Below are 48,111 nucleotides of genomic sequence, written 5' to 3' on the forward strand. Positions count from 1 at the left end.
CAACGTCCGGCTCAGGCAGAAGACTTGACCGGGTAGCCGGCTTGCTCGATGGCGGCCTTGACGGCATCGGTGCTGGCACCGCTGGTGACGGCCACGGTTTGCTTGTCCAGATCAACCTGCACATTGGCGCCGGCATCGACCTGCTGCACCGCACGGGTGACAGCTGAGACGCAATGGCCACAGCTCATGCCGCTCACGGAAAAGGTCGTGGAAGACGTCGTCATCGTTTGCTCCTGAAAGACGGAAGGGGGATCACGGCAGCAGTATGAACCTTCCCATCATTGGAAGCGCAAGCGTAAAATGGGCTTGACCTTGCCAAGATGGGAAGGTCTAGGCTGATGCCATCTCTTCAGAACGGACGCTTTCATGACTGCAGCCAGCCTTCCCGACGTGCCTTCGACCGATCTCGATATCGGTGGGATGACGTGCGCTGCCTGTGCGGGCCGTGTCGAACGTGCCTTGCGTGCCGTGCCCGGCGTGACCGAAGCGAGCGTGAATCTCGCGACCGAGCGGGCGCGCGTGCAAGGCGGCGCGGCAAGCGATGCGCTGATCGCCGCTGTTACCGCGGCCGGCTATGAGGCCCGCGTCGCTACTGATGAAACCGCCGCTGCGCCCGCTGCTGCCGAACCCGACTTCTGGGAAGGCGCCGGCCCTGTGTGCATTGCCGCCGCACTGTCTGTGCCGCTTGTTTTGCCGATGGTTGCAGGGTGGTTCGGTGGCGACTGGATGTTGCCGGCCTGGGTGCAATGGCTGCTGGCAACGCCTGTGCAGTTCGTTATTGGCGCACGCTTCTACAAGGCCGGCTGGAAGGCGCTCCGTGCGGGTGCCGGCAATATGGATCTGCTGGTCGCGCTCGGCACGTCGGCGGCGTATGGGCTGTCGCTGTGGCTATGGTGGCGTGCCGGGGCGGACGGGATGCACCACGCGCCGCACCTGTACTTCGAAAGCGCCGCCGTGGTCATCACGCTGGTGCGGCTTGGCAAGTGGCTGGAAGTGCGTGCCAAGCGCCAGACCGCCCAGGCCATCCGTGCCCTGCAGGCGCTGCGCCCCGACACCGCTCGCGTGCGCGGTGCCGACGGCACGCTGCGCGATACCCCTGTCGCCCAGGTGCGCGTGGGCGACGTGGTGTCCGTGCGCGCCGGTGAACGCATCCCCGTGGATGCGGTTGTGCTGGAAGGCGCGAGCCACGTCGATGAATCCATGCTGACCGGCGAAAGCCTGCCCGTGCCCAAGCGCGAAGGCGACCACGTGACCGCCGGCGCCATCGCCACCGACGGCGTGCTGCTCGTGCGCACCACGGCCGTCGGCGCCGACACGATGCTCTCGCGCATCATCCGCCTTGTGGAAGACGCGCAGGCTGCCAAGCCGCCGATCCAGCAACTGGTCGACCGCGTCAGCGCCATTTTCGTGCCGGCGGTGCTGGTGGCGGCGGTTCTCACGCTGGCAGGTTGGTTCATTGCCGGTGCGGCGTGGGAGACGGCCATCGTCAACGCTGTTGCCGTGCTGGTAATTGCCTGCCCATGTGCGCTGGGTCTTGCCACGCCGTCCGCCATCATGGCCGGCACGGGTGCGGGCGCGCGGCGCGGCATCCTGATTGCCGACGCGCAGGCGCTGGAACGCGCGCAACAAGTGGATTTCGTCGTCTTCGACAAGACGGGCACGCTCACCGTCGGCCAGCCGCGTGTGACGGCGGTGGAAGCGGCATCCGGCATCGACGCCGACACGCTGCTCGATCAGCTTGCCGCGCTGCAGGCCGAGAACACGCATCCGCTGGCACAGGCCACGCGCGACTATGCCAAGGAGCGGGGTCGCGCTATCACGCCAGCGCAATCGCCGGAAGTGCTGGCCGGACGCGGCACGCGGGGCATCGTGAATGGCGCATCGCTGCAACTTGGCAATGCGCGGTGGATGGATGAACTGGGGCTCGATCGCAGCGCATTGCAGGCACGCGCCGATGCGCTGGAGGCGCAAGGCAACACCGTCTCGTGGCTTGCACAACGTGATGAAGGTGGCGTGCAGTTGCGTGGCCTGATTGCATTTGGCGATGCGCTCAAGCCCGGTGCGAAAGAGGCCGTGGCGGCGCTGCAGGCCCGTGGCGTGCGCACCGCGCTCGTGACGGGCGACAACGCTGGGGCAGCGCACAGCGTGGCGCGGGCACTCGGCATCGATGAAGTGGCTGCGCAAGTGCTGCCGCAAGACAAGGCCGCACGCGTGACGGCGTGGCAGCAGGGCGGCCATGTGGTGGCGATGGTGGGCGATGGCATCAACGATGCGCCTGCGTTGGCGGCGGCCGATGTCGGCATCGCCATGGCCACCGGCACCGATGTGGCGATGCAGGCCGCCGGTATCACGCTCATGCGCGGCGAGCCGCGCCTGGTGAACGATGCGCTGGACTTGTCGCGCCGCACCGTCACCAAGATCCGCCAGAACCTGTTCTGGGCGTTCATCTATAACGTGGTGGGCATTCCGCTGGCGGCATTCGGCTTGCTGAACCCGACGTTTGCCGGCGCGGCGATGGCGTTCTCCAGCGTGAGCGTCGTCACCAATGCGTTGATGCTGCGCCGCTGGCGCGCCACCGGAGACAAGGCATGACGCGCACCGATCTGATCGACAAAGGCCCCGTCAACATTGGCGAGGCCGCAAAGGCCAGTGGCGTGTCGGCCAAGATGATCCGGTACTACGAAAGCATCGGCCTGCTGCCGCCGAGTCCGCGCACCGAAGGCAACTACCGCATGTACGACGCGCGGGCGTTGCATGTGCTGCGCTTTATCCAAAGGTCGCGCTCGCTGGGTTTCGCGCTGGAAGAAATCCGCACGCTGCTTTCGCTATGGAACGACCGCGAACGGGCCAGCGCCGATGTGAAGGCCGTCACCCTGCGCCACGTGGCGGATCTCGACGCGCGCATCAGCGAGCTGCAGACCATGCGCGACACGCTCATGACGCTCGCCAATGCGTGCCACGGCGATGATCGCCCCGATTGCCCGATCCTCCAGAGCGTGGCCGGCGAGGGCGGTGAAGGCGGCCCCGAGTCCGACCTCGACGCCTGCTGCCACTGACGGGCCGCTCTATTGGCGCAGATTGCGACAGGCGGCGTCTATGCCACAATCTGGCAACCCAAGGAGGAGACGCCGATGACGCAAGCCCCCGCACAGGTCACCGCCCATCCAGCGCTGGAAAGCCGCCAGCGCATGAAGGACGGCACTGAACTGCTGGTCCGCACCTGGTTGCCCGCGCCCGACACCGGCGAGCCGCGCGGCACCGTCATCCTGGTTCACGGCATGGCCGAACACAGCGGCCGCTATCCGCATGTGGCCAAGGTGCTCACCGACCTGGGCTTGCGCGTACGTGCCTTCGACCTGCGGGGCCACGGCAAGAGCGGCGGCCCGCGCATGGCGCTCGACGCGCAAGACAACTACCTCACCGATCTCGCCGAAATCGTCGATGCCGCCGTCGCCGAATGGCACGAGATGCCGTTCGTGCTCGGCCACAGCATGGGCGGGTTGATCGTCGCGCGCTTCACCACCGCGCGTATCCGCCCCGTGCGCGGCGTGCTGCTTTCATCGCCCGCGCTGCGCGTGAAATTGCCGCCCGGAACGGGCATCGTGCGGGGGATTCTCTCCGCCATTGCGCCGCGGTTGCCGGTGCCGAATCCCGTTGATCCGGCCAAGCTTTCGCACGATCCGAGCATCGCCGCCGCCTATCGCGCAGACCCGCTGGTGCAGGGCACGATCAGTGCGTCGCTGCTCGAATTCATGCTCAATGCGATCACGCAGGCGCAGCAGGATGCGCCTCGCCTGGAAGCGCCGATGCTGCTGATGGCCGGTGGCGCGGATGCGATTGTCGATCCCTCTGGCAGCCGCGATTTCTATGCGAATGCGCCGGAAGATTTGCGGACCTTGGCGTGGTTCGACAACGGGTATCACGAGATCTTCAACGAAGCCGAACCGCTGCGTAGCGAGGTGTTTGGAAAGATGACGGAGTGGCTGGCTTCGCGGATTTGATTTGAAGTGAATTGGTTGCACCACAAGAACAAGAACCAATAACACCAGGGAAAAGAAGCACGGAGACATGGATACCTACGACTACATCATCATCGGCGCAGGCTCCGCCGGCTGCGTCCTCGCCAACCGGCTGACCCGCGACCCCGACGTTTCCGTCCTGCTGCTCGAAGCGGGCGGCAAGGACGATTACCACTGGATCCACATCCCCGTCGGCTATCTGTATTGCATCGGCAACCCGCGCACCGATTGGCTCTATCGCACGCGCGAAGAGCCCGGGCTGAACGGTCGCTCGCTGGGGTATCCGCGCGGCCGCGTGCTGGGGGGCTGCTCGTCGATCAACGGCATGATCTATATGCGGGGCCAGCGCGAAGACTACGACGGCTGGGCCGCCATCACGGGCGACGATTCATGGAAATGGGATGCGGTGCTGCCGCTCTTCAAGGCCAGCGAAAACCACCACGGCGGTGCCAACGAATGGCACGGCGCCAACGGCGAATGGCGCGTCGAGCCGCAACGCCTGCACTGGCAGGTGCTGGAGACCTTCATCGAGGCGGCCGTGCAGGCGGGCATCCCGCGCACGAGCGACTTCAACCGCGGCGACAACTTTGGCGTCGGCTACTTCGAGGTCAACCAGAAACGCGGCATCCGCTGGAACACGGCCAAGGGCTTTCTGCGCCCGGCATCGCAGCGGCCGAACCTGACCATCGTGACGGGTGCGCAAGTCCGGGCGCTGACGTTTGACGGCAAGCGCTGCACTGGCGTGACGTATCGCGGGGCCGGGCAAGACTACACCGTGGCCGCGCGCGAAGAGGTGATCCTGTCGGCCGGCGCGATCAACTCGCCGCAATTGCTGGAGCTGGCCGGCATTGGTCAGCCGGAACGTCTGCAGGCGCTCGGCATTCCGGTGCGCCAGGCGCTGCCGGGTGTCGGAGAAAACCTGCAAGACCACCTGCAGCTGCGCAGCGTGGTCAAGGTGCACGGCGTGCCCACGCTCAACACGCGCGCCTCGAACTGGTGGGGCAAGGCGCTCATCGGCATGCAATACGCGTTCAACCAGAGCGGGCCGATGAGCATGGCGCCGTCGCAGTTGGGCGTGTTCGCGCGCTCGAACCCGCACGTGTCGCGGCCCGATGTGGAGTATCACGTGCAGCCGCTTTCGCTCGACAAGTTCGGCGATCCGCTGCACGCGTTCAATGCGTTTACCGCGAGTGTGTGCAACCTGCGGCCGACCTCGCGCGGCACGGTGCATGTCACGTCCACCGATCCGTTTGCGGCACCGACCATCGCGCCGAACTACTTGTCGACCGAGGAAGACCGCAAGGTCGCGGCCGATTCGCTGCGCCTCACGCGCCGCATCGTCGCGCAACCGGCCTTGGCGCAATACAAGCCGGAGGAGTACCTGCCCGGCGCCGCGTTCCAGACCGACGAGGAACTCGCCCGCGCAGCCGGAGAAATCGGCACGACCATCTTCCACCCGGTCGGCACGTGCCGCATGGGCCGCGCCGATGACGCAAACGCCGTGGTCGATGCGCAGCTGCGCGTGCGCGGCATCGACGGCCTGCGGGTGGTCGACGCGTCCGTCATGCCGACGATTACGTCGGGCAATACCAACTCGCCGACTATCATGATTGCGGAGAAGGCGAGCGAGATGATTCGTGCCGCGCGCAAGGCCCGCGCGCGCGGTGAGGCCGTGCCAGCCTGACGCCGGTTCCGACGCGATGACACGGGCATGACACACCGCCCGTGTCCACTGGATACGCAATCGGCATTGCCCCCATAGGTAACTCTACGTATCACCCCCATGTGGGGCAGAAAGCTAATACTGGTGCGGGTTTCCGGCGCGTAAGCGGGGTGTAATCGACTCGGTAAAAACCCCGATGTTTTGCAACGCAACAGCCGTTGACAATCATCCGCACCATAAAAAGGGCGGGAGACCAGAGGGAATCATGGCGCAGGACATCATTCTCGAAACGCGCGGACTGACCAAGGGCTTCAAGGGCTTTACCGCCGTGTCCGACGTCAACCTGCGCGTGCAGCGTGGGTCCATCCATGCGCTCATCGGCCCGAACGGTGCCGGCAAGACGACCTGTTTCAACCTGCTGACCAAATTCCTGGTGCCCACGCGCGGCACGATCCTGTTCAACGGCGTCGATATCACGTCGGAGAAGCCGGCACAGATCGCGCGCCGCGGCGTCATCCGCTCGTTCCAGATCTCCGCCGTGTTTCCGCATCTGACGGTGATGGAAAACGTTCGCGTTGGACTGCAGCGGCAGCTCGGCACGGCGTACGCGTTCTGGCGCAGCGAGCAGTCGCTCAACACGCTGAATGCGCGCGCGATGGAGCTGCTCGAACAGGTGGGGCTGACGGAGTTTGCGCACACCGTGACGGTGGAGCTGCCCTACGGCCGCAAGCGCGCGCTGGAGATTGCGACCACGCTGGCGATGGAGCCCGAGCTGATGCTGCTCGACGAGCCCACGCAGGGCATGGGCCACGAAGACGTGGACCGCGTGACGGAGCTGATCAAGCGCGTCGCACAGGGCCGCACGATCCTGATGGTCGAACACAACATGAACGTGGTCTCGTCCATCGCCGACAAGATCACGGTGCTGCAGCGCGGCCAGATCCTGGCCGAAGGCCTGTACGAAGACGTCTCGAAGAACCCGCAGGTGATGGAGGCCTATATGGGCACCGCCGATGCGGCGCTGGAAGGCCATTGAGGCCACTGATCGACGCTGATCGATCACGCGACGCGGCCACACGCCGCGCATCAAACGTAAGCGAACGCTAGACCCGAACACACGAGAACACTGCATGAGCACGCCCGCGCTCCAGATCAAGGACCTGCACGCCTGGTACGGCGAATCGCACATCCTGCATGGTGTCGACCTGACCGTGAACCGCGGCGAGGTGGTCACGCTGCTCGGCCGCAACGGCGCGGGCCGCACCACCACGCTGCGCGCCATCATGGGCCTGGTGGGCACGCGCAAGGGCTCCATCGTCGTGCATGACGCAAGCGGCCAGGGCGTGGAAACGATCGACCTGCCCACGCACAAGATCGCCCACTGCGGCATCGGGTACTGCCCCGAAGAGCGCGGCATCTTCTCGAGCCTGTCGTGCGAAGAGAACCTGATGCTGCCGCCGGTGCTGAAGGGCCAGGTGGCCAAGACCGGCAATGCCGGTATGAGCATCGACGAGATCTACGAGATGTTCCCCAACCTGGCCGAGCGCCGCCAAAGCCAGGGCACGCGCCTGTCGGGCGGCGAGCAGCAGATGCTGGCGGTCGGGCGCATCCTGCGCACCGGCGCGAACTTGTTGCTGCTCGACGAGATTTCCGAAGGATTGGCGCCGGTGATCGTGCAGGCGCTGGCCCGCATGATCCTGATGCTCAAGAAGCGCGGCTACACGGTGGTGATGGTGGAGCAGAACTTCCGCTTTGCCGCGCCGCTGGCAGACCGGTTTTATGTGATGGAACACGGCCGTATCGTCGAGCGTTTCGAGGCGGCGCAGTTGCAGGACAAGATGCCGGTGCTGCACGAGCTGCTCGGCGTTTAAGAGGTTTTTCCGATCGACTTGCAAGACCCATGCGCCAGCGTGATCCGCGGCGCGCACGACACAGGAGACAGGACCATGACACTCAAGAAGCTGGCTGGTGCATTGATGGCGATAGGGCTGGGGGCGGCCGCATTCGGCGCGCATGCGCAGGTGAGCGGCGACAAGGTGAAGATCGGCTACATCACGGATCTTTCGGGGCTGTATGCCGACATCGACGGGCAGGGCGGTGTCGAGGCGGTGAAGATGGCGATCGAGGATGCGGGCGGCAAGGTGCTCGGCAAGCCGATCGAACTCGTGACGGCGGACCACCAGAACAAGGCCGACATTGCCGCATCGAAGGCGCGTGAATGGATGGACCAGCAAGGCCTGGACATGCTGCTGGGCGGCACGAACTCTGCCACGGGCCTGGCCATGAACAAGGTGGCTTCCGAGAAGAAGCGCGTGTTCATCGACATCGGTGCCGGCACGGCGCGCCTGACCAACGAAGAGTGCACGCCGTACACGATCCACTATGCGTACGACACCGTGGCACTGGCCAAGGGCACGGGCAGCGCGGTGGTCAAGCAGGGCGGCAAGTCGTGGTTCTTCCTGACCGCCGATTACGCGTTCGGTCACTCGCTGGAGAACGACACCACGGCTGTGGTGAAGGCCAACGGCGGCACGGTGGTCGGTTCGGTCAAGCACCCGCTGTCGGCATCGGACTTCTCGTCGTACCTGCTGCAGGCGCAGTCGTCCAAGGCACAGATCCTGGGCCTGGCCAACGCTGGCGGCGACACGATCAACTCGATCAAGGCAGCCAAGGAATTCGGCATCACCAAGACGATGAAGATCGCAGGCCTGCTGATGTTCATCAACGACGTGCACAGCCTGGGTCTGCAGACGGCCGAAGGCCTGCTGATGACCGACAGCTGGTACTGGGACATGAACGACGCGTCGCGCAAGTTCGCCAACCGCTACTTCATGAAGATGAAGAAGATGCCGAGCAGCCTGCAGGCAGCGGATTACTCGGCGGTGTCGAACTACATCAAGGCCGTGGCCGCTGCTGGCACGGATGATCCGGACAAGGTCATCGCCCAGCTCAAGAAGACCAAGATCGACGACTTCTACACGAAGGGCTATATCCGCCAGGACGGCCGTGCCATCCACGACATGTACCTGCTGCAGGTAAAGACGCCGGCCGAATCGAAGAAGCCGTGGGATTACCTGAAGGTTGTCGCGACGATCCCGGGCGAGCAGGCTTTCACCACGCCCGCCGAGTCGAAGTGCTCGCTGATGAAGAAGTAAGAGCGTAGGCAATCCGGCGCCGCCGTCCGTGTGGGGGGGCGGCGCCATCAACGTTGTGTTGGTGTTCTTCCCCTGACCGCGATGGAAATCTTCGGCGTTCCGCTACCGGCCATGCTCAGCCAGCTGCTGCTGGGTCTGGTCAACGGTTCCTTCTATGCGATGTTGAGCCTGGGCCTTGCGGTCATCTTCGGGCTGCTCAACGTCATCAATTTTGCGCACGGCGCGCTGTTCATGCTGGGCGCGGTGCTCACGTGGATGGGCTTCTCGTACCTTGGCGTGCCGTACTGGGCGATGCTGGTGCTCTCGCCTCTGGTGATCGGCCTGCTGGGCGTGGTGATCGAACGCACGCTGCTGCGGTTCATCTACAAGCTCGATCACCTCTATGGCCTGCTGCTTACGCTGGGCGTGACGCTCGTCATCGAAGGCGTGTTCCGCGCCATCTACGGTGTGTCGGGCTTGCCATATGACACGCCCCAGCTGCTGCAGGGTGCCACCGACCTCGGCTTCATGATGCTGCCCAACTATCGCGCGTGGGTGGTGGTGGCGTCGCTGGCGGTGTGCTTCGCCACGTGGTTCATGATCGAGAAGACGAAGCTGGGCGCGTACCTGCGCGCCGGCACCGAGAACCCCAAGCTGGTCGAAGCCTTTGGCGTGAACGTGCCGCTGATGGTCACGCTCACCTACGGCTTTGGCGTGGCGCTGGCGGCATTTGCCGGTGTGCTGGCGGCGCCGGTCATCCAGATCTCGCCGCTGATGGGGCAGAGCATGATCATCACCGTGTTTGCGGTGGTGGTGATCGGCGGCATGGGGTCGATTCTCGGTTCGATCGTCACCGGGCTGGGCTTGGGCGTGATCGAGGGGCTGACCAAGGTGTTTTATCCACAGGCGTCGGCGACCGTGGTGTTCGTGATCATGGTGCTGGTGCTGCTGGTGCGTCCGGCGGGCCTGTTCGGTAAAGAGAAATGAGCGGCGCGGCCAACATGACCAACTCTTCCTCCCTCAAATATGTTCTGTACGGCCTGCTGCTGGTGGCGCTGATTGCCGCGCCGCTGGTGGGCGCGTATCCGGTGTTCGTCGCCAAGCTGCTGTGCTTTGCGCTGTTTGCCTCCGCCTTCAACCTGCTGCTGGGCTACACGGGGCTGCTGTCGTTCGGGCATGCGGCCTTCTTTGGCGGCGCGGGCTACGTGGCCGGCTACATGATGCGCGATCTGCACGTCACGCCGGAGCTTGGCCTGCTGGCCGGCACCGCAGCCGGCGCGTTCATCGGTTTGATCGTGGGCTTGCTCGCCATCCGCCGTCAGGGCATCTACTTTGCGATGATCACGCTGGCGCTGGCGCAGATGCTGTACTTCTTCTGCCTGCAAGTGCCGTTCACGGGCGGTGAAGACGGCCTGCAAGGCGTGCCGCGCGGCAAGCTGTTCGGCGTGATCGACCTCTCTTCGGACCTGACGCTGTACTACGTGGTGCTGGTTATCGTGGTGGCGGCGTTCCTGCTGATCGTGCGCACGATCCACTCGCCGTTCGGGCAGATCCTCAAGGCCATCAAGGAGAACGAGCCGCGCGCCACGTCCCTCGGCTACGACACCGATCGTTTCAAGCTGCTGGCCTTCGTGCTGTCGGCGGCGCTCACGGGCCTCGCCGGTTCGCTCAAGACGCTGGTGCTCGGCTTCGAGACGCTCACCGACGTGCACTGGTCGATGTCCGGCTCGGTCATCCTGATGACGCTGGTAGGCGGCCTGGGTATCCTGTCTGGCCCGCTGCTGGGTGCGGCGCTCGTGATCGCGCTGGAAAACAAGCTCGGCGACATCGGCAGCTTCCTGGCTGGCGCCACCGGCATCGACGGCTTCAATATCCTTGGCGAATCGGTCACCACGGTCACGGGCGCGATCTTCGTAATCTGTGTACTGACGTTCCGGCGCGGCATCATGGGCGAAATTGCGGCGCGCGTACCGTGGTTGCGACGTTGACGCCACAATGCGCGAAGATGCCGGTAAATTTCACCCGAACGGCTGCACTTGGTGCCTCATGCACCGTAAGGGTTTGCTCTAGTTGCTGCATTGCGGTGCATCTTTTACAGTCTCGTTACGGTTTTCGCACGAGATAAATGAGGCGGGAGCGAGGAGACGACAGCACACACCGCATGTACGGTGGAGATGCAAAATAGATAAAGGCCCTGCCAGGCGATCCCCGGCAGGGCCTTTTAGTTTGTGCGTTTAGCCAGTGGCGCTCGCCGCCAAGAGCGCCCGGCCGCGGGCGCTGACCGTCACCAGATGCGATCCGGGCGCGCAGTCCACCAGCCCATCAATGCACGCATCTTCCCAGATCGACAGCCGCGGGCATGACGTCCGCCAGGTTTCCAGCACTTCTGCATAAGGCCTGGGCCGTTCGGCCAGCGACTGCAGCAATTGCAGGGTGAGGGCGCGCGCCGGATCGGTCATGGCGGGCTCCGTGGTGTGCCGCATCCATTCTGGTTCGCGCCGATTCACAAGAGAAATGCATTCGTTGTCGACGCCTATGCGTGTGCTGCATGACAATGGCGCTTCGCCAGAACTGTCCATGACCTTCTCCACTCGCCTTGCCACGCCTGAAGACCGGCCGCGCCTGCTGGCCGCCGTCGCGTCGACCGCCTCGCCGCTGCAGCTTGCGCATGCCGTCGATACGCTGCTCGCTCATCCGAGCGTGCACCCGTGCTTTCTCGTGGAAAAAGGGGAGATGTTGGCCGGTGTGGCACCGATCACGCTCGTGCCGCATCTGGCCCTGGGCGGTTTGGTGGCGTGGTTGCCCGTCGGCGTGATGGTGCTTTCCGGTGACACGGCCACGCGCGATGCGGCCCTGGCGGCCGTCAATGAGTACGCCAGGGCACATGGCATACTCCACGTCCTGTTGCCGCCCGCGGCGCTGTCGGCTGAAGACGCCGCAGCGCTCGGCTTTGCGCCCGACGCATCGGGCTGCTGGCGGCGTAGCGCGCGCCCGTCGCCCAAGGCGCTGGGCTAATCCTTCCTGTTTCGTTTCTCCTGATGGAATTCGCTTTGCTCGCCGTGGCCGGTTTTCTGGCCGGCCTGATCGATGCTGTTGCTGGTGGCGGCGGCCTGGTGCAGATTCCCGCGCTCTTCTCGGCGTATCCCAACATCGTCCCCGCCACGCTGATCGGCACAAACAAGGTCGCGTCGATGTCGGGCACCGCGACGGCGGCGGTGCGCTACGGCCGCACGGTGCGCATTTATTGGGGCGCCACAGCGCCGGCTGTGGTCACGGCGTTTATGTTTTCGCTGCTGGGCGCATGGGCGCTCACGCACATTCCGGCCGAACCGCTGCGCCGTGCGCTGCCGTTCGTGCTGGCGGTGCTGCTCGTCTACACGGTGGCCAAGAAGAACCTGGGCGCCGACCATGCTCCGAGCCTCAAGGGCTGGCGCGAGCGCGCCGCGGCATTGCTGGCCGGCGCGGCCATTGGCTTCTACGACGGCGTGTTTGGCCCGGGCACGGGCAGCTTTCTGATGATCGTGTTCGTGCGCGTGTTCGGATACGACTTCCTGCACGCGTCGGCGTCCACCAAGATCGTGAATCTGGCGACCAACGTGGCAGCGCTGTTGCTGCTGGCCGCCAAGGGGCACGTGTGGTGGCAGCTCGGCCTGGTGATGGCGGTGGCCAACGTGGCCGGCAATCAGGTCGGCAGCCACCTCGCGCTGCGGCACGGCAGCCGCTTCGTGCGCAAGGTGTTCATCGTGGTGGTGTTGGCGCTGATTTTGAAGACGGCTTACGACGCGTTCATCCGTTGAGTTGCTTCTCGAGCGCCACGCTGCGCTCGGTGATGACGTCGCCCGTGTGCTGCGTCGTCACGGTTTCGATCAGCATGATTCCGCATTCCTCGTCGGCCACCGGAAAGTGACGCACGCCGCGCGGCACGACGCAGAATTCGCCGGGGCCGAGGTGCACATCGGCGCGGTCTTTGAAGGCGATTTTCAGGTGGCCGTAGACCACGAAGAACAGTTCGTCTTCATTCGGGTGGTCATGCCAGACGAACTCGCCCTTGAGCTTGGCGACCTTGATGTATTGGTCGTTGACCTGGCCGACGACGCGCGGCGACCAATAGTCCGTGACCTGTTCCAGCGCCTGGGTGACCTGTACGGCGTGTCCTGCGAGCATGATGCGCTCCGATGGGGGGAAGGCACCGAAGATAAGGCCACGCGCCGCGCATGCCCAACCAAACTTTCTAATCGGGCAGATCACGCGGGCTAATGCGCGGCGCGTTGTCATGGTGGTGCCGCATGGGCGGGCTAGGCTGCATGGCTCCGCTTTTGCCCGCGCAGCATCATGGCCCTGACTCTCGACGACATCCGCACGCTATTCGATCGCCACGGCAACATTGCCTACAGCGGCGAGCCCGTCACTCAGTTGGAACATGCCTTGCAGACGGCGACGCTGGCGGAGGCGGCCGGCGCGTCGGATGTGCTGGTCACGGCGGCGCTGCTGCACGACCTCGGTCATTTGCTGAACCTGCAGGGCGAGACGCCGACCGCCCACGGCATCGACGATCAGCACCAGTACTTTGCGCTGCCGTTTCTGCGTGCGACGTTTCCCGATGCCGTGCTGGAGCCGATCCGCCTGCATGTGGATGCCAAGCGCTGCCTGTGCGCGATGGACGCGCATTACTACGCACGCCTATCAGCGGATTCGGTACGCAGCCTGGCGTTGCAGGGCGGCGTGTTTTCGACACACGAGGCCGAGGCCTTCATGCAGCGTCCATACGCTGCCGATGCGCTGCAATTGCGCCAGTGGGATGACCTCGCCAAGGTGGCCGGGCAGCGCACACCTAAACTTGCTCACTTCCTTGCCACGGCCGCGCGGGTTTTAGTGGCAGCCTAGGCTGCGCAGCGTCGCGCCCACGGCCTCGTCCCAAGGTGTGTGCGGTTCGGCGCCGAGTGCCTGTACGAGCTTGGCGTTGTCCATGCGCACCGGGTGCTGCCACAGGTACCGCATCTCGCGCATCTCGCGCAGCATCTCCGAGAACGGCGCCAGCGCCGGCATTAGCCACCACGGGAATGCGCGCGTCTTGACGGGGCGGCCCACCGCGCGGCCAATGGCGGCGGCCATTTGCGTGCCGTCGGCGTCCCAGTGACCGCGCATGTGATAGACGGCGAAGTCCGGCAGGCGGTCGCCTTGCTCGACAAGACGCAGCATCGTTTCGGCCACGTCCGGCAGGTACGCCCATTGATGGCCGATGCCCGCGGCGCCCGGCTGCGTGACGGTGCGGACGGGCTTGCCCGGCTTGACCAGCGCGCCGGCAAACCAGGTGTTGCTGGTTTGCGGCCCGAAGAAATCGCCCGCGCGCACGATCAGGCTGCGCACGCCGTCGGCGCTGGCGGCCTGCATGCGGCGCTCCAGCTCTGCGCGGATCTTGCCCTTGCGCGTGAGCGGTGCCTGCGCGGTGGTTTCGCGCAGCACGGGAAACGTGTCCGGCGCGAAGTTGTACACCGTGCCCGGCAGCACGATGCGCGCGCCTGAAGCACGGGCGGCGGCGATGGTGTTGTCGATCATCGGCAGGACCAGGCCGGCCCAGTTCTGGTAGCCCGGCGGGTTGACGGCGTGGATGATCAGCTCTGCGCCTTGCGCCGCGCCGACCACGTCTTCGCGCACCATCGCGTCGCCGCGAATCCATTCGAACGCGGCGTTGCGGTTCGTCAGCGCATCCGGATTGCGCTGCAGCGCCCGTACATGCCAGCCGCGCGCCACCAGTCGGCGTGCCACTTCACCGCCAATGCCGCCGGTGGCGCCCAGCACCAATGCGATGCGTTTTGCCTGTTCCATGACCGTGCTCCTGATGTGAGAGAGAGCGTTGCGATGGAGGCATTCTGGGGCGTGTCTGTGCTTCAATGGAATTGTTGATATCAAGCGTGCAGCTATACAAATTTGTATGGACAGATCGGAACCGGGCTGGGAGTTGTATCGGACGTTTCTTGCCGTCGTGCGAGAAGGATCGCTGTCGGGCGCCGCCCGCGCGCTGGGGCTGACGCAGCCGACGGTGGGGCGGCATGTCGATGCGCTCGAACGGGCGCTGGGCATGTCGCTCTTCCTCCGAACACAGCAGGGGCTGAGCCCCACAGAAGCGGCGCTATCGCTGCGGCCGTTTGCGGAATCGCTGGAGGCCACGAGCGCCGCCTTGCTGCGCGCCGCCTCCAGCCAGGGCGAGGGCGTGCGCGGCACCGTGCGCATCACCGCCAGCGAGGTGGTGGCGGTGGAAGTGCTGCCACCCATCCTCGCCGACCTGCACGCCGCCTATCCGGAGCTGACGCTCGAACTGGTGCCCTCCAACCGGATGGAAGACCTGCTGCGCCGCGAAGCGGATATCGCCGTGCGCATGCAGCCACCGAGCCAGGGCGTGCTCGTCGCGCGGCATCTCGGCGGCATCGAGCTTGGGTTGTTCGCGCATCAGCGCTACCTGGCGCAGCGCGGCATGCCCACCACGATAGAAGAACTGGCTGGCCACACCTTGATCGGTTACGACAAAGAGAACGCGTTCTTGCGCAGCATGCGGGCGCAGTTTCCGTGGGTCCAACGCAACCGCTTCGCGCTGCGCACAGACAGTGACCTGGCCGCGATTGCCGCGCTGCGTGCGGGCTTTGGCATCGGCTTCTGCCAAGTCGGCCTGGCGCGGCACAACGCGGATTTGGTTCGGCTGTTCAGTGAGCAGATCGCCATCACGCTCGACACCTGGCTCGCCATGCACGAAGACCTGCGTGACAGCCCGCGTTGCCGCGTCGTGTTTGATGCGCTGGCGACGGGGCTGCTGCGATACATCAACGGCGACTGATCGATCGCGTTGTCACCGATTCTGGCGCAGCGGGTCGAGAAGTCCCTTCAGGCCGTTGTGATCCAGCTCCTGCATCAGCGCGAGCAAGCGGCCGATCTGCCCCGGCGGAAAACCCTCGCGCGCGAACCAGTTGAGGTAATGGCCCGGCAGGTCGGCAATCAAGCGGCCCTTGTATTTGCCAAAGGGCATCTGCGTGGTGACGAGGCGGTGGAGGTCTTCGGGGTTCATGGGCGCTATTGTGCCGCCGATGCGGGGACGAACGTGGGCACCTGCGCCAGCAAATGCTCCACAAAACCGGAAGGCTTCGGTAACGGCCGCCGATCCTGCCGATACACGAGATGAACCGGTCGCGGCTCGGGTGCATACGCCTGCAGCGCGCGCACGAGGCGCCCGCTTGCCAGGTTTTCGGCGACGAGCACTTCGGGCAACAGCAGCAGGCCGGCACCGGCCACCGCTGCCGCGCGTAAGCCATGGCCGTCGTAGGCGCCATTCCAACCGGATTTGCGAGGGAGCAAGACAGGAAGATCGTCGTGATTGGTGCCAGCGGCACGCTGGGCCGCGCCGTGGTGGCGGAACTGGGGCAGGGCGGTGCGCACGAAATCATCCGCGTCGGTCGCACGCAGGGCAAGCAACAGCTCGACATCACCAATGCCGACAGCGTGGCCGCGCCGTTCGACAGGCTCGGCCACGTCGAGGCGATCGTCTCCACAGCGGGCAACCTCTTCTTCGGGCCGCTGACAAAGATGACGGCCGCGGATTTCAACGTTGGCCTGCAGGACAAGCTGCTCGGTCAGGTGCGCCTGGCGCTCGTCGGCCAGCATTATCTGAACGACGGCGGCTCGATCACACTCACGACCGGCATCGTCGGGCAGGAGCTGATCGCACAAGGCGCCAACGCGACGGCCGTGAACGCCGGCGTGGAGGGCTTTGTGCGCGCGGCCGCATGCGAGCTGCCGCGCGGCATCCGCATCAATGCGGTCAGCCCGACGGTGCTGACTGAATCCATGGAAGCGTATGGCCCATTCTTTCGAGGCTTCGAGCCGGTCTCGGCAGCGCGTGCGGCGCTCGCATACCGGGGCAGTGTGGAAGGCGTGCAGGGCGGCCGGGTCTATCGCGTGGGATGAATGCGCCTGGATCGTGAACACGTTAAGTTTCGGGGTATGTCCCCCCTTGCTCGCGTGGCGTGACTCCTTCTAGACTCGATCATCCCCGACCCTTCGGTCGGTCAATCGTAGATTCAGGGCGGGCGCAGACCCGCCCGACCTATCTCAGGAGACGGCATGAAGGTATCGCGCGCATCCCGCATTGCACTCGCCGCGACGGCGCTGTTGGCAGGTACGGCGTTCGCCCAGGTGAAGGTCGGCATCACGGTGTCTGCCACGGGGCCGGCCGCTTCGCTAGGCATTCCGGAAAAGAACACCGTCGCGCTGCTCCCCAAGGAAATCGCCGGCAAGAAGATCGAGTACATCGTGCTCGACGATGCGTCTGACACGACCACGGCCGTCAAGAACACGCGCAAGTTGATCACCGAAGACAAGGTCGACCTGGTGATCGGTTCGACCGTCACGCCGAACTCGCTGGCGATGGTGGATGTGGTGGCCGAGAACGAAACGCCAATGATCACCTTGGCCGCATCAGCGCGGATCATCGAGCCGATGGACGCCAAGCGGGCGTGGGTCTTCAAGACGCCGCAAAACGATTCCCACATGGCGACCGCCATTGCCGAGCACATGGCCAACCACGGCGTGAAGACGGTCGCGCTGATCGGTTTTGCCGATGCCTATGGCGATTCGTGGGCGCAGGAGTTCGACAAGGTGGCTGGATTGCGCAAGCTGAAGGTCGTCGCCAATGAGCGCTTTGCTCGGACCGATACGTCGGTGACGGGGCAGGTGCTGAAGATCATGTCAGCCAATCCGGATGCGGTGCTGATCGCAGGCTCGGGTACGCCGGCCGCGTTGCCGGAACGGGCGCTCAAGGAGCGCGGCTACAAGGGCAAGCTGTATCAGACGCACGGCGTGGCGAACGCGGACTTCCTGCGTGTGTGTGGCAAGGACTGCGAAGGCACGTACCTGCCCGCGGGCCCGATCTTGGTTGCCGAGCAGCTGCCGGACAGCAACCCGGTGAAGAAACCGGCGCTAACGTACAAGACGGCATATGAGAAAGCGTACGGCGGACAGGTTTCCACATTCGGCGGACACATGTGGGATGCCGGATTGCTGCTCGCGCAGGCGATGCCTGAAGCGCTGAAAAAGGGGCAACCCGGCACACCGGCGTTCCGTAAGGGATTGCGCGACGCGATGGAAACAACGACCAATCTGGCGATCTCCCACGGCGTGATGAACATGAATGCGAAGGATCACCTTGGCTTGGATCAGCGCTCGCGCGTCATGGTCGAGATCAAGGACGGCAAGTGGAAGCTGCAGAACTGACGACGTACCCCAAACGTCATCGGCCCACGCAAAACGCACGGTTCGCGCCGTGCGTTTTGCTTTCAAGAGGAAAGGAGCCCAAGCACTGACGGAAGCGGCGAAGCCGGCATTGGCTTGGTGCACATGCCGGGTTACACCGTTGCCGACCACATGGCGGTCGGTCCCTCGTTCGGGTGCTTGAGCCCTGATGACCGCCGATGTAACGCTTTCATCTCCAGTTCCTCGCATGCCGCAAATGCCCGGCAAGGTGCGGTCTTTATCGATTTTCTGCGTGCGCATCAGGGAGACGAGGGGCGGGCACCCGCCCACTGATGTGTTTCACGTGAAACACAACCGCGGCCGACAAGCGGTGCATGTTTCACGTGAAACACGAAAAGCAGGTCAATTTCGTCTCGATTGCCGCATCGTCGAACTGCGGTGTAGCTGCGCGACTTATAATTCCGCTTCTCCAAATTTTCGATGCCTCCATGCGAGGAGGAAGCCATGCTGTATCCAATTGAATTCGATGTGATCGTGGTGGGCGGCGGACACGCTGGCACCGAGGCCGCCCTGGCGGCGGCGCGCATGGGCTGTCAGACCCTGCTGCTGACGCACAACATCGAGACGCTGGGGCAGATGAGCTGCAACCCGTCCATCGGCGGCATTGGCAAAGGCCATCTCGTTAAGGAGGTGGACGCCCTGGGCGGCGCTATGGCCATTGCGACGGATGAGGGCGGTATCCAATTCCGTATCCTCAATTCCAGCAAGGGCCCTGCCGTGCGAGCGACGCGCGCCCAGGCGGACCGGGTGCTGTACAAAGCGGCGATCCGCCATCGCCTCGAAAACCAGCCGAATTTGATGCTCTTCCAGCAGGCCGTCGAAGATCTGTTGGTGGAAGGTGACCGCGTGGTCGGGGCAGTGACGCAGGTCGGCGTGCAGTTCCGTGCACGTGCGGTGGTACTGACGGCGGGAACGTTCCTCGATGGAAAGATCCACGTCGGGCTGAATAACTACACCGGCGGCCGTGCCGGCGATCCGGCGGCCGTGTCGCTGTCGGCTCGTCTGAAAGAGTTGAAGCTGCCGCAGGGCCGTCTTAAGACCGGTACGCCGCCGCGCATTGACGGCCGGTCCATCAACTTTTCTGTGCTCGAAGAGCAGCCGGGCGATCTCGATCCGGTGCCGGTGTTCTCGTTCATGGGCCGGGCGGAGATGCACCCACGCCAAGTGCCGTGCTGGGTGACGCACACCAACGAGCGCACGCACGACATCATCCGCGCGGGGTTGGATCGCTCGCCGATGTACACGGGCGTGATCGAAGGGGTGGGGCCGCGCTACTGCCCCAGCATCGAAGACAAGATCCACCGCTTCGCCAGCAAGGACAGCCACCAGATTTTCCTTGAGCCGGAAGGCCTGACGACGAACGAGTTCTACCCGAACGGCGTGTCGACCAGCCTGCCGTTTGATGTGCAGCTGGACCTCATCCACTCCATGCGCGGGCTGGAAAACGCCTACATTCTGCGGCCCGGATACGCCATCGAATACGACTATTTCGATCCGCGCGCGCTGAAGGCTTCACTGGAGTCCAAGGCCATTTCCGGTCTGTTCTTCGCCGGCCAGATCAACGGGACGACCGGCTACGAAGAGGCTGCGGCGCAAGGCCTGCTGGCCGGTATCAACGCCGGCCAGCAAGTACAGGGCAAGGACGCCTGGACGCCGCGCCGCGACCAGGCTTATCTGGGCGTGCTCGTCGACGACCTCATTACCCGGGGCGTGACCGAGCCGTATCGCATGTTCACCAGCCGGGCGGAGTTCCGCCTCAGCCTGCGTGAAGACAACGCCGACATGCGCCTGACCGAAGTCGGCCGCGCGCTTGGCGTCGTCGACGATGCACGCTGGGACGCGTTCAACCGGAAGCGCGACGCTGTTTCACGTGAAACAGAGCGCCTCAAGTCGACGTGGGTGAATCCGGCCACGCTGCCCTTGGAGGACGCTGAGCCGGTGCTGGGCAAGGGCATTGAGCGTGAGTACGCCCTCGCCGATTTGCTGCGCCGCCCGAACGTGACGTACGAAACGCTCATGGGTATGCAGGGCGGCAAGTACGCGCTCGAAGCGCCGTTGGCTGAAGACCCGCTGCTGGCGGAACAGATCCGCGAGCAGGTCGAAATCGGCATCAAATACCACGGTTATATCGCCCGGCAAGCCGATGAAGTGGAGCGCCTTGGTGCAAACGAAAACACGCGCCTGCCGGCCGATTTCGATTACTCGCAAGTGCGCGGCCTGTCGATCGAAGTCCAGCAGAAGCTCGCCAAGCACAAGCCCGAGACCATCGGACAGGCTTCACGTATCTCCGGCATCACGCCGGCCGCCGTGTCACTGCTGCTCGTGCACTTGAAGAAGGGCGTGCTGCGTGGCCAAGTCGGCCCGCGCGCCAGCGCAGAAGGCGAGGCCGCTTGATGGCGAATGCACTGACAGACGCCCGATCAGAATTGGAGGCTGGCGCGCGCGCGCTTGGCTTGTCGCTGGACGAAGCGCAAGTCGACCGCCTGCTGGCGTACCAAGGGCTGCTGGCCAAATGGAACCGCGTCTATAACCTGACCGCCATTCGTGATGCCGGCGACATGCTGACGCATCACCTGCTGGATTCGCTGTCGGCGGTGTCGCGCATCGCCGAGCTGGCCCGCCGTGCTCAACCCGACGCACCGCGCGTGCTGGACGTTGGTTCGGGCGGCGGCCTGCCGGGCATTCCGCTGGCCATCGCCTTCCCGGATGTCAGCGTCACGATGGTCGACATCGTGCAAAAGAAAACGGCCTTCCTGACGCAGTGCCGCGCCGAGCTTGGCCTGACGAACGCCCAATCGCATTGGGGCCATGTAGAAAAACTGGCCGATGCCACCGGCTACGGCGTCATCACGTCACGCGCGTTTGCCGAGTTGGTCGATTTCGTGAATCTGGCGGGGCATCTGCTGGCGCCGGGCGGCCGCATGGTCGCCATGAAGGGCGTGCGCCCGGATGCCGAAATCGAACGCCTGCCCGCCGGCTGGACCGTCGAAGCCATCGAGCGCCTGACCGTGCCGGGGCTGCCGGCCGAGCGTCACCTGGTCATCCTCGCGCCGTCGGCGTGAGCGAACGTTGTAGCGAGCCATTCACCGCAGAGGAGTCATGTCGAATATTTTCGTGATCGCCAACCAGAAGGGTGGGGTCGGCAAGACCACCACCACGGTGAATCTCGCGGCCGGGCTGGCCGCGCAAGGGCAGCGCGTGCTGCTGGTCGACCTCGACCCACAAGGCAATGCCTCGATGGGCTCGGGCATCGACAAGCACACGCTCGAATTCAGCGTCTACCAGGTCCTTGTCGGGCTCGCGACGATTCCACAGGCACGCCAGCGCTCGGAGGCCGGGCGCTACGACGTGTTGCCAGCTAACCGCGACCTGGCCGGCGCCGAAGTCGAACTGGTCGATCTGGAGCATCGCGAAAACCGCCTCAAGCTCGCGCTGGCCGAGGTGGAAGCCGATTACGACTTCGTCCTCATCGACTGCCCGCCCTCGCTCTCGCTGCTCACGCTCAATGGCCTGTGCGCCGCGCACGGCGTCGTCGTGCCGATGCAGTGCGAGTACTTCGCGCTCGAAGGCCTGTCGGATCTCGTCAACACCATCAAGCAGGTGCACGCCAACCTGAACCGCGACCTCAAGGTGATCGGTCTGTTGCGCGTGATGTTCGATCCGCGTGTGACGCTGCAGCAGCAGGTCTCGGCGCAGCTCGAATCGCACTTCGGCGACAAGGTGTTCAAGACGGTGATCCCGCGCAACGTGCGCCTGGCCGAAGCGCCGTCGTACGGCATGCCGGGCGTGGCGTTCGACGTGGCATCGAAGGGGGCGAAGGCCTATCTGGATTTCGGCGCCGAGATGATCGCGCGCGTGCGCCAGATGGCCGATATGCCGGCCTGAGCAGCAAGAGGAACAACATGAGCACGATGAAGAAAAAGGGACTGGGCCGCGGCCTCGAAGCACTGCTCGGCAGCCCCGCCGAGATTGTCGAAGCCGCCAGGCAAGAGGGCGCGCCGACGGTGCTGAAGCTGGAGCAGATGCAGCCCGGCAAATATCAGCCGCGCACGCGCATGGACGAGGGCGCGCTGCAGGAGCTCGCCGCGAGTATCCGGGCGCAGGGCCTGATGCAGCCGATTCTGGTGCGCAAGGTCGAGTCCGACGGTGCCAAGCCCAAGTACGAAATCATCGCGGGTGAACGCCGCTTCCGCGCTTCACGCCTCGCCGGCCTGACCGAGGTGCCCGTCCTCGTGAAGGACGTGCCGGATGAATCGGCCGCCGCCATGGCGCTGATCGAAAACATCCAGCGCGAGGATCTCAACCCGTTGGAAGAAGCGCAGGGCATTGCGCGCCTGGTGCGTGAATTCCAGTTCACGCATGAGCAGGCGGCGGAATCGGTCGGGCGTTCGCGCAGCGCGGTGTCGAACCTGCTGCGCCTGCTCAATCTCGCTCAGCCTGTGCAGACCATGCTGATGGCCGGCGACCTCGACATGGGCCACGCCCGCGCGCTGCTCGCCGTCGATGGTGCCACACAGATCACATTGGCTAACCAGATCGTCAACAAGCGCCTGTCGGTGCGCGAGACGGAAAAACTGGTGGCGTCGACACTCAAGCCGTTCGAGCTGAAATCGCTGAAGCAGAAGGGCGGGCACCAAGGCGGCCGCGACGTGGCCCGCCTCGAAGAAGAGCTGGCCGACCAGCTCGGCCTAGGTGTGCAGATCAAGCTGGCGGCCAAGGGGGGCGGTCAGCTGACCGTGCAATTCAGCAGTCTCGACGAGTTCGATGGGCTGCTGGCGCGCCTGCGTCTCGACGCCGGCGAAGAGGCTGCCTGAGTGAACCTGCGACCGTTTGACGCAGGAGCGGGAATCCGCGCCTCTGCGCCATTTGCGGGCGCACGCTCGCACGGAATTGGTGCGATTACCTCGCACGTCATCGACGCTCGACGCTACCAACACCATCATGGAATCAACCGGGCGCCGGTCCATCAGCCGGATTCGCTACCCCGCCAGCAGCACCGTATTGCGCGCTTCGAATGAAACGCAGCCGCGCGAAGTGCTGTCGAAGGCGCCCGCACAAGGGTTCGCTTGTGCGTTGACTGGCGAACGCCATGTCCCGTAAAATCGTGCGGTTTTAAATCCGCCTGACCCAAAGCGGTGCGGCATGATGAAAGCGCATTCTTCCATGCAGCCAACCGACCGGCAACGGCCCGATTCTTACGCTTCGTTGAAAGCCGCCCGACCCACGTCGGCGCAGGATCCGAAGCGCGAAGGTTGGGACGATGAGGAGCAGGCGGAGCCGCCGGTGCATGTGCTCTCGCATGACGAAGCGGTCGCCCTGTTCGGCGAGGAGGCTGTGCAAGCCTCGCGTATCACGCCCTTTTCCATCGTGCTCGGCCAAGTGGCCATCACACTGTTGTGTGGGCTCGGTTGGTATGTCGGCAGTTGGTTCGCGGGAGCGGGCGCTGCGTCAGCCGCCGAGGCTGGATTGTCGGCGCTGCTGGGCGGTGGCGTATGCGTGGTGCCTTCGGCATGGTTCGCGATGCGGCTGTCGACGGCCAAGGGGTTCGAATCCATCGCCCGCCTCGTAGTTGGCGAAGCGATCAAGGTGCTTGGCACGGTCGCGCTGCTGGTGATCGTGGTGGTGGTGTTCAAGGGCCTGCATTGGCCGCCCTTGCTGATCACCCTGATCCTGGCGCTCAAGATGTATTGGGTCGGTCTCGCGCTGCGATAGTGCGTTGAATCGGCTCCAGCCCACCACGACATGGCGGGCACACTGGCGTGTTGGCACACGGCAAGGACCTGAGGCAGGAGAAGCCCGGTTCATTGCGCTGACACTCTGCAAGAATAAGGTGACACGTTTCAGCCGCGTGCAGTCCGCGATCTCCAGGAAACACCTGGCAGAATCGGGCGCGGGTCGGAGCGGGTCACGAAGAATGTTTCGCAATATTGGACTGAATCATCATGGCAACTGAAGTCGCAGAAGCCGCCGGCCACGCCGCCGAGCACGCTCTCACGCCTTCCGCGTATATCGCGGAGCATTTGCAGAATTTCAACAGCATCGGTGGCAAGCAGGCCTCCGTCGTCGACTTCTCCGTCATCAACTGGGACACGATGTTCTGGTCCGTATTGATGGGCCTGATCGGCATCATCGTCCTGGGCATTGCCGCACGCCGCGTCACCGCCGGCGTCCCGGGCCGCTTCCAGGCTTTCGTTGAACTCGTCGTCGAGATGGTCGATGACCAGGCCAAAGGCATCATCCACGGCGATCGTTCCTGGATTGCTCCGCTGGCGCTGATGGTGTTCGTGTGGGTCACGCTGATGAACGCGGTCGACCTGGTCCCGGTGGACTGGGTCACGGGCGTCAACCACCTGCTCGGTACCTTCGGCGTGCACGTCCCGCACCACCGCGCGGTGGCCACGGCTGACCTGAACGGTACGTTCGGCATGTCGTTCGCTGTGCTGATCCTGATGATCTACTACAGCTTCAAGATCAAGGGCGCCGGCGGCTTTGCACACGAGCTGCTGTCGGCACCGTTCGGCGCAAAGTGGTACCTCGCGCCATTCAACCTGATCCTCAACATCATTGAATTCCTCGCCAAGGCTGTGTCGCTGGGCATGCGGTTGTTCGGCAACATGTACGCGGGCGAACTGGTGTTCCTGCTGATCGCGCTGCTTGGCTCGGTCTGGACGTTCGGTGCTGACACGTCGGCACTGGGTTTCGTGGGTCACGTGGTGGCTGGCGCAGTGTGGGCGATCTTCCACATCCTGATCGTGCTGCTGCAAGCCTTCATCTTCATGATGCTGACGCTGGTGTACATCGGCCAGGCACATGAACACCACTAAGTAGTTGCGGTTCAGGTTCTCCGGTTCCGTTTGATTTTTCCAAGTTCTCAAGTTCTTAGTCTTTCACGTAAAAGGGAGTCATCATGCAAGCATTTCTCGCCAACATCCAAGGTCTGACCGCCATCGGTATCGGCATCATCATCGGCCTGGGTGCTATCGGCGCCTGCCTCGGCATCGCACTGATGGGCGGCAAGTACATCGAAGCCTGCGCACGTCAGCCTGAACTGATGAACCCGCTGCAAACGAAGATGTTCCTGCTGGCTGGCCTGATCGACGCGGCATTCCTGATCGGTGTTGGTGTGGCCATGCTGTTCGCGTTCGCCAACCCGCTGCTGTCGGTCATCAAGTAATTCTTTTCGGTCTGCATGATGCCGGAGGCGGCCTGGGTGAACGCACCGCGTAACCCTCGCCGCTTCGTGCATTGATCCGTAGTCTCAATACCGAAAGGAACACACCATGAACCTGAACGCCACACTCGTCGCGCAGATGGTCGTGTTCTTCATCCTGTGGTGGGTTGTTGCCAAGTTCATTTGGCCACCCCTGGTGAAGGCGCTCGACGAACGCGCGAAGAAAATTGCCGATGGCCTGGCCGCTGCCGATAAGGGCAAGGCTGAGCTGGAGCTGGCCAACAAGCGGGTCGAGCAGGCACTGACCGAAGCGCGCAATGAAGGCGCGCAACGCATCGCGGACGCTGAAAAGCGTGCCCAGATGAGCGCTGAAGAGATCAAGCAAAACGCCCAAGCCGAAGCCGCGCGCATCATCGCGCAAGCCAAGGCCGAAGCCGAGCAGCAAACCGTGCGCGCGCGTGAATCGCTGCGCGACCAGGTTGCCACGCTGGCCGTCAAGGGTGCCGAGCAGATCCTCAAGCGTGAAGTCAATGCGCAGGTCCATGCCGATCTGCTCAATCAACTCAAGGCTGAGCTGTAATCATGGCAGAACTCGCAACCGTTGCCCGTCCGTACGCAGAGGCGCTGTTCCGCGTGGCGAAGGCCGGCAATCTGGGTGCATGGTCTGAGCTCGTGTCGGAAATGGGGCAAATTGCTGCCGTGCCCGACATGAAGGCAGTCGCCGATGATCCGAAGCTCTCCAAAGCCGATGTGGCGGGGATCTTCCTGTCGGCGCTGAAATCTCCGGTTTCGCATGAGGCGAAGGAACTGGTTGGCCTGCTGGTGGCCAACAAGCGTCTGTCGCTGCTGCCGGAAATTGCCGCGCAATTCCATGTGCTGCGGAATGCCAGTGAAGGCGCCGCCGACGTCGAGATCACCAGTGCGTTCCCGCTTGAGGGCGCGCCCCTGACCGAACTGGTCGCCACGCTCGAACGCAAGTTCGGCAAGAAGCTGCAGGCTCACGTGAGCGTCGATCCTTCGTTGATCGGCGGCGTGCGTGTGCAGATTGGCGACGAAGTGCTCGACACCTCGGTGCGCGCGCGCCTGACGCAGATGCAGTCTGCGCTGACCGCCGCGTAATGCTGCTCCGCGAGGCGCCGATGAATCGACGCGATTTCATCGACGTAGCGCGCCCGCAGACAGATTGAAGAATTAGGAGCATTCGATGCAACTGAACCCCTCCGAGATCAGCGACCTGATCAAGACCCGTATCGAGGGCTTGAAGGCTGGCGCTGACGCAAAGAACACCGGCACGGTCATCTCCGTGACGGACGGTATCTGCCGCATTCATGGCCTGTCGGGCGTGATGCAAGGCGAAATGCTGGAATTCCCGGGCAACACGTTCGGCCTCGCGCTGAACCTCGAGCGCGACTCCGTCGGCGCTGTGGTGCTGGGTGAGTACGAGCACATTTCCGAAGGCGACGAAGTCAAGTGCACGGGTCGCATTCTGGAAGTGCCGGTTGGCCCGGAACTGCTGGGCCGCGTGGTGAACGCACTGGGCCAGCCGATCGACGGCAAGGGCCCGATCAACGCCAAGAAGACGGACGTGATCGAAAAGGTCGCTCCAGGCGTGATCGCACGTCAATCGGTGAGCCAGCCGGTGCAGACCGGCCTGAAGTCGATCGATGCCATGGTGCCGATCGGCCGTGGCCAGCGTGAGCTGATCATTGGCGACCGCCAGACCGGCAAGACCGCTGTTGCAGTCGACGCCATCATCAACCAGAAGGGCAAGGGTATCTTCTGCGTGTACGTGGCAATCGGCCAGAAGGCTTCGACGATCGCCAACGTGGTGCGCAAGCTCGAAGAGCACGGCGCGCTGGAATACACGATCGTGGTGGCTGCCGCCGCTTCCGATTCGGCTGCCATGCAGTACCTGTCGGCCTACGCCGGCTGCACGATGGGCGAATACTTCCGCGACCGCGGCGAAGATGCCCTGATCGTGTATGACGATCTGACCAAGCAAGCTTGGGCGTACCGTCAGGTTTCGCTGCTGCTGCGCCGCCCGCCTGGCCGTGAGGCCTACCCGGGCGACGTGTTCTATCTGCACTCGCGTCTGCTGGAGCGCGCTGCACGTGTGAACGCTGATCACATCGAAAAGATCACCAACGGTGAAGTCAAGGGCAAGACCGGTTCGCTGACCGCACTGCCCGTGATCGAAACGCAGGCCGGCGACGTGTCCGCGTTCGTTCCGACCAACGTGATCTCGATTACCGACGGTCAGATCTTCCTGGAAACCGATCTGTTCAACGCCGGTGTGCGCCCCGCAATCAACGCCGGTATTTCGGTGTCGCGCGTGGGTGGTGCTGCGCAGACCAAGGTCATCAAGAAGCTGTCGGGCGGTATCCGTACCGACCTGGCTCAGTATCGTGAACTGGCTGCGTTCGCGCAGTTTGCTTCCGACCTGGACGAAGCGACCCGCAAGCAGCTCGAGCGCGGCCGCCGCGTGACCGAACTGCTCAAGCAGCCGCAATACCAGCCGCTGCAGGTGTGGCAGCTGGCCGCGTCGCTGTACGCAGCCAACAACGGCTTCCTCGACAACGTGGACGTGAAGGACATCCTGGCTTTCGAAAAGGGCCTGCACGACACGCTGAAGACGAAGTACGCCGATCTCATCAACCGCATCGAAGATACGAAGGATCTGTCGAAGGAAGATGAGGCCGCCCTGCGTGCCGCGATCGAGGATTTCAAGAAGTCCGCCGCGTTCTAACCGCGTCATTCCCGGAACTGGTCACCGAGGTTGAGAAATTCGGCCTGCGTGACCAGGACTGAACGGAGAGGAAGAAATGGCCGGAACAAAAGAAATCCGCACCAAGATCAAGAGCGTGCAGAACACGCGCAAGATCACCAAGGCGATGGAAATGGTCGCCGCATCCAAGATGCGCAAGGCGCAGGAACGGATGCGTGCTGCTCGCCCGTACGCCGAGAAGATCCGCAACGTGGCCGCGCACATGGCACTGGCCAATCCGGAGTACAAGCACCCGTTCATGGTGGCGCGCGACATTAAGCGTGCCGGCCTGATCGTGGTGACGACGGACAAAGGCCTGTGCGGTGGCTTGAACACCAACGTGCTGCGTGCCGTCACCACCCAACTGCGCGATCTGCAGAACAAGGGCGTTGAGACGCAAACCACCGCCATCGGTACCAAGGGTATGCAGTTCCTTGGCCGCGTCGGTGCCAAGGTCGTCTCGAATGTCGTGCATCTGGGCGACACGCCGCATCTGGAAAAGCTGATCGGTGCAATCAAGGTGCAGCTGGACGCGTTCAACGCAGGTCAGATCGATGCCGTGTACCTGGCGTACACCCGCTTCATCAACACGATGAAGCAGGAGCCGGTGGTCGAGCAGCTGCTGCCGCTGACCGCCGACAAGCTCGCGCAGAGCGACGCCGAGAAGCAGGCCTACTCGTGGGATTACATCTACGAGCCGGACGCGCAAACGGTGGTCGACGAGCTGCTGATCCGCTACGTCGAGGCGCTGGTGTACCAGGCGGTGGCCGAGAACATGGCGTCCGAGCAATCGGCCCGGATGGTGGCGATGAAGGCGGCTTCGGACAACGCGAAGAACGTGATCGGCGAACTGCAACTGGTCTACAACAAGACCCGTCAGGCAGCGATCACGAAGGAACTGTCCGAGATCGTCAGCGGCGCAGCTGCAGTCTGATAGCCACGGCAAAGAATCAAGTTATTGGAGATACAAATGAGTATCGCAAACGGAAATATCGTGCAGTGCATCGGCGCCGTGGTGGACATTCAGTTCCCGCGCGACGCGATGCCGAAGGTCTACGACGCGCTGGTGCTGGACGACAGCAACGACGCTTCGTTCGCCGAGAAGGGCCTGACCTTCGAAGTGCAACAACAGCTGGGCGACGGCGTGGTGCGTACCATTGCGCTGGGTTCGTCCGACGGTCTGCGTCGCGGCATGCGCGTGGCGACCACCGGTGCGCCGATCTCGGTGCCGGTCGGTCACGGCACGCTGGGCCGCATCATGGACGTGCTGGGTCGCCCGATCGACGAAGCTGGTCCGATCGCGTCTGACGAGAAGCGCGCCATTCACCAGAAGGCTCCGAAGTTCGACGAACTGTCGCCGTCGGTGGACCTGCTGGAAACCGGCATCAAGGTGATCGACTTGGTCTGCCCGTTCGCCAAGGGCGGTAAGGTGGGTCTGTTCGGTGGCGCCGGCGTCGGCAAGACCGTGAACATGATGGAGCTGATCAACAACATCGCCAAGCAGCACTCGGGCTTGTCGGTGTTTGCTGGCGTGGGCGAGCGTACCCGTGAGGGCAACGACTTCTACCACGAGATGAAGGACTCCAACGTGCTCGACAAGGTGGCCATGGTGTTCGGCCAGATGAACGAGCCGCCGGGCAACCGTCTGCGCGTGGCGCTGACCGGCCTGACGATGGCCGAGCGCTTCCGCGACGAAGGCCGTGACATCCTGTTCTTCGTCGACAACATCTACCGCTACACGCTGGCCGGTACCGAAGTGTCGGCACTGCTGGGCCGTATGCCTTCCGCCGTGGGCTATCAGCCGACGCTGGCTGAAGAAATGGGCAAGCTGCAGGAACGTATCACGTCGACCAAGACCGGCTCGATCACGTCGATCCAGGCCGTGTACGTGCCTGCCGATGACTTGACCGACCCGTCGCCGGCAACGACCTTCCTGCACCTGGACTCGACCGTTGTGCTGTCGCGTGACATCGCTGCACTGGGTATCTACCCCGCAGTGGATCCGCTCGACTCGACGTCGCGCCAGCTCGACCCGCAAGTGGTCGGCCAGGAGCACTACGAAGTCGCCGACCGCGTGAAGAAGACGCTGCAGCGCTACAAGGAACTGCGCGACATCATCGCGATTCTGGGCATGGACGAACTGTCGCCGGAAGACAAGCTGGCTGTGGGCCGCGCCCGTAAGATCCAGCGTTTCCTGTCGCAGCCGTTCCACGTGGCAGAAGTGTTCACGGGTTCGCCGGGCAAGTACGTGCCGCTGAAGGAAACCATCCGCGGCTTCAAGATGCTGGTGGACGGCGAGTGCGATCACCTGCCGGAACAGGCGTTCTACATGGTCGGCTCGATCGACGAAGCCTTCGAGAAGGCCAAGAAGCTCCAGTAAGAGCAACGTCTGGCACCGTGCGTAAGCCGGCGCCAGTACTGGCTTCCTGAAGCCCCTTCAGGAAGCCGCTTTTCTGAGCAAAGGAATCGAGATGGCAACCATTCATGTAGACGTCGTCAGCGCTGAGCACGAGATCTTCTCCGGCAATGCCAAGTTCGTGGCGCTGCCTGGTGAAGCCGGCGAGCTGGGCATTCTGCCCGGCCACACGCCGCTGATCACGCGCATCAAGCCGGGCGCCGTGCGCATCGAGAAGGAAGACGGCGGCGAAGAGTTCGTGTTCGTTGCCGGTGGCATTCTCGAAGTGCAGCCGAAGAAGGTGACCGTGCTGGCCGATACCGCAATCCGCGGTCACGATCTGGACGAAGCCAAGGCGAACGAAGCCAAGCGTGCGGCCGAAGAGGCGCTGCAAAACCAAAGCAGCGACCTGGATCTGGCCCGTGCGCAAGGTGAACTGGCCGTGGCCGCTGCGCAGTTGGCAGCGATCGCGCGCCTGCGTCGCAAGCGCTAAGGCAAGTATGTGCCGGCGAGTGTCATTGGCCGGCGCAGACGAAAAAAGCAGCCCCGAAGGGCTGCTTTTTTTTGCCTATGAACGGGCGAGGCGCCTGCTCAGCGGTGCTCGCCTTCGCGTTTCTCTTCACCGCGATTCCCTTGCGGATGCGGTTGGCCTTCGTGGTGCTCCTGGCGAGGCGGCTGCGCCTGAGGTTGCGGCGGGCGCGCTTCAGGGGGACGCGGTTGGGGCTGCGGTTGCGGCGGGCGCATCTCGCCGTGCGGCTGCGGCTGCGGCTGCGGCTGCGGCGCAGGACGCGGTGCTTCCATGCGGGGTTCCGGCCGGCGCTGCTCCGGCTCGCGGGGCGCGCGCATCTGCGGCGGCTCGTTGTGCGGGCGCTCCTGCAGGGTCGCTGCCGGGTTGCCGTTGAAACGATTCGGCTCCTGGCCACCGCGCTGCGATTGAGGCTGAGGTTGCGGTGCTTGCGGCAGTTGTGGGCGCGGCTCAAAGGCGTGGCGTTCGTCACGCGGCGTACCGGGTGCGCCTTCGCGCTGCGGCGGGCGTGTCGTCATGCCGGCGGGGCCTTGCGGTGTCTGCGCGGTCTGCGGTTGGGCAGGGCGCTCCTGCGGCGCAGCGGCGCCCGGCTGCGGGCGCGGACGATTGGTGGAGCCCGGCGCCATCAGCGTCTGCGGGCCCGGCCCCGGCTGGCCGCCGTGCTGTGGCTGCGCACCTTCCGGGTTCGGCGAGCCGATCAAACCTTGTGGCCCGTTCGCACCGTGCTGCTCCGGCGGTCGGCCAGGCTCGCCGCCGGCGCGTGCAGGCCCACTCTGCCCATTCTGCGCGGCGCGACTCAAACGGAGCCCCGCTGCCTGCGCAGCTATGGGAGCGGGCGGCATTCCGGCACTGGCTTGACCTCGCACGGGCGCGATGCGGGGGCTCACGTTGCCGCCCGTCCACGCCGGGCCAGCGCCCGGCAGCGCACCGCCCTGTGAGCGGAACCGCTCTGCCAACGCATCGTGCCCGCCTGCCGGCACGGCAGGCGCGCGCACCGCGATCGCCTGCCGTGCAAATGCCTGCGGCGGCGGCAACTGGTGCGGCCCGCCGTTGGCTGCTGCGCCCACAAGGCTGGCACGCACCGGTGCCAGCGCCGGCGTCGACACAAACTGCGCATGCGCCATCTGCGCGCGCAATTGCTCCGGTCGCAGATGCGTCATGGCCGGACCGACCGGCTGGCCGTTGACGAAGGTCTTGGCGGGCACAGCCGTCAGTGCGGCTGGGTTGTTGGCATTGACATAGGTGACGCGGTTCTCGTTGCGAACGTTGGTCACGTTGGTGGTGTTGTTGATGATGGTCTTGTTGACCGTGACGTTGTTCACCACCACCGTGCGGTTGATGTTCGTCACGTAGGTCGGGCTGGCCGCATACACCGGGCGATACGCCTCGCCCGGCGCCAGGGGGAACCATGCCACCCCGGGTGAGCCGATCGAGATGTTGATCCCCCAGCTCACGCCGCCGCCGCCTCCGCCGCCCACGAAGCCGACGAGCGCCGGCGCATAGACGGGCCGGGGCACGACCGGCCCCGGTACCCAGCACCAGGTCGAGCCGACGTACGCCCAGCGGCCGTAGTGGAAGGGGGCGAAGCCCCACGGCGCGTCGTCCACCCACGTCCAGCCCCACGGCGCAACCCAGGCCCAATGGCCTGTGCGATACGGTGCCCAGCCGACGGGTACGGCGCGCGGCACCCACACGGCGCCGTAGCCGTCTTCTTCACGCCATGTGCCGTTGTCGTCGAGGGCTTCGTAGCCGGTCATTTCGCGGCCGACGTAGCGGGCGGACACGGAAGCGTCTTCGCGGGCGTCGCGCGATTCGGCCCAGCGGTCGAAGGCGTCGCGACTGGGATTGTCGGTGCCACCGGCCTCGGCGAGGTCCGTGCCGCCAAACCGGATTTGTTGACCCGCGCCCAGCGGGGTCGAGCGGTCGTCGCCGTAGGCGGTGCCTTGACCGTGCCACACAGTGACGGTCGTGCTGGAACCATCCGGGGCGACGTCAAGACGGTATTCGCCCGGTGCCTGGGGCGTGAACGCCAGGTTGGGTGTATCGATCTCGATGGTCTGGTCGGCCGGCAGCGACCGCACGCGTACCGACAGCGCGCCTTGCGTGAGCTTTACCTGCGTGTTGCGGTCGTCCAGGTCGACCAGTGTGGCGCCGGTGTTCTGCCCGAGGCGCAGCGCCGTGGAGCCGACGTGGAGTTCGGTGTGGCTACCCTGGTCCGACCACAGGCGATCTCCCGTGGTGAGCGGGCGGTTGAGCGAGGCGCCCGCCCAGTCGTCGGAACCCGCGGGCGCGAAGCTCACCGTGCCCGAAAAGTCCGACAGCCGAGCCACCCGCGAAGCCGGGTCGGCGGCCATCGCAGCTTGCGCACCACAGACCAGCAATACGGCGGCAACCCCCACCGCGCGCAACACGTGCGGCAGCCGTACACCGGAGCAGAGAGGGGAACGACGGGAAACCTTGGACATGATGAGGCCCTCGTTTTTATGGCGGCCTGTGCCGCGTGGATGTCTCCATTTAACGCGGCAGGCGCCGAGGGGCCGACTTGCCTTTGTAAGAGCGTGTTTCGCGCAGATGCAGGTTGGCAGCGAGATCGGCCGGATGCAATCCAATGCGGGAAGACGGCCGGACGGGGAGGCAGGCGCGCGAATTGCGCACACAAAAAAAAGCGCGCGGGCCGGGGAGCACCGCGCGGACGGGAAATCCCTTCGAGGGGTCAATTCGAAAGGAGGGGGTAACTTTGCACCGCGACTGTGTCGTCATGAGCGCGCCAGGCGGATAGGTCATCCGGAGCCCGAGGTAGCGCACAACATTTGGACACAAACGCTGGGGTGCCAAGGCATTGTGGGTGACGGGTGGGCCCCGAGGCGTAACAAAGTGTGTCGGATTGCAATCGAATGCAAGCGTGGTAAAAGCCGCTTGGTGTGCGCCCCAATCCGCTTCTTTGAGATGTCCGGGGAACGCCTGCTGCACCTGCACAGTCCCATCGACTTGCCGCTTAGGCAGACGGGGCTTGGAAGAAGGCGAACCAGCGGGGCTTGTCCTAGTCTGGGGTGTCGCTTTGATAGGAGGGAGGCATGCACACGCATGCGATGCACCATGTGTTGCAGAAGCCGGTGAGAGCCGGCGTTTTTGTTACCTTGATCGGGGCACTTGGCGGGGTCGGGGCCGCACAGGGCGGCACAGAAGCGGCCGCTGCTGCGCCTGCCAGCTCGGCAAGTGCGCCGGCAGCCTCCGCATCTGTTGCTTCTGCACCAACTGCCCCTCTTGCAAAAACGAAAGAGCAGCACGAGCGTCAGGCCGGCAGTTTCTGGCAGGGCACGGTGGGCAAGGGCGCCGACAGCCCTGGCTGGAACGTGTGGCTGAACGTGTACGACGTGCCACCCAAAGAGCAGGACAAAGACAAGGACCCGGTGGCCGAGACGCTGACCGGCGAAGCGTACGACGATCGCCCTCAAGGCCGCGCCTTCTGGACCATCGAAGGCCGCAACGCGCCCGAACGCCGCTTCGTATGGCGCGAGCGCGCGGAAGCGCTCGATGCGGCCGGCCAGCCCGTGGTGCGCGAGGGCGGCACCCTTTCCGGTGCACTCTCCGCCGACGGCGCCACTGCAACCGGCACCTGGAGCGACGGTGGCCGCAGCCAGCCCTTCACGCTCAAGCGCGGGGCGCGCTATCAGGAAGCCACGGGCGGCTCCGGCCAGGGCAAGCTGACTGAGCGCTATCCGGTGACGGGCGATCCCGCCGTCGACGGGCTGATCCAGTCGCTGCGTGTGCGCAAGTGCGACCAATACGACACCGAATGCGTCATCCGCATCAGCGCCGTCGGCCTGGGCGACACCGTGAGCCTGTTGCGCATGGTGTGGGCGTACAGCGGCGGCGCGCATGGCAACTACAGCTTCACGGCCGGCAACTGGCGACGCACCGGCCAAGGGTTTCAGCCTATCGCCCTGGCCGATGTGCTGAACCCCACGCCCGCCTGCCTGCAGAGTTTCAATACGCAGGTTGTCGATGCGCTTAAGCGCGAAGGCGCACCTGATGCGCCACGCGGCGCGCTGAAAGAGCGCGACCTGCGTAACGCCGCGTTTCCGTTTACGCTGCAAGGTGACCGTATCGTCGTGCACTACGGACCGTATGAGGTGGGGCCGTATTCGTCGGGCGCGTTCCGTGCCGCCGTGCGCTTCGACGACCTGGGCACCGCTTGCAAGCGGCCCACAACCTGATTGCCTCTGCATCGCCAACCATGTCCGCCAATCCTTCCTACGTCGACGAGCAAGCCACCATGCGCGGGCTGCTCTCAGGCAAGACCATCGCCGTGGTCGGGCTGTCGCCGCGCCCCACGCGGCCCAGCTATGACGTGGCGCGCTATCTGCAGCAGGCCGGCTATCGCATCGTGCCCGTCAATCCGCAGCACGCGGGCGAAGACGTGCTCGGCGAGCCCTGCTATGCCACGCTGACCGAAGCGGCGACGACCCTGGCAGCCGCGGGCCAGCGCATCGATCTGGTCGATATCTTCCGTCGCTCAGAACAGGTTCTGCCCGTGGTCCAGGAAGCCGTGACGTTGGGCGTGGGCGGCATCTGGGTGCAGCTCGGCATCGTGAACGACGAGGCGATGGCCGTGGCGCGCAACGCCGGCATTCCGGCAGTGCAAGACCGCTGCACAAAGATCGAACACTGGCGACTCGATATTGGCGAGCAAAAATGAACGCTGTACCGATGCCCCGTGAGAGACACGGCGGCTCTGCCGCTCCCGCCGTTTGGATTCCTGACCTATCGGGCGATTGAAGCCAGCGCGGCGCGCTACACTCGGGCGGTCATCGCATCCCGCTTACATCATGGCCGTCGATCCGCACATCCTGCAGTTCTACCAACGTCTTGCCGACCAGTTCGGCGCCTTGCCGCCACCTGAAGATGCCGTCGCACAGCGCGCGCGATTCGAGGCGATCGCGGCTGTGTCCGATCGTCCCGATCCTGACGGCGTTGAAGTTTCCGATCTCAGCCTGCCGCTTGCCGGGCGCACGCTGGACGCCATCGTCTTTCGTCCGAAGGGTGTGGCAACGCCGCGTTTGCTGGTGTGGTTTCACGGTGGCGGATGGGTGGTCGGCGCACCGCGCACAACGCACCGCATGCTTGCTGCATTGCTGGCGCTGGACACGCGTTGCGCCGTGGTGAGTGTCGATTACCGCCTTGCGCCCGAGCACGCGTTTCCCACGCCGGCCGACGATGCACGCGACGCGCTCGCGTATCTGGCGGAGCAGCGCGCGCACCTCGGCTTCGATCCGGACTTCATCGCGGTGGGCGGCGACAGCGCGGGCGGCCATCTCGCGGTGCAGGCTGCGCAGGGCATGCGTCCTGGTCTCGTCAACGCGCAGTTCCTGCTGTACCCCGTCACCACGCCGGCTTTCGGCAGCGAGAGCTACAACGCGTTTGCACAAGGCCCGGGCCTCACACGCGATGAAATGCGCTGGTACTGGGAGAAATACATCGGCGCAGAAGCGCTCGCCAAACCGCTCGCCGAGCAGGACCCCCGCATCTTCCTGATGGCACGCCCGCCGGCCTATACGCCGCCCGATACGGTCGTCATCGTGGCCGCGCACGATGTGCTGCGCGACGACGGCCTGCAATACGCCGACTATCTCGTGCAGCATGGCGCGCAGGTCATCACCATCGAGGCGTCGGGCATGACACACGCTTTCGCGCGAATCCAGTTCGAGGCAGAGCGCGCACGCGAGTGGATGCGCCGCGCGGCGCATGCATTCGTCGGGATGATCAGCGAGGAATAAGCGGAGGGCAGGGCTAACGCGTCGGCGCGCGGCGCGGGCGGAACGCGGCGAGCACCCGACGTGTGACAAACAGCGAGAGATAGTCGTGCACGCTGGCATCGGCGGCCAATGTGCGCATTGTCTGCATGTACTGCTCGCGGACGAGATCGGCCGGTGCGCCGGTGTCCTGTGCGATCTGCTGGATCTGCTCGTCCTGGTCTGCGATGGCGGTGCCCATGATTCCCTCCCGTCGTTGCTTTGGCAGTGACGCGCGGGGCTGTCGTGCGCGGCGAGTGATCACTATAGGAAACACGCCGGAACAATCCAGCCTTGTTGCAAAGCTTTCAGCGGGGCATGTGCGCGGCATCAAAACGGTGCTGTTGCCGGGCAGACACTGCACCGGCAAGGATCATTTCCCCCAGTTTGCGGGCATGCTCTGGAGGCCGATGGCTGCGCCCGATGCATCCGTCACGCGTGCCAGTTCGCGATACGCAATCGCCTGCACGCGCTCGGGCAGCGGCACGAACTTCGCACGCGCGGCCAGCTCGTCGCCGTGGAAGTAGCCCCACGTCAGGAACTTCAGCGCGGCCAGCGTGCGTGGGCCCGACGCACTGACCGCCGGCACGACGATGAAGGTGCCCATGGTGATCGGCCACGTCTCCGCCCCCGGCAGGTTCACCAAGGGTGCGGTGAAATCGCCCTTGCGGTTCCACGCGCTCTGCATCACGGCCTCGCGGAAGCCGCTCACCTGGGCGCTGACGAAGCGGCCTGCCACATTGCGCAGTTGCACGCCGCTCAGGTCGTTGTCGAGGATGTAGTTGTAGTCGACGTAACCGATGGCGCCGGGCGTGGCCTGCACCGCCTTGACCACATCGCCGCTTCCCTTTGCCGCGGTGAAGCCTGCCGGCCAGTTGATCGTCGAGTTGGTGCCGTAAGCGCTTTTCCAGTCGGCGCTGACTGCACTCAGATAGTCGGTGAAGTGGTACGTCGTACCTGAGCCATCGGCGCGCACGACCGGATGGATCTTCAGCTTGGGCAGCGTCACACCGGGGTTCAGCGCGCGCAGCTCGGGCGCATCCCAGCTCTCGACCTTGCCGAGGAAGATCTGCGCCAGCAGTTCGCCCGTCAATTTGAGTTGACCGCGTGGTACGCCCGGCAGATTCACGAACGGCACCGCACCCGTCACGACCGACGGCACGCAGACGAGGCCGGCCTTGGCTGCCTCGGCGCTGGAGAGCGGCACGTCCGACGCACCGAAATCGACGGCGCCCGCGCGAATGCGCTTCAGACCTTCCCCGGAGCCCACCGCGTCATAGCTGAGCGTGACGCCTGATGATGCGGCATACCCCGCCGACCAGACACGATAGACCGGCGCAGCGGCGGTCGAACCTGCGCCGCGCACTTCCGCGCGCGCGAGAACCGGCAAGCCCGAAACCGCAACGGCCAGGGCGAGAACAACGTGCTTGAACATGGGGAGACCTGCGGACTGCAGAAGACGCAAAGCGTGCGATTGTAGCGACGCACGTGTGACAACGCGCCATGCCCCGCAGATAGAGCCTATCTACAACATGGGGATGTGTTGTAAGACGTTCCGCAAACGTTAGGCGGAGTAGGGGGTGGGATCAGCGGTTGTGTTTAAGCCCCGCCGATCCCGGGCGACGGATCAGGCGACAGCGCTGGTCGCGTCAGCCTTGATCAGGCCTTCCGCCGTCAACGCTTCAACCACGTGCGGCCGTGCAGCCACCCGGGCCATATACGCCTGCACATTCGGATAGGCGCCCATCGGCAGCGCCAGGATGTTCGTCCAGTTCAGCACCGCAAAGGCGTAGGAGTCGGCCACGCTGTAGGTGTCGGCCAGGTATGGCTGTTTGGCAAGGCGCGCGTCGAGTTCGGCAAAGCGCTTGGCCAGCTTGTCTTTAGCGCCTTGGCGCGTGGCTTCGGGGGTGTCTTTGTACCAGAGCGGGCCGAAGCCTTTATGCAGTTCGGTGCTGACAAAGGCGAGCCATTCGATCACGGCCAGGCGGTGCGCGCTCCCAGGCTTGCCGATCAACGCCTGCGCCGGGTCGAGGTCGGCCACATATTGCAGCAGCGCAGCGCCTTCGGTGTGGCGCGAGCCGTCGGCCAGTTCCAGCAGCGGCACGTAACCGCGCGGCGAAATCGTATAGAAATCCGTGCCGTCAGCAGTGAGGTGCTTGGTCAGGTCGACGGCGGTCAGGTCAAACTGCGCACCCACTTCGCGCAGGGCGATATGCACGGCCAGCGAGCAGGCGCCGGCGGAGTAATAGAGCTTCATGGTCATCGTCTCGTGAACAGGTTGGGAAGCCGCCAACGGCGGCGGTGACGACACTGTAGGATTGCGCCAGTGCCATTGAAATAGGCGGAGCAGCAAATCATGCTTGCACAAACGCAATACCGATTGAGCGCGGCAGACCTTGAGATCGTGCTGGCGATGGTGCGTACGGGCACGCTGGCAGCGGCCGGCGAACGGCTTGGCGTGGATGCCTCCACGGTATTCCGGTCCTTGCAGCGCATCGAGCGCGGGCTGGGCACCACGCTGTTTGCGCGGTCGCGCACGGGCTACTTGGCGGGGGACCTGGCGCACGCGCTGGCGGAACAGGCCGAGCAGGTGGAATCGGCGCTCGAGGCCGCGCGATCGGCGGTGCATGCGGTGCCCGATCAGGTGTCGGGCACGGTACGCATCACCACTACGGACACCATCCTCGTCGGCCTGGTCGCGCCCGCGTTGAAGGCGCTGCAGGCTCAGCATCCGCATCTGCGCTACGACCTCCGGGTGAGCAACGAGTTGGCCAGCCTGACCCGGCGCGATGCCGACATTGCCGTGCGGGCCACGCACCGTCCGCCCCAGCATCTGGTGGGCAAACGCATCGGCTCGATTCGCGTGGGGCTATACGCGGGTCGAGCAAGCGGCATCACCTACGCCGATGTCGAAGCGGGCCGCACGCCGTGGCTGGCGGTCGACGACGCGATTCCCGATCACCCGTCGGTGGGTTGGCGCAAACGCCATTTCCCCAAGGTCATGCCCACGTACTTCGTCAACAGCCTGCAGATCGCGGCCGAGATGGTGGGGACGGGCTTGGGCGTCGGGATCCTTCCCCTGCTGATGGCGCAGGAGCGCCGCGATCTGGTGCCGCTACGGGATCTGCAAGATGCCAACCAATCGGAACTGTGGCTGCTGACGCATCCGGAATCGCGCCACTTACGGCGGATTGCCGTGGTGTACGGGCACTTGGCGCAGACGCTGCGGTTGCCGTAGGTCAGTTGGCAGCAACGGCCGGTGCGACGGCGGACTCGTCAGGAATGAGCTCGGCGCGGCGACGCAGATCCTCCGTCGTTTCGCCATGGCCGTCGGGCCGCCAGCCCGGCGGGCGGAACAGGTAACCCAGTACTTCGCTGGCCGATCGGGCCGTCTTGAGGTCGTGCCAGAGCGCACGCCAGTGCGCGAATTCGATCACCAGCAGGTTGTACGTTCGCATCGGGCGCACGAGGCCGTAGCGGCACGGCACGTCTTTGCGTTCGGGGATGTAGGTGCCGAACAGCCGGTCGAACACGATCAGCACGCCGCCGTAATTGCCATCCAGATATTCGAGGTTGGACGCGTGATGCACACGGTGGGCCGACGGCGTGTTGAGCACCCATTCCAGGGGCCCGAGGCGGGGGATCCAGGTGGCGTGAATCCAGAACTGGTACAGCAGGTTGAGCGACAGCAGCATCAGCACGATGCGCGGCGGCATGCCTAGCAGCGGCGCCAGCGCAAAGAACGCGAGCGTGCCGGTCAACCGGCCCGTCCAGCCGAAGCGGTAGGCGGCGGACAGGTTCAGGTCATTCGGCGAATGGTGGATGGCGTGCGTGCACCAGAACCAGCGCACCCGGTGCGCGGCGCGGTGGTACCAGTAATAGCAGAACTCCTGGCCAAGAAAGCACGCGGCCCAGCCCGTCCAGTGGTCCATCGGCAGCGTCCAGAGACGATGCTGGTAGACCCATTCCAGGCCTTGCGTCCAGAACGCCAGCGGCAGCAGCCAGCGTAGTGGGTACTCGCGTACCAGAAAATCCACCATCGACACGGCGGCAGCCTTCCAGTCGTAGCTACCCCAGCCGTTTCTCAATGACAGCACGATCGCCTCGGCCAGTGACGACACCAGCACGAGCACGACGGCAATCTTCAGGATGGTGAACAGCACGGCCATGGCGCTGGGCTCCCGGCTGCGTAGGGAATGCCAGCGACGGTACTGCAAACGGTGCCGGGGCGGCAATCGGGGCCGACGCCGGGGTGTCTTACAACGTGTTCAACGCGCCCAGGTGTTGTGGCGGTTCCCCGGTGGCGGGGTCGATTTGAAGGGCCTCGTGCATGAGCGCGTGTTTCAACCCGATGGATTGCCTGGGCAATCATGCGGAGCGTTGCCTTTTGTCGCCCCCATCCTTTCGTAGAAGCGGGTTTTGCCGCCTCAAGTTCGCCTGTGCGGTGCCGTAGCAGCTTGAGTGGCCCCCGACAGTCAGCAGTCGGTTCTGGAGGGCGCTACGGCAAATACCGTACGCAGTCAGATTCATGGAAAAGGTTTGGCCTAGAAGAATCATGATCTCCTCTCTCCGCACCCGAATTCTCCTCATCTCATCGGCCACGGTGGTCGGCGCCCTCGCCCTGTCCGGCGCTGCCACCTATTCCATCGTGCGCTCCAACACGATGGAATCGATCGACCAGAACCTGGCTGCCATCGCCAGCGGCAATACGCTCGCCATCGACAAATGGGTCGCGGCGAAGGCGCAGGCCGTCAAGGCCACCGCAGGCGTGATCGAGCATGGCGATCCGCAAGGCTTCGGCAAGCACATGGGCGACGCCAACGGTTTCCCCATCATCACGATCGGCTGGACCGACAAGAGCTTCATCTCCACCAGCGCCACCACGCCCAAGGATTACGATCCGACCGGCCGCCCCTGGTACAAGCAAGCCATTGCCGCAGGCCAGTTGCTCGTCACCAAGCCCTACGGCGATGTGTCGACCGGCGTGCCGTACGTTTCATTTGCGGCGCCGCTCGTCAAGAACGGCGAAACCACCGGCGCGTTGTCCGGCGCCGTGCCGCTGGACGGCGTGCGCGAGGTGGTTGCGGCGGTCCACCCGACACCGTCGAGCCTCGCCTTCGTGGTCGCCAAGGATGGCCAGGTGATTGCCCATCCGGACGCAAAATTGATGCTGAAGCCGGCCACCGACGTGGCGGCTTCGCTCACCGCCGACACGCTCGGCAACCTGGCCAAGGCGACGTCGCCGCTGGAGGTTGAGCTGGCCGGCGCGCCGAAATTGCTCAAGGCGCAAGCCGTGCAGGGCACCGATTGGTACCTCGTGATTGCGCTGGACAAGGCCGAAGCCACCGCCGGTTTGCGCAACGTCGTCAAGGCGCTGGCCGTGGCCATGGTGCTGCTGACGCTGGCCGCCGTGGGCATCGCCGCGTTCTTCACGTCGCAGTCGTTCCGCCGCCTGTCGCAGGTGCGCGACGCAATGGACACCATCGGCTCCGGCGGCGGCGACCTGACGCACCGTCTGCCCGTGGTCGGCAACGATGAAGTCGCGCAGATCAGCGCGTCGTTCAACACCTTCATCGACAAGATCGGCGAAGTGCTGCTGGAAGTGCGCGCCAGCGTCGACAGCATGAAATCCGCCACCGGCGAGATCGAAGCGGGCAACCGTGATCTTTCCAACCGCACCGAGGTTTCGGCCAGCAACCTGCAGGAAACCTCTGCCGCGTTGACGGAGTTGACGACCAGCGTGAAGAACTCCGCCGATGCGGCCGTGCAGGCCACGCGCTTGGCGAGCGACGCAAGCGACGCCGCCACGCGCGGCGGCGAGGTCGTCTCCAGCGCCGTCAGCACGATGGATGAGATTGCCAAGTCGTCGGCGCGCATTACGGAAATCATTGGCGTGATCGACAGCATTGCGTTCCAGACCAACATCCTCGCGCTGAACGCTGCAGTGGAAGCCGCCCGCGCCGGCGAGAACGGTCGCGGCTTTGCCGTGGTGGCTGGCGAGGTGCGCACGCTGGCGCAACGCAGCGCCACGGCTGCCCGCGAAATCAAGGACCTGATCCAGGCATCGGAGGCCAGCGTGAAGACCGGCGCGCAACGCGTGCAGGCTGCGGGCGCCACGATGCAGGAAATCGTGCAGGGCATCGAGCGTGTCGCGCGCATCATCGGCGAGATCGACGGCGCGATGCATGAGCAAAGCACCGGTATCAGCCAGATCGATCGCAGCGTCGCCGAGATGGACCAGGCCACGCAGCAGAACGCCGCGCTGGTGGAGCAGTCGACGGCTGCATCCTCGATGCTCAACGAGCAGGCGCACGGTCTGGCTCGCACGGTTGGGCTGTTCAAGCTGCGCAGCGCCTGACGCGTCATCTCCCCCCTCTTCAATGCGCCCGGGCCGGGTGCTCCCTTGCCTGGCATGGAGCCTCGGCAACTTCCCCGCGCCTTTCACCTGTGGCGGACGTTGCCTGACGTCAACGCTCCGCCTGCATGCCAAATGTACTGATTCTTAGTGGCCGCGCGTCGGTGGCGCTCGACCCTATCCGCCGCTGCGCGTTTGCGGTGGGTGTGGGGTCGTCCGTAAGGGCGAGCCGGTTTGCGTACGAGGGGCACGTTCTCGGGAATCGCCCTAGGTCAATGGCTCTGTGTGCCGATGCGACAATCGCCGCGAGCGCGCCAAACGAATGAGCCAATCAACGCGCCACGGATCGCCGCGCCTTTGCGGCGACCGCGTCATGAGGAGCCATCATGCATCGCCATCGTCCTGTTACCGTGATCCGGTCGGTTTCTGCCGCCGCCATCTTTGCCGGCTGCGCCGGCGCGTTTGCGCAAGCGTCGCAACCGGCTGCGGCAGCGGCACCGCCCTCGGCACCGCCGCTCTCGGCGCAGATCATCAACATGGGCGGCATGGCCCCGGACGAGATCGGCCCGGTCATCGCCGAGATGGGTACGCTGCGCACCAAGACGCTGGTGACGGCGGCCAATGGCACGGTGGGCGTCCAGGTCGGCACCGTGGCCAAGCACACGCACACGTACTCCGACGAGATCCAGTATGTGATGTCGGGCACGGCCACCGTCTGGCTCGACAACGCGCCGCGCGAGGTCCGGGCGGGCGATCTGATCGTGATCCCCCGTGGCGTGGTGCACGGAACGCTGACCACCAGCACGGACTTCAAATCGATGGCGATCAAGCTGCCGCCGCAGCGCGCCGGCGATACGCGCAAGGTGCCGTGATATCTGCGCCCTGATCTTCGGCATGTTGGCCTGGGTCAGGTCGGGATAAAAACACCATCCCTTACAATGGCGCCCTCCCAAAGAGTCCATCGCCATGTCCGCACCGCTCGCCAACGACACCTTCCTGCGCGCCCTGCGCCGCCAGCCCACCGACTACACGCCGCTGTGGCTGATGCGCCAGGCGGGCCGCTATCTGCCCGAGTACAACGCCACGCGCGCGCGGGCCGGCAGCTTTCTCGGCCTGGCCAAGTCGCCGGCGTATGCGACCGAGGTGACGTTGCAGCCGCTGGATCGCTACCCGTTGGACGCGGCAATCCTGTTTTCCGACATCCTGACCGTGCCCGACGCCATGGGCCTGGGGCTGTCGTTTGCACAGGGCGAGGGCCCGCGCTTTGCCAAGCCGGTGCGCACGGAAGCCGATGTGGCGGCGCTGTCGGTGCCGGACATGTCGTCTCTGCAGTACGTGTTTGACGCCGTGGCGGAAATCCGCCGTGCGCTCGTGCAGGACGGCCGCCAGCGTGTGCCGCTCATCGGCTTCTCGGGCAGCCCGTGGACGCTCGCCTGCTACATGGTCGAAGGCGGCGGCTCGGACGACTTCCGCACCGTCAAGTCGATGCTCTACGCGCGCCCGGACCTGATGCACCGCATCCTGGAGATCAATGCCCAAGCCGTGATCGACTATCTGAATGCGCAGATTGAGGCCGGTGCCCAGGCTGTGCAGGTGTTTGATACCTGGGGCGGTGCCTTGGCCGATGGCATCTATCAGCAGTTCTCGCTGGCTTACATGGCGCGCGTGGTGAATGGTATTCGCGCCGGGGCAGACGGCCAGCGCGTGCCGGTCATCCTCTTCACCAAGGGCGGTGGCCTGTGGCTCGAAGCCATGGCCGCGACGGGTGCCGACGCGCTGGGTGTGGACTGGACCGTCAACCTGCAGCTCGCGCGCCAGCGAACGGCAGGGCGCGTTGCCCTGCAGGGCAACCTGGACCCGACAGTGCTGTTTGCTGAACCCGACGCGATTCGTGCCCAAGTGCGTCGCGTGCTGGAAGACTACGCAGCCGGCGGCGGCAGCGACGGCCACATCTTCAACCTCGGCCACGGCATCTCGCAGTTCACACCGCCCGAAGCGGTGTCGGTGCTGGTGGACGAGGTGCACAGCTTCAGCCGCGCGCTGCGCACGAAAGCGAAGTCACACGGTTGAGATCAATGCTGCGGTGCGATAGCGTTTGAATCGTGCCGCAGCCGTGCGTGAAGCCAGGGGCACGAGTTGAATCTTCGCCGCTTTGGTGCATTAGGGGTGAGTGACTACTTGCGTGCCGGTGGCCCCATCTGGCCCGAAAGGGGTGTCAAGCGATTTATTTCGTGCTTTCTGGTGCGTAACCCGGCTGTCAAGACTTGACTTATGCACAAAGCTGTCGCGGCTGGTTCTTTCCGCGGCGCAACAGGGAAGGCTGTGTGCACCCAACGCATAAGTGTTTGATTTTTTTGAAAGAAAGGCGTGTGCGCGTAAATCGTGCAAGCCAGAAAAACGGTGAGTCCATTGGCCTTTGCAGAGACTGCAGGCGACTTTTCAACAAAGTTATCCACAGGCGATGTGGATAGCCCGGAAAACGGTCGCCGATCATGGCGCCAAGGCACAAACCTCAAGTAATACTTGAACATCGAACCGGCCACGGCAATGGCTGTGAAGGCAAGGTGAGATGGGCAAGACGCATTTCCCAGGTGCAGGATCCGCCGCTGCATCGCAACATTCCCTTTGCAATTCAACCGTTTGCGCCTTGCATGACCACGCCCCAAGTCGACGCCGCGTTTTCTGATGCCAAGGTGTCGGCCTCCATTGTTCGCGTGGTGATTGATACGCCGCTCGATGCGGTGTTCGATTACCGGTGTGGGCAGCCTGTGCAGCCTGGGCAATTGGTTGTGGTGCCGTTTGGCAACCGGCGAGTGGCGGGGTTAGTCGTCGAAACCGCCGCGACCACCGATGTGCCGCAAGAAAAGCTGCGCGATGTCGAGCGGGTGCTCGACTGGGTGCCGCCGCTCGACGCCGAATGGCGGGCCCTGGCCGAATTTGCTGCCGGCTACTATCACCGCGCGCTCGGTGAAGTGATGTTACCGGCGCTCCCGCCGCTGTGGCGAACCCCGGGCAGTTGGGAAAACCTCGCCCGGCAGGCCACCGAAACCGTCTACGTGATGTTTGAACCCGCCCGGGCAGCGTTGCTGGACAGCATTCCGAAACGTGCGTCCGGCGCCATGCGATTGGCCGAAGCGCTGACCGGCGATGGCGAGTTATCCACCAGCGCGGCCATCGAGCTGCACGGGCAAGCCGTTGCCAAGCTGCGCGATTGGGCCACCGTCGGCTGGCTGCGCGCAGAACTGCGTCCGAAGGCGCTGCTGCCGCAACCGCTCGAACTCCCGGCGCCTTCCGTCGCGCCCCCCTTGAACGATGAGCAGGCCGCCGCCGTGGCAGCCATTGCCCAAGCTGGCGCGGCTGGCTCCTTCAGCCCGTTCCTGTTGTACGGCGTGACCGGCAGCGGCAAGACCGAGGTCTACCTGCACGCCATCGCCGATGCGCTGGCGCGGGACCCTGCGGCCCAGGTGCTGATGCTGGTGCCCGAGATCAACCTGACGCCGCAGCTGGAAGCACGCATCGCCGCACGTTTTCCGGGCGTGCCCATGGCGGCGCTGCACAGCGGCCTGGCCGAACAGCCGCGCGCGTTGAACTGGCTCGCCGCGCATCGCGGTGAGGCGCGCATCGTGCTCGGCACGCGGCTGGCGATGCTGGCGTCGTTGCCCAACCTCGCGCTCATCCTCGTCGACGAAGAACACGACACGTCGTACAAGCAGCAGGAAGGCCTGCGCTATTCCGCACGGGATTTGGCGCTATGGCGTGCCAAGCAGCGCAACATCCCCGTGGTGCTGGGCTCGGCCACGCCGTCCCTGGAAACGTGGTGGCGCGCGGAGCAGACGCCCACCACGCGCCTGACGCTCTCGCGGCGCGCGCAGGCCGAAGCGGTGCTGCCGCGCGTGTCGCTCATCGACCTGAATCTGGAGCGCCGCGCCGGGCGCCAGATTCGCGATGGCCTGTCCAAACCACTCGTCGACGCGATTGCCGATCGCCTGGCGCGCGGCGAACAGAGCCTGCTGTTCCTCAACCGCCGCGGCTACGCGCCCGTGCTGTCCTGCGACGCGTGCGGCTGGCTGTCGGGCTGCCCGCGTTGCTCAGCGTACCTGGTGCTGCACAAGCCCGAGCGGCGCCTGCGCTGCCACCACTGCGGGTACGAATCGCGCATCCCGCATCATTGCCCGGACTGCGGCAACGTCGACATCGCCCCGCTCGGGCGTGGCACCCAGCGCATCGAAGAGACGCTCGGCGAGCTGTTCCCGCAGGCCCGCGTCGCCCGCATCGACGCCGATTCAACCCGCCGCAAGGGCAGCGCCGAAGCGCTGTTCGACACCGTGCACGAAGGCAGCGTCGACATCCTGATCGGCACGCAGATGGTCGCCAAGGGGCACGACTTCCAGCGCGTGACGCTGGTCGGCGTGGTCGCGCCCGATTCCTCGCTGTTTTCGCACGACTTCCGGGCCGGAGAGCATCTGTTTGCCTCGCTGATGCAGGTGGCCGGCCGCGCGGGCCGGGCGGGCCTGGCGGGCGAGGTGCTGATTCAGACGCGGTATCCGGATGCCCCGGCGCTGCAGGCGCTGGTTCGACATGACTACGATGGTTTCGCGCGCCAGTTGCTGCGGGAACGCAAGCAAGCCGGGCTGCCGCCGTTTGCCTATCAAGCCCTGCTCACCGCCGAGCACAAGGAAGTCGCGAGGGCGCTTGAATTCTTGAGCGCTGCGCGCTCGGCAGGTGAAGCCTTGGCTGCTGAATTGGGCGCGCCAGTGTTCTTGCATGACCCGGTGCCGATGACGATGGTGCGGCTGGCCAACCGCGAGCGCGCGCAGTTGCTGGTGGAATCGGGTTCTCGGGCGGCTTTGCAGAAGCTTTTGACGGCTTGGACTGAGGGGTTTGCGGGGATCGGCAAGACCGTGAAGGGGGTGCGGTGGCAGTTGGAGATCGATCCTTTGAGGATTTGAGGACTTGGACTTGGACTTGAGGACTTGAGGGGCTGGTGGTCCATCT

General features: G+C 64.8%; 47 protein-coding genes. 36 read left to right on the forward strand and 11 right to left on the reverse strand.

The features are described 5' to 3' along the window. Positions 1–11 precede the first annotated feature (11 nt). On the reverse strand, positions 12–224 hold the full coding sequence (locus tag AAHM38_RS20125) for a heavy-metal-associated domain-containing protein (protein WP_015855960.1): 213 nt from the start codon (positions 222–224) through the stop codon (positions 12–14). A 142-nt stretch (positions 225–366) separates the two neighbouring features. Here AAHM38_RS20125 and AAHM38_RS20130 point away from each other — a divergent pair, with 142 nt between their 5' ends. From AAHM38_RS20130 to AAHM38_RS20170, 9 genes are all read left to right on the forward strand, one after another. Continuing rightward, complete coding sequence (locus tag AAHM38_RS20130) at positions 367–2,592, forward strand: heavy metal translocating P-type ATPase (protein WP_015855959.1); 2,226 nt, start codon at positions 367–369, stop codon at positions 2,590–2,592. Next, positions 2,589–3,056, forward strand: a complete 468-nt coding sequence (gene cueR, locus AAHM38_RS20135; RefSeq protein WP_015855958.1) for a Cu(I)-responsive transcriptional regulator — start codon at positions 2,589–2,591, stop codon at positions 3,054–3,056. The genes AAHM38_RS20130 and cueR overlap by 4 nt, the downstream gene beginning before the upstream one ends. A gap of 75 nt (positions 3,057–3,131) precedes the next feature. Beyond that, entirely contained in the window at positions 3,132–4,001 is an 870-nt protein-coding gene (locus AAHM38_RS20140) for an alpha/beta hydrolase (RefSeq protein WP_015855957.1), read from the forward strand. Positions 4,002–4,068: 67 nt separating this feature from the next. Next, positions 4,069–5,703 (forward strand): GMC family oxidoreductase, encoded by a 1,635-nt coding sequence (locus tag AAHM38_RS20145; RefSeq protein WP_015855956.1) that lies wholly within the window; start codon positions 4,069–4,071, stop codon positions 5,701–5,703. Between the two features lie 244 nt (positions 5,704–5,947). Further along, positions 5,948–6,718 carry an ABC transporter ATP-binding protein gene (locus AAHM38_RS20150; protein ID WP_015855955.1) on the forward strand — a complete coding sequence of 257 codons (771 nt, stop codon included), beginning with the start codon at positions 5,948–5,950 and terminating at the stop codon, positions 6,716–6,718. A 94-nt stretch (positions 6,719–6,812) separates the two neighbouring features. Next, positions 6,813–7,553: an ABC transporter ATP-binding protein gene (locus tag AAHM38_RS20155; RefSeq protein ID WP_015855954.1), complete on the forward strand. Its 741-nt coding sequence runs from the start codon at positions 6,813–6,815 to the stop codon at positions 7,551–7,553. A 75-nt stretch (positions 7,554–7,628) separates the two neighbouring features. Beyond that, positions 7,629–8,837: an ABC transporter substrate-binding protein gene (locus AAHM38_RS20160; protein ID WP_015855953.1), complete on the forward strand. Its 1,209-nt coding sequence runs from the start codon at positions 7,629–7,631 to the stop codon at positions 8,835–8,837. 81 nt (positions 8,838–8,918) lie between these two features. Then, positions 8,919–9,803 carry a branched-chain amino acid ABC transporter permease gene (locus AAHM38_RS20165; protein WP_009239536.1) on the forward strand — a complete coding sequence of 295 codons (885 nt, stop codon included), beginning with the start codon at positions 8,919–8,921 and terminating at the stop codon, positions 9,801–9,803. A gap of 14 nt (positions 9,804–9,817) precedes the next feature. Next, on the forward strand, positions 9,818–10,804 hold the full coding sequence (locus AAHM38_RS20170; RefSeq protein WP_037028784.1) for a branched-chain amino acid ABC transporter permease: 987 nt from the start codon (positions 9,818–9,820) through the stop codon (positions 10,802–10,804). Between the two features lie 246 nt (positions 10,805–11,050). Here AAHM38_RS20170 and AAHM38_RS20175 read toward each other — a convergent pair whose 3' ends face one another. Beyond that, complete coding sequence (locus AAHM38_RS20175) at positions 11,051–11,275, reverse strand: hypothetical protein (RefSeq protein ID WP_015855952.1); 225 nt, start codon at positions 11,273–11,275, stop codon at positions 11,051–11,053. Positions 11,276–11,393: 118 nt separating this feature from the next. Between AAHM38_RS20175 and AAHM38_RS20180 the strand changes: the two genes are divergently transcribed. Next, positions 11,394–11,831, forward strand: coding sequence for a hypothetical protein (locus AAHM38_RS20180; protein WP_039376123.1), 438 nt, complete (start codon positions 11,394–11,396; stop codon positions 11,829–11,831). A gap of 23 nt (positions 11,832–11,854) precedes the next feature. Then, on the forward strand, positions 11,855–12,613 hold the full coding sequence (locus tag AAHM38_RS20185; protein WP_015855950.1) for a sulfite exporter TauE/SafE family protein: 759 nt from the start codon (positions 11,855–11,857) through the stop codon (positions 12,611–12,613). On the opposite strand, the gene AAHM38_RS20190 is transcribed toward AAHM38_RS20185, so the two are convergent. Next, on the reverse strand, positions 12,603–12,980 hold the full coding sequence (locus AAHM38_RS20190; RefSeq protein ID WP_015855949.1) for a cupin domain-containing protein: 378 nt from the start codon (positions 12,978–12,980) through the stop codon (positions 12,603–12,605). The two genes, AAHM38_RS20185 and AAHM38_RS20190, sit on opposite strands and share 11 nt — an antisense overlap. A 168-nt stretch (positions 12,981–13,148) precedes the next feature. Here AAHM38_RS20190 and AAHM38_RS20195 point away from each other — a divergent pair, with 168 nt between their 5' ends. Further along, a complete protein-coding gene (locus tag AAHM38_RS20195; protein WP_009239542.1) occupies positions 13,149–13,700 on the forward strand; it encodes a phosphonate degradation HD-domain oxygenase in 552 nt (183 codons plus the stop codon). Here AAHM38_RS20195 and AAHM38_RS20200 read toward each other — a convergent pair. Continuing rightward, complete coding sequence (locus AAHM38_RS20200; RefSeq protein WP_015855948.1) at positions 13,686–14,642, reverse strand: SDR family oxidoreductase; 957 nt, start codon at positions 14,640–14,642, stop codon at positions 13,686–13,688. The genes AAHM38_RS20195 and AAHM38_RS20200 overlap by 15 nt on opposite strands. A 106-nt stretch (positions 14,643–14,748) precedes the next feature. On the opposite strand from AAHM38_RS20200, the gene AAHM38_RS20205 reads away from it, so the two are divergent. After that, positions 14,749–15,645, forward strand: coding sequence for a LysR family transcriptional regulator (locus AAHM38_RS20205; protein WP_015855947.1), 897 nt, complete (start codon positions 14,749–14,751; stop codon positions 15,643–15,645). 12 nt (positions 15,646–15,657) lie between these two features. Here AAHM38_RS20205 and AAHM38_RS20210 read toward each other — a convergent pair whose 3' ends face one another. Continuing rightward, positions 15,658–15,873 (reverse strand): DUF3820 family protein, encoded by a 216-nt coding sequence (locus tag AAHM38_RS20210; protein WP_015855946.1) that lies wholly within the window; start codon positions 15,871–15,873, stop codon positions 15,658–15,660. Positions 15,874–15,878: 5 nt separating this feature from the next. Beyond that, a complete protein-coding gene (locus AAHM38_RS20215) occupies positions 15,879–16,160 on the reverse strand; it encodes a LysR substrate-binding domain-containing protein (RefSeq protein ID WP_287277837.1) in 282 nt (93 codons plus the stop codon). Between AAHM38_RS20215 and AAHM38_RS20220 the strand changes: the two genes are divergently transcribed. The 15 genes from AAHM38_RS20220 (at position 16,116) to AAHM38_RS20290 (ending at position 30,936) form a co-directional block, all read left to right on the forward strand. Then, positions 16,116–16,769, forward strand: coding sequence for a short chain dehydrogenase (locus tag AAHM38_RS20220; RefSeq protein ID WP_015855945.1), 654 nt, complete (start codon positions 16,116–16,118; stop codon positions 16,767–16,769). The two genes, AAHM38_RS20215 and AAHM38_RS20220, sit on opposite strands and share 45 nt — an antisense overlap. A 156-nt stretch (positions 16,770–16,925) precedes the next feature. Further along, entirely contained in the window at positions 16,926–18,074 is a 1,149-nt protein-coding gene (locus tag AAHM38_RS20225; protein ID WP_015855944.1) for an ABC transporter substrate-binding protein, read from the forward strand. Positions 18,075–18,557: 483 nt separating this feature from the next. Beyond that, on the forward strand, positions 18,558–20,507 hold the full coding sequence (mnmG, locus tag AAHM38_RS20230) for a tRNA uridine-5-carboxymethylaminomethyl(34) synthesis enzyme MnmG (RefSeq protein WP_015855943.1): 1,950 nt from the start codon (positions 18,558–18,560) through the stop codon (positions 20,505–20,507). After that, positions 20,507–21,175 carry a 16S rRNA (guanine(527)-N(7))-methyltransferase RsmG gene (rsmG, locus tag AAHM38_RS20235; protein WP_015855942.1) on the forward strand — a complete coding sequence of 223 codons (669 nt, stop codon included), beginning with the start codon at positions 20,507–20,509 and terminating at the stop codon, positions 21,173–21,175. The genes mnmG and rsmG overlap by 1 nt, the downstream gene beginning before the upstream one ends. Before the next feature lie 37 nt (positions 21,176–21,212). Further along, positions 21,213–21,998 (forward strand): ParA family protein, encoded by a 786-nt coding sequence (locus AAHM38_RS20240; protein WP_015855941.1) that lies wholly within the window; start codon positions 21,213–21,215, stop codon positions 21,996–21,998. A gap of 17 nt (positions 21,999–22,015) precedes the next feature. Beyond that, positions 22,016–22,927, forward strand: coding sequence for a ParB/RepB/Spo0J family partition protein (locus AAHM38_RS20245; protein WP_015855940.1), 912 nt, complete (start codon positions 22,016–22,018; stop codon positions 22,925–22,927). Between the two features lie 349 nt (positions 22,928–23,276). Next, positions 23,277–23,825, forward strand: coding sequence for an ATP synthase subunit I (locus tag AAHM38_RS20250; protein ID WP_015855939.1), 549 nt, complete (start codon positions 23,277–23,279; stop codon positions 23,823–23,825). Between the two features lie 230 nt (positions 23,826–24,055). After that, the gene (atpB, locus tag AAHM38_RS20255) at positions 24,056–24,937 is read left to right on the forward strand and encodes a F0F1 ATP synthase subunit A (RefSeq protein WP_009239553.1); all 882 of its coding nucleotides are present in this window, start codon (positions 24,056–24,058) and stop codon (positions 24,935–24,937) included. Positions 24,938–25,020: 83 nt separating this feature from the next. Beyond that, entirely contained in the window at positions 25,021–25,287 is a 267-nt protein-coding gene (atpE, locus tag AAHM38_RS20260) for a F0F1 ATP synthase subunit C (RefSeq protein ID WP_003262709.1), read from the forward strand. 106 nt (positions 25,288–25,393) lie between these two features. After that, a complete protein-coding gene (locus AAHM38_RS20265) occupies positions 25,394–25,864 on the forward strand; it encodes a F0F1 ATP synthase subunit B (protein ID WP_009239554.1) in 471 nt (156 codons plus the stop codon). A gap of 2 nt (positions 25,865–25,866) precedes the next feature. Next, positions 25,867–26,403 (forward strand): F0F1 ATP synthase subunit delta, encoded by a 537-nt coding sequence (locus AAHM38_RS20270; protein WP_009239555.1) that lies wholly within the window; start codon positions 25,867–25,869, stop codon positions 26,401–26,403. Positions 26,404–26,488: 85 nt separating this feature from the next. Beyond that, positions 26,489–28,030 (forward strand): F0F1 ATP synthase subunit alpha, encoded by a 1,542-nt coding sequence (atpA, locus tag AAHM38_RS20275; RefSeq protein WP_009239556.1) that lies wholly within the window; start codon positions 26,489–26,491, stop codon positions 28,028–28,030. Between the two features lie 76 nt (positions 28,031–28,106). Further along, a complete protein-coding gene (gene atpG / locus AAHM38_RS20280; protein WP_004628636.1) occupies positions 28,107–28,982 on the forward strand; it encodes a F0F1 ATP synthase subunit gamma in 876 nt (291 codons plus the stop codon). A 42-nt stretch (positions 28,983–29,024) separates the two neighbouring features. Beyond that, positions 29,025–30,428 carry a F0F1 ATP synthase subunit beta gene (gene atpD, locus AAHM38_RS20285; protein WP_037028786.1) on the forward strand — a complete coding sequence of 468 codons (1,404 nt, stop codon included), beginning with the start codon at positions 29,025–29,027 and terminating at the stop codon, positions 30,426–30,428. A gap of 91 nt (positions 30,429–30,519) precedes the next feature. Further along, positions 30,520–30,936, forward strand: a complete 417-nt coding sequence (locus AAHM38_RS20290; RefSeq protein WP_009239559.1) for a F0F1 ATP synthase subunit epsilon — start codon at positions 30,520–30,522, stop codon at positions 30,934–30,936. Between the two features lie 98 nt (positions 30,937–31,034). Here AAHM38_RS20290 and AAHM38_RS20295 read toward each other — a convergent pair whose 3' ends face one another. Next, entirely contained in the window at positions 31,035–33,434 is a 2,400-nt protein-coding gene (locus AAHM38_RS20295) for a DUF6600 domain-containing protein (protein WP_015855938.1), read from the reverse strand. Between the two features lie 609 nt (positions 33,435–34,043). Here AAHM38_RS20295 and AAHM38_RS20300 point away from each other — a divergent pair. From AAHM38_RS20300 to AAHM38_RS20310, 3 genes are all read left to right on the forward strand, one after another. Further along, positions 34,044–35,186 carry an RsiV family protein gene (locus tag AAHM38_RS20300; RefSeq protein ID WP_015855937.1) on the forward strand — a complete coding sequence of 381 codons (1,143 nt, stop codon included), beginning with the start codon at positions 34,044–34,046 and terminating at the stop codon, positions 35,184–35,186. A gap of 20 nt (positions 35,187–35,206) precedes the next feature. Next, on the forward strand, positions 35,207–35,668 hold the full coding sequence (locus AAHM38_RS20305) for a CoA-binding protein (protein WP_015855936.1): 462 nt from the start codon (positions 35,207–35,209) through the stop codon (positions 35,666–35,668). A gap of 130 nt (positions 35,669–35,798) precedes the next feature. Then, positions 35,799–36,746 (forward strand): alpha/beta hydrolase, encoded by a 948-nt coding sequence (locus AAHM38_RS20310; protein ID WP_015855935.1) that lies wholly within the window; start codon positions 35,799–35,801, stop codon positions 36,744–36,746. Positions 36,747–36,759: 13 nt separating this feature from the next. On the opposite strand, the gene AAHM38_RS20315 is transcribed toward AAHM38_RS20310, so the two are convergent. From AAHM38_RS20315 to gstA, 3 genes are all read right to left on the reverse strand, one after another. Further along, positions 36,760–36,963: a DUF3562 domain-containing protein gene (locus tag AAHM38_RS20315; RefSeq protein ID WP_015855934.1), complete on the reverse strand. Its 204-nt coding sequence runs from the start codon at positions 36,961–36,963 to the stop codon at positions 36,760–36,762. Between the two features lie 171 nt (positions 36,964–37,134). After that, the gene (pstS, locus tag AAHM38_RS20320) at positions 37,135–38,196 is read right to left on the reverse strand and encodes a phosphate ABC transporter substrate-binding protein PstS (RefSeq protein WP_015855933.1); all 1,062 of its coding nucleotides are present in this window, start codon (positions 38,194–38,196) and stop codon (positions 37,135–37,137) included. Positions 38,197–38,388: 192 nt separating this feature from the next. Beyond that, complete coding sequence (gstA, locus tag AAHM38_RS20325) at positions 38,389–39,018, reverse strand: glutathione transferase GstA (protein WP_015855932.1); 630 nt, start codon at positions 39,016–39,018, stop codon at positions 38,389–38,391. 99 nt (positions 39,019–39,117) lie between these two features. Here gstA and AAHM38_RS20330 point away from each other — a divergent pair, with 99 nt between their 5' ends. Then, positions 39,118–39,999, forward strand: coding sequence for a LysR family transcriptional regulator (locus tag AAHM38_RS20330; protein ID WP_015855931.1), 882 nt, complete (start codon positions 39,118–39,120; stop codon positions 39,997–39,999). A 1-nt stretch (position 40,000) separates the two neighbouring features. On the opposite strand, the gene AAHM38_RS20335 is transcribed toward AAHM38_RS20330, so the two are convergent. Beyond that, a complete protein-coding gene (locus tag AAHM38_RS20335) occupies positions 40,001–40,930 on the reverse strand; it encodes a sterol desaturase family protein (protein WP_015855930.1) in 930 nt (309 codons plus the stop codon). A 386-nt stretch (positions 40,931–41,316) separates the two neighbouring features. On the opposite strand from AAHM38_RS20335, the gene AAHM38_RS20340 reads away from it, so the two are divergent. The 4 genes from AAHM38_RS20340 (at position 41,317) to AAHM38_RS20355 (ending at position 48,065) form a co-directional block, all read left to right on the forward strand. After that, positions 41,317–43,119 carry a methyl-accepting chemotaxis protein gene (locus AAHM38_RS20340; RefSeq protein WP_015855929.1) on the forward strand — a complete coding sequence of 601 codons (1,803 nt, stop codon included), beginning with the start codon at positions 41,317–41,319 and terminating at the stop codon, positions 43,117–43,119. Positions 43,120–43,502: 383 nt separating this feature from the next. Beyond that, positions 43,503–43,988: a cupin domain-containing protein gene (locus AAHM38_RS20345; protein ID WP_009239571.1), complete on the forward strand. Its 486-nt coding sequence runs from the start codon at positions 43,503–43,505 to the stop codon at positions 43,986–43,988. A 94-nt stretch (positions 43,989–44,082) separates the two neighbouring features. Beyond that, on the forward strand, positions 44,083–45,186 hold the full coding sequence (hemE, locus tag AAHM38_RS20350; RefSeq protein ID WP_015855928.1) for a uroporphyrinogen decarboxylase: 1,104 nt from the start codon (positions 44,083–44,085) through the stop codon (positions 45,184–45,186). Positions 45,187–45,767: 581 nt separating this feature from the next. Continuing rightward, the gene (locus AAHM38_RS20355; protein ID WP_015855927.1) at positions 45,768–48,065 is read left to right on the forward strand and encodes a primosomal protein N'; all 2,298 of its coding nucleotides are present in this window, start codon (positions 45,768–45,770) and stop codon (positions 48,063–48,065) included. The last annotated feature ends 46 nt before the right edge of the window (positions 48,066–48,111 follow it).

The sequence above is a fragment of the Ralstonia sp. OTU4908 genome, assembly GCF_038440115.1.
Lineage (GTDB): Bacteria > Pseudomonadota > Gammaproteobacteria > Burkholderiales > Burkholderiaceae > Ralstonia > Ralstonia pickettii.

Excerpts from the sequence above, each read along its gene's own strand:
- AAHM38_RS20125 (WP_015855960.1), bottom strand. The coding sequence starts at position 224 with ATGACGACGTCTTCCACGACCTTTTCCGTGAGCGGCATGAGCTGTGGC.
- AAHM38_RS20130 (WP_015855959.1), top strand. The coding sequence starts at position 367 with ATGACTGCAGCCAGCCTTCCCGACGTGCCTTCGACCGATCTCGATATC.
- cueR (WP_015855958.1), top strand. The coding sequence starts at position 2,589 with ATGACGCGCACCGATCTGATCGACAAAGGCCCCGTCAACATTGGCGAG.
- AAHM38_RS20140 (WP_015855957.1), top strand. The coding sequence starts at position 3,132 with ATGACGCAAGCCCCCGCACAGGTCACCGCCCATCCAGCGCTGGAAAGC.
- AAHM38_RS20145 (WP_015855956.1), top strand. The coding sequence starts at position 4,069 with ATGGATACCTACGACTACATCATCATCGGCGCAGGCTCCGCCGGCTGC.
- AAHM38_RS20150 (WP_015855955.1), top strand. The coding sequence starts at position 5,948 with ATGGCGCAGGACATCATTCTCGAAACGCGCGGACTGACCAAGGGCTTC.
- AAHM38_RS20155 (WP_015855954.1), top strand. The coding sequence starts at position 6,813 with ATGAGCACGCCCGCGCTCCAGATCAAGGACCTGCACGCCTGGTACGGC.
- AAHM38_RS20160 (WP_015855953.1), top strand. The coding sequence starts at position 7,629 with ATGACACTCAAGAAGCTGGCTGGTGCATTGATGGCGATAGGGCTGGGG.
- AAHM38_RS20165 (WP_009239536.1), top strand. The coding sequence starts at position 8,919 with ATGGAAATCTTCGGCGTTCCGCTACCGGCCATGCTCAGCCAGCTGCTG.
- AAHM38_RS20170 (WP_037028784.1), top strand. The coding sequence starts at position 9,818 with ATGACCAACTCTTCCTCCCTCAAATATGTTCTGTACGGCCTGCTGCTG.
- AAHM38_RS20175 (WP_015855952.1), bottom strand. The coding sequence starts at position 11,275 with ATGACCGATCCGGCGCGCGCCCTCACCCTGCAATTGCTGCAGTCGCTG.
- AAHM38_RS20180 (WP_039376123.1), top strand. The coding sequence starts at position 11,394 with ATGACCTTCTCCACTCGCCTTGCCACGCCTGAAGACCGGCCGCGCCTG.
- AAHM38_RS20185 (WP_015855950.1), top strand. The coding sequence starts at position 11,855 with ATGGAATTCGCTTTGCTCGCCGTGGCCGGTTTTCTGGCCGGCCTGATC.
- AAHM38_RS20190 (WP_015855949.1), bottom strand. The coding sequence starts at position 12,980 with ATGCTCGCAGGACACGCCGTACAGGTCACCCAGGCGCTGGAACAGGTC.
- AAHM38_RS20195 (WP_009239542.1), top strand. The coding sequence starts at position 13,149 with ATGGCCCTGACTCTCGACGACATCCGCACGCTATTCGATCGCCACGGC.
- AAHM38_RS20200 (WP_015855948.1), bottom strand. The coding sequence starts at position 14,642 with ATGGAACAGGCAAAACGCATCGCATTGGTGCTGGGCGCCACCGGCGGC.
- AAHM38_RS20205 (WP_015855947.1), top strand. The coding sequence starts at position 14,749 with ATGGACAGATCGGAACCGGGCTGGGAGTTGTATCGGACGTTTCTTGCC.
- AAHM38_RS20210 (WP_015855946.1), bottom strand. The coding sequence starts at position 15,873 with ATGAACCCCGAAGACCTCCACCGCCTCGTCACCACGCAGATGCCCTTT.
- AAHM38_RS20220 (WP_015855945.1), top strand. The coding sequence starts at position 16,116 with ATGGCCGTCGTAGGCGCCATTCCAACCGGATTTGCGAGGGAGCAAGAC.
- AAHM38_RS20225 (WP_015855944.1), top strand. The coding sequence starts at position 16,926 with ATGAAGGTATCGCGCGCATCCCGCATTGCACTCGCCGCGACGGCGCTG.
- mnmG (WP_015855943.1), top strand. The coding sequence starts at position 18,558 with ATGCTGTATCCAATTGAATTCGATGTGATCGTGGTGGGCGGCGGACAC.
- rsmG (WP_015855942.1), top strand. The coding sequence starts at position 20,507 with ATGGCGAATGCACTGACAGACGCCCGATCAGAATTGGAGGCTGGCGCG.
- AAHM38_RS20240 (WP_015855941.1), top strand. The coding sequence starts at position 21,213 with ATGTCGAATATTTTCGTGATCGCCAACCAGAAGGGTGGGGTCGGCAAG.
- AAHM38_RS20245 (WP_015855940.1), top strand. The coding sequence starts at position 22,016 with ATGAGCACGATGAAGAAAAAGGGACTGGGCCGCGGCCTCGAAGCACTG.
- AAHM38_RS20250 (WP_015855939.1), top strand. The coding sequence starts at position 23,277 with ATGCAGCCAACCGACCGGCAACGGCCCGATTCTTACGCTTCGTTGAAA.
- atpB (WP_009239553.1), top strand. The coding sequence starts at position 24,056 with ATGGCAACTGAAGTCGCAGAAGCCGCCGGCCACGCCGCCGAGCACGCT.
- atpE (WP_003262709.1), top strand. The coding sequence starts at position 25,021 with ATGCAAGCATTTCTCGCCAACATCCAAGGTCTGACCGCCATCGGTATC.
- AAHM38_RS20265 (WP_009239554.1), top strand. The coding sequence starts at position 25,394 with ATGAACCTGAACGCCACACTCGTCGCGCAGATGGTCGTGTTCTTCATC.
- AAHM38_RS20270 (WP_009239555.1), top strand. The coding sequence starts at position 25,867 with ATGGCAGAACTCGCAACCGTTGCCCGTCCGTACGCAGAGGCGCTGTTC.
- atpA (WP_009239556.1), top strand. The coding sequence starts at position 26,489 with ATGCAACTGAACCCCTCCGAGATCAGCGACCTGATCAAGACCCGTATC.
- atpG (WP_004628636.1), top strand. The coding sequence starts at position 28,107 with ATGGCCGGAACAAAAGAAATCCGCACCAAGATCAAGAGCGTGCAGAAC.
- AAHM38_RS20290 (WP_009239559.1), top strand. The coding sequence starts at position 30,520 with ATGGCAACCATTCATGTAGACGTCGTCAGCGCTGAGCACGAGATCTTC.
- AAHM38_RS20295 (WP_015855938.1), bottom strand. The coding sequence starts at position 33,434 with ATGTCCAAGGTTTCCCGTCGTTCCCCTCTCTGCTCCGGTGTACGGCTG.
- AAHM38_RS20300 (WP_015855937.1), top strand. The coding sequence starts at position 34,044 with ATGCACACGCATGCGATGCACCATGTGTTGCAGAAGCCGGTGAGAGCC.
- AAHM38_RS20305 (WP_015855936.1), top strand. The coding sequence starts at position 35,207 with ATGTCCGCCAATCCTTCCTACGTCGACGAGCAAGCCACCATGCGCGGG.
- AAHM38_RS20310 (WP_015855935.1), top strand. The coding sequence starts at position 35,799 with ATGGCCGTCGATCCGCACATCCTGCAGTTCTACCAACGTCTTGCCGAC.
- AAHM38_RS20315 (WP_015855934.1), bottom strand. The coding sequence starts at position 36,963 with ATGGGCACCGCCATCGCAGACCAGGACGAGCAGATCCAGCAGATCGCA.
- pstS (WP_015855933.1), bottom strand. The coding sequence starts at position 38,196 with ATGTTCAAGCACGTTGTTCTCGCCCTGGCCGTTGCGGTTTCGGGCTTG.
- gstA (WP_015855932.1), bottom strand. The coding sequence starts at position 39,018 with ATGAAGCTCTATTACTCCGCCGGCGCCTGCTCGCTGGCCGTGCATATC.
- AAHM38_RS20330 (WP_015855931.1), top strand. The coding sequence starts at position 39,118 with ATGCTTGCACAAACGCAATACCGATTGAGCGCGGCAGACCTTGAGATC.
- AAHM38_RS20335 (WP_015855930.1), bottom strand. The coding sequence starts at position 40,930 with ATGGCCGTGCTGTTCACCATCCTGAAGATTGCCGTCGTGCTCGTGCTG.
- AAHM38_RS20340 (WP_015855929.1), top strand. The coding sequence starts at position 41,317 with ATGATCTCCTCTCTCCGCACCCGAATTCTCCTCATCTCATCGGCCACG.
- AAHM38_RS20345 (WP_009239571.1), top strand. The coding sequence starts at position 43,503 with ATGCATCGCCATCGTCCTGTTACCGTGATCCGGTCGGTTTCTGCCGCC.
- hemE (WP_015855928.1), top strand. The coding sequence starts at position 44,083 with ATGTCCGCACCGCTCGCCAACGACACCTTCCTGCGCGCCCTGCGCCGC.
- AAHM38_RS20355 (WP_015855927.1), top strand. The coding sequence starts at position 45,768 with ATGACCACGCCCCAAGTCGACGCCGCGTTTTCTGATGCCAAGGTGTCG.